This window comes from Stenomitos frigidus ULC18 (genome assembly GCF_003003795.1).
Classification (GTDB): domain Bacteria; phylum Cyanobacteriota; class Cyanobacteriia; order Leptolyngbyales; family Leptolyngbyaceae; genus Stenomitos; species Stenomitos frigidus_A.
The window spans coordinates 1-42,860 of sequence record NZ_PVWK01000111.1 but is presented as its reverse complement, the minus strand read 5'-3'; the positions used below and the strand labels follow the sequence as shown (position 1 = coordinate 42,860).

The 42,860-nt window shown below is 52.4% G+C and carries 49 protein-coding genes; 24 read left to right on the top strand and 25 right to left on the bottom strand.

Features of this window, described 5'->3' with window-relative positions:
• Positions 1 to 132: 132 nt before the first annotated feature.
• Positions 133 to 744, top strand: coding sequence for an LmeA family phospholipid-binding protein (locus tag C7B82_RS20665; RefSeq protein WP_281259023.1), 612 nt, complete (start codon positions 133 to 135; stop codon positions 742 to 744).
• A gap of 71 nt (positions 745 to 815) precedes the next feature.
• Here the strand turns inward: C7B82_RS20665 and recJ are convergent, their stop codons facing one another.
• Complete coding sequence (recJ, locus tag C7B82_RS20660; protein WP_106258213.1) at positions 816 to 2,861, bottom strand: single-stranded-DNA-specific exonuclease RecJ; 2,046 nt, start codon at positions 2,859 to 2,861, stop codon at positions 816 to 818.
• 667 nt (positions 2,862 to 3,528) lie between these two features.
• Between recJ and C7B82_RS20650 the strand changes: the two genes are divergently transcribed.
• The 5 genes from C7B82_RS20650 to C7B82_RS33900 all read left to right on the top strand — a co-directional run bounded on the left by C7B82_RS20650 (position 3,529) and on the right by C7B82_RS33900 (position 7,901).
• Positions 3,529 to 4,125 (top strand): DUF4168 domain-containing protein, encoded by a 597-nt coding sequence (locus tag C7B82_RS20650; protein ID WP_146141220.1) that lies wholly within the window; start codon positions 3,529 to 3,531, stop codon positions 4,123 to 4,125.
• A gap of 2 nt (positions 4,126 to 4,127) precedes the next feature.
• Positions 4,128 to 5,900: an alpha/beta hydrolase gene (locus tag C7B82_RS20645; RefSeq protein ID WP_106258207.1), complete on the top strand. Its 1,773-nt coding sequence runs from the start codon at positions 4,128 to 4,130 to the stop codon at positions 5,898 to 5,900.
• Positions 5,901 to 6,041: 141 nt separating this feature from the next.
• On the top strand, positions 6,042 to 6,197 hold the full coding sequence (locus tag C7B82_RS32555) for a hypothetical protein (RefSeq protein ID WP_181357587.1): 156 nt from the start codon (positions 6,042 to 6,044) through the stop codon (positions 6,195 to 6,197).
• A 187-nt stretch (positions 6,198 to 6,384) separates the two neighbouring features.
• The gene (locus tag C7B82_RS20640; protein WP_106258205.1) at positions 6,385 to 7,482 is read left to right on the top strand and encodes a DJ-1/PfpI/YhbO family deglycase/protease; all 1,098 of its coding nucleotides are present in this window, start codon (positions 6,385 to 6,387) and stop codon (positions 7,480 to 7,482) included.
• A gap of 98 nt (positions 7,483 to 7,580) precedes the next feature.
• A complete protein-coding gene (locus C7B82_RS33900) occupies positions 7,581 to 7,901 on the top strand; it encodes a hypothetical protein (RefSeq protein WP_146141219.1) in 321 nt (106 codons plus the stop codon).
• On the opposite strand, the gene C7B82_RS20635 is transcribed toward C7B82_RS33900, so the two are convergent.
• Together C7B82_RS20635 and C7B82_RS20630 are read right to left on the bottom strand one after the other, a co-directional pair.
• Positions 7,857 to 8,117, bottom strand: a complete 261-nt coding sequence (locus tag C7B82_RS20635; protein WP_106258203.1) for a hypothetical protein — start codon at positions 8,115 to 8,117, stop codon at positions 7,857 to 7,859. The genes C7B82_RS33900 and C7B82_RS20635 overlap by 45 nt on opposite strands.
• Positions 8,114 to 8,368, bottom strand: coding sequence for a hypothetical protein (locus C7B82_RS20630; protein WP_106258202.1), 255 nt, complete (start codon positions 8,366 to 8,368; stop codon positions 8,114 to 8,116). Before C7B82_RS20630 ends, C7B82_RS20635 begins: the two co-directional genes overlap by 4 nt.
• Before the next feature lie 196 nt (positions 8,369 to 8,564).
• Here C7B82_RS20630 and C7B82_RS20625 point away from each other — a divergent pair, with 196 nt between their 5' ends.
• Positions 8,565 to 8,861, top strand: coding sequence for a hypothetical protein (locus tag C7B82_RS20625; RefSeq protein WP_146141218.1), 297 nt, complete (start codon positions 8,565 to 8,567; stop codon positions 8,859 to 8,861).
• Between the two features lie 163 nt (positions 8,862 to 9,024).
• Here the strand turns inward: C7B82_RS20625 and C7B82_RS33290 are convergent, their stop codons facing one another.
• The 11 genes from C7B82_RS33290 to C7B82_RS20570 form a co-directional block, all read right to left on the bottom strand.
• Positions 9,025 to 9,276 (bottom strand): Arm DNA-binding domain-containing protein, encoded by a 252-nt coding sequence (locus C7B82_RS33290; RefSeq protein WP_106258199.1) that lies wholly within the window; start codon positions 9,274 to 9,276, stop codon positions 9,025 to 9,027.
• Positions 9,277 to 9,583: 307 nt separating this feature from the next.
• Positions 9,584 to 10,009, bottom strand: a complete 426-nt coding sequence (locus C7B82_RS20615) for a hypothetical protein (RefSeq protein ID WP_106258197.1) — start codon at positions 10,007 to 10,009, stop codon at positions 9,584 to 9,586.
• Positions 10,010 to 10,034: 25 nt separating this feature from the next.
• On the bottom strand, positions 10,035 to 10,910 hold the full coding sequence (locus C7B82_RS20610) for a hypothetical protein (protein ID WP_106258195.1): 876 nt from the start codon (positions 10,908 to 10,910) through the stop codon (positions 10,035 to 10,037).
• Entirely contained in the window at positions 10,910 to 11,665 is a 756-nt protein-coding gene (locus C7B82_RS20605; protein ID WP_106258193.1) for a hypothetical protein, read from the bottom strand. The genes C7B82_RS20610 and C7B82_RS20605 overlap by 1 nt, the downstream gene beginning before the upstream one ends.
• A gap of 11 nt (positions 11,666 to 11,676) precedes the next feature.
• Positions 11,677 to 12,093, bottom strand: coding sequence for a hypothetical protein (locus C7B82_RS20600; RefSeq protein WP_106258191.1), 417 nt, complete (start codon positions 12,091 to 12,093; stop codon positions 11,677 to 11,679).
• On the bottom strand, positions 12,086 to 12,436 hold the full coding sequence (locus C7B82_RS20595; RefSeq protein ID WP_106258189.1) for a hypothetical protein: 351 nt from the start codon (positions 12,434 to 12,436) through the stop codon (positions 12,086 to 12,088). The genes C7B82_RS20600 and C7B82_RS20595 overlap by 8 nt, the downstream gene beginning before the upstream one ends.
• Before the next feature lie 5 nt (positions 12,437 to 12,441).
• Positions 12,442 to 12,810 carry a hypothetical protein gene (locus tag C7B82_RS20590; RefSeq protein WP_106258188.1) on the bottom strand — a complete coding sequence of 123 codons (369 nt, stop codon included), beginning with the start codon at positions 12,808 to 12,810 and terminating at the stop codon, positions 12,442 to 12,444.
• Positions 12,811 to 12,831: 21 nt separating this feature from the next.
• Entirely contained in the window at positions 12,832 to 13,164 is a 333-nt protein-coding gene (locus C7B82_RS20585) for a ComEA family DNA-binding protein (RefSeq protein ID WP_219904616.1), read from the bottom strand.
• A 56-nt stretch (positions 13,165 to 13,220) separates the two neighbouring features.
• A complete protein-coding gene (locus tag C7B82_RS20580) occupies positions 13,221 to 14,549 on the bottom strand; it encodes a hypothetical protein (RefSeq protein ID WP_106258186.1) in 1,329 nt (442 codons plus the stop codon).
• 97 nt (positions 14,550 to 14,646) lie between these two features.
• Entirely contained in the window at positions 14,647 to 15,414 is a 768-nt protein-coding gene (locus C7B82_RS20575; RefSeq protein WP_106258185.1) for a hypothetical protein, read from the bottom strand.
• A gap of 87 nt (positions 15,415 to 15,501) precedes the next feature.
• Complete coding sequence (locus C7B82_RS20570; RefSeq protein WP_106258183.1) at positions 15,502 to 15,837, bottom strand: hypothetical protein; 336 nt, start codon at positions 15,835 to 15,837, stop codon at positions 15,502 to 15,504.
• Between the two features lie 283 nt (positions 15,838 to 16,120).
• Here C7B82_RS20570 and C7B82_RS20565 point away from each other — a divergent pair, with 283 nt between their 5' ends.
• The 3 genes from C7B82_RS20565 (at position 16,121) to C7B82_RS20555 (ending at position 17,951) form a co-directional block, all read left to right on the top strand.
• Positions 16,121 to 16,372 (top strand): type II toxin-antitoxin system HicB family antitoxin, encoded by a 252-nt coding sequence (locus C7B82_RS20565; protein WP_106258182.1) that lies wholly within the window; start codon positions 16,121 to 16,123, stop codon positions 16,370 to 16,372.
• A complete protein-coding gene (locus C7B82_RS20560; RefSeq protein WP_106258180.1) occupies positions 16,372 to 16,590 on the top strand; it encodes a type II toxin-antitoxin system HicA family toxin in 219 nt (72 codons plus the stop codon). Before C7B82_RS20565 ends, C7B82_RS20560 begins: the two co-directional genes overlap by 1 nt.
• Positions 16,591 to 17,174: 584 nt before the next feature.
• The gene (locus tag C7B82_RS20555) at positions 17,175 to 17,951 is read left to right on the top strand and encodes a DUF5131 family protein (RefSeq protein ID WP_106258179.1); all 777 of its coding nucleotides are present in this window, start codon (positions 17,175 to 17,177) and stop codon (positions 17,949 to 17,951) included.
• On the opposite strand, the gene C7B82_RS20550 is transcribed toward C7B82_RS20555, so the two are convergent.
• Positions 17,941 to 19,074 (bottom strand): three-Cys-motif partner protein TcmP, encoded by a 1,134-nt coding sequence (locus tag C7B82_RS20550; protein WP_106258177.1) that lies wholly within the window; start codon positions 19,072 to 19,074, stop codon positions 17,941 to 17,943. The genes C7B82_RS20555 and C7B82_RS20550 overlap by 11 nt on opposite strands.
• A gap of 614 nt (positions 19,075 to 19,688) precedes the next feature.
• Here C7B82_RS20550 and C7B82_RS20545 point away from each other — a divergent pair.
• The 5 genes from C7B82_RS20545 (at position 19,689) to C7B82_RS20530 (ending at position 22,864) form a co-directional block, all read left to right on the top strand.
• On the top strand, positions 19,689 to 21,017 hold the full coding sequence (locus tag C7B82_RS20545) for a toll/interleukin-1 receptor domain-containing protein (RefSeq protein WP_106258176.1): 1,329 nt from the start codon (positions 19,689 to 19,691) through the stop codon (positions 21,015 to 21,017).
• Positions 21,001 to 21,168: a hypothetical protein gene (locus C7B82_RS33285; RefSeq protein WP_219904614.1), complete on the top strand. Its 168-nt coding sequence runs from the start codon at positions 21,001 to 21,003 to the stop codon at positions 21,166 to 21,168. Before C7B82_RS20545 ends, C7B82_RS33285 begins: the two co-directional genes overlap by 17 nt.
• The gene (locus tag C7B82_RS20540) at positions 21,165 to 21,650 is read left to right on the top strand and encodes a hypothetical protein (protein ID WP_146141217.1); all 486 of its coding nucleotides are present in this window, start codon (positions 21,165 to 21,167) and stop codon (positions 21,648 to 21,650) included. The genes C7B82_RS33285 and C7B82_RS20540 overlap by 4 nt, the downstream gene beginning before the upstream one ends.
• Positions 21,651 to 21,655: 5 nt before the next feature.
• Positions 21,656 to 22,165, top strand: a complete 510-nt coding sequence (locus C7B82_RS20535) for a hypothetical protein (RefSeq protein ID WP_106258172.1) — start codon at positions 21,656 to 21,658, stop codon at positions 22,163 to 22,165.
• Positions 22,166 to 22,579: 414 nt separating this feature from the next.
• The gene (locus C7B82_RS20530) at positions 22,580 to 22,864 is read left to right on the top strand and encodes a VOC family protein (RefSeq protein WP_106258170.1); all 285 of its coding nucleotides are present in this window, start codon (positions 22,580 to 22,582) and stop codon (positions 22,862 to 22,864) included.
• Positions 22,865 to 22,960: 96 nt separating this feature from the next.
• Here the strand turns inward: C7B82_RS20530 and C7B82_RS20525 are convergent, their stop codons facing one another.
• Positions 22,961 to 24,538, bottom strand: coding sequence for a S53 family peptidase (locus tag C7B82_RS20525; RefSeq protein ID WP_106258218.1), 1,578 nt, complete (start codon positions 24,536 to 24,538; stop codon positions 22,961 to 22,963).
• A 347-nt stretch (positions 24,539 to 24,885) separates the two neighbouring features.
• Between C7B82_RS20525 and C7B82_RS20520 the strand changes: the two genes are divergently transcribed.
• Complete coding sequence (locus C7B82_RS20520; RefSeq protein WP_106258217.1) at positions 24,886 to 25,467, top strand: Uma2 family endonuclease; 582 nt, start codon at positions 24,886 to 24,888, stop codon at positions 25,465 to 25,467.
• Between the two features lie 24 nt (positions 25,468 to 25,491).
• On the opposite strand, the gene C7B82_RS20515 is transcribed toward C7B82_RS20520, so the two are convergent.
• Together C7B82_RS20515 and C7B82_RS20510 are read right to left on the bottom strand one after the other, a co-directional pair.
• Positions 25,492 to 26,988: a terminase large subunit domain-containing protein gene (locus C7B82_RS20515; RefSeq protein WP_106258168.1), complete on the bottom strand. Its 1,497-nt coding sequence runs from the start codon at positions 26,986 to 26,988 to the stop codon at positions 25,492 to 25,494.
• Between the two features lie 76 nt (positions 26,989 to 27,064).
• Positions 27,065 to 27,262 carry a hypothetical protein gene (locus C7B82_RS20510; protein WP_106258166.1) on the bottom strand — a complete coding sequence of 66 codons (198 nt, stop codon included), beginning with the start codon at positions 27,260 to 27,262 and terminating at the stop codon, positions 27,065 to 27,067.
• A gap of 310 nt (positions 27,263 to 27,572) precedes the next feature.
• Here C7B82_RS20510 and C7B82_RS20505 point away from each other — a divergent pair, with 310 nt between their 5' ends.
• Both C7B82_RS20505 and C7B82_RS20500 read left to right on the top strand, forming a co-directional pair.
• A complete protein-coding gene (locus C7B82_RS20505) occupies positions 27,573 to 30,608 on the top strand; it encodes a pentapeptide repeat-containing protein (protein WP_106258164.1) in 3,036 nt (1,011 codons plus the stop codon).
• 171 nt (positions 30,609 to 30,779) lie between these two features.
• Positions 30,780 to 31,595 carry a DUF2887 domain-containing protein gene (locus C7B82_RS20500; protein WP_106258163.1) on the top strand — a complete coding sequence of 272 codons (816 nt, stop codon included), beginning with the start codon at positions 30,780 to 30,782 and terminating at the stop codon, positions 31,593 to 31,595.
• Between the two features lie 88 nt (positions 31,596 to 31,683).
• Here the strand turns inward: C7B82_RS20500 and C7B82_RS20495 are convergent, their stop codons facing one another.
• The 4 genes from C7B82_RS20495 to C7B82_RS20480 all read right to left on the bottom strand — a co-directional run bounded on the left by C7B82_RS20495 (position 31,684) and on the right by C7B82_RS20480 (position 34,962).
• Positions 31,684 to 32,475 carry a hypothetical protein gene (locus tag C7B82_RS20495; RefSeq protein ID WP_106258161.1) on the bottom strand — a complete coding sequence of 264 codons (792 nt, stop codon included), beginning with the start codon at positions 32,473 to 32,475 and terminating at the stop codon, positions 31,684 to 31,686.
• 167 nt (positions 32,476 to 32,642) lie between these two features.
• Positions 32,643 to 33,821: a hypothetical protein gene (locus C7B82_RS20490; protein ID WP_146141216.1), complete on the bottom strand. Its 1,179-nt coding sequence runs from the start codon at positions 33,819 to 33,821 to the stop codon at positions 32,643 to 32,645.
• Between the two features lie 62 nt (positions 33,822 to 33,883).
• Positions 33,884 to 34,129: a hypothetical protein gene (locus tag C7B82_RS20485; RefSeq protein WP_106258158.1), complete on the bottom strand. Its 246-nt coding sequence runs from the start codon at positions 34,127 to 34,129 to the stop codon at positions 33,884 to 33,886.
• 14 nt (positions 34,130 to 34,143) lie between these two features.
• A complete protein-coding gene (locus C7B82_RS20480) occupies positions 34,144 to 34,962 on the bottom strand; it encodes a hypothetical protein (protein WP_106258156.1) in 819 nt (272 codons plus the stop codon).
• Between the two features lie 183 nt (positions 34,963 to 35,145).
• On the opposite strand from C7B82_RS20480, the gene C7B82_RS20475 reads away from it, so the two are divergent.
• The gene (locus tag C7B82_RS20475; RefSeq protein ID WP_106258155.1) at positions 35,146 to 35,445 is read left to right on the top strand and encodes a hypothetical protein; all 300 of its coding nucleotides are present in this window, start codon (positions 35,146 to 35,148) and stop codon (positions 35,443 to 35,445) included.
• Between the two features lie 176 nt (positions 35,446 to 35,621).
• Positions 35,622 to 37,226: a glycosyltransferase family 39 protein gene (locus tag C7B82_RS20470; RefSeq protein WP_106258153.1), complete on the top strand. Its 1,605-nt coding sequence runs from the start codon at positions 35,622 to 35,624 to the stop codon at positions 37,224 to 37,226.
• Between the two features lie 41 nt (positions 37,227 to 37,267).
• Here C7B82_RS20470 and C7B82_RS20465 read toward each other — a convergent pair whose 3' ends face one another.
• The gene (locus C7B82_RS20465) at positions 37,268 to 37,957 is read right to left on the bottom strand and encodes a hypothetical protein (protein WP_106258152.1); all 690 of its coding nucleotides are present in this window, start codon (positions 37,955 to 37,957) and stop codon (positions 37,268 to 37,270) included.
• Between the two features lie 114 nt (positions 37,958 to 38,071).
• Between C7B82_RS20465 and C7B82_RS20460 the strand changes: the two genes are divergently transcribed.
• The 3 genes from C7B82_RS20460 (at position 38,072) to C7B82_RS20450 (ending at position 39,430) form a co-directional block, all read left to right on the top strand.
• Positions 38,072 to 38,503 carry a hypothetical protein gene (locus C7B82_RS20460; protein WP_106258150.1) on the top strand — a complete coding sequence of 144 codons (432 nt, stop codon included), beginning with the start codon at positions 38,072 to 38,074 and terminating at the stop codon, positions 38,501 to 38,503.
• Between the two features lie 76 nt (positions 38,504 to 38,579).
• The gene (locus C7B82_RS20455; protein WP_106258149.1) at positions 38,580 to 38,969 is read left to right on the top strand and encodes a hypothetical protein; all 390 of its coding nucleotides are present in this window, start codon (positions 38,580 to 38,582) and stop codon (positions 38,967 to 38,969) included.
• A complete protein-coding gene (locus tag C7B82_RS20450) occupies positions 38,966 to 39,430 on the top strand; it encodes a hypothetical protein (RefSeq protein WP_106258147.1) in 465 nt (154 codons plus the stop codon). Before C7B82_RS20455 ends, C7B82_RS20450 begins: the two co-directional genes overlap by 4 nt.
• 1,007 nt (positions 39,431 to 40,437) lie before the next feature.
• Here the strand turns inward: C7B82_RS20450 and C7B82_RS33895 are convergent.
• Together C7B82_RS33895 and C7B82_RS33890 are read right to left on the bottom strand one after the other, a co-directional pair.
• A complete protein-coding gene (locus tag C7B82_RS33895) occupies positions 40,438 to 41,007 on the bottom strand; it encodes a tyrosine-type recombinase/integrase (RefSeq protein ID WP_281259024.1) in 570 nt (189 codons plus the stop codon).
• A gap of 51 nt (positions 41,008 to 41,058) precedes the next feature.
• Positions 41,059 to 41,406 carry a site-specific integrase gene (locus C7B82_RS33890; RefSeq protein ID WP_245940016.1) on the bottom strand — a complete coding sequence of 116 codons (348 nt, stop codon included), beginning with the start codon at positions 41,404 to 41,406 and terminating at the stop codon, positions 41,059 to 41,061.
• 262 nt (positions 41,407 to 41,668) lie between these two features.
• On the opposite strand from C7B82_RS33890, the gene C7B82_RS20440 reads away from it, so the two are divergent.
• Positions 41,669 to 42,697, top strand: a complete 1,029-nt coding sequence (locus tag C7B82_RS20440) for a hypothetical protein (protein ID WP_146141215.1) — start codon at positions 41,669 to 41,671, stop codon at positions 42,695 to 42,697.
• Positions 42,698 to 42,860 lie beyond the last annotated feature (163 nt).

Below are 42,860 nucleotides of genomic sequence, written 5' to 3'. Positions count from 1 at the left end.
TCCATCACGCAGGGCTTACGGCGCATGGCACATGATATCCCCGGTCTACTTTCCTTTTTCCAGTAGATCAGCCCTGCCAAATTTGGGGGCTAGGGGGCGCTTCGGTAGCGGTTTAGCTAGATTCGATCACTTGTGTGTACACCGCAGGTCGCCGTACAGGGCAAAGGAATGGTCATGAAGCAAGACCTCCGCGTCGAAACAATGCAGCTTCAGACTAGCAGCATTGCAATCAACCCCCTCAGTGCAGCGTTTGGCAAGATTGAACTGACTCAGCCTGCGGATGCAGAAACGCAGGTTGTACTCACTGAAACCGACATTAATCGCGCGTTCAATTCTAAGTTCATCCGCGACAAGATGCAGAATTTAAAGGTACACGTCAATGGCGAAGCGGTAACAGTGGACACTCAGCAAATGGCGTTCAGGCTACCAGGCGACCATAAAGTGTTGCTGAGCACAGACGTGATCTTGGAGCAAGTCGGCGAAACAAAGCGGGTTGCCTTTACAGCCGTGCCACAGGTGAGTCCTGATGGTCAATCGATCACGCTGGAAGACCTGGAGTACGTTGAAGGAAAAGAACTTTCACCTGCATTGACAGACGCATTACTGAACCAGGCAAAGGAATTGCTCGATTTACGCAATTTTAAGCTTGGGGAGATGTCAATACAGTTGAAGTCATTGGAAGCGCAAGAAAGCAAATTGGTGCTGCGGGCGATCGCTCGGATTGAGCAGTTTCCGGCTGCGTGAATAATCGCTTGTGTCTGTTCGCACGTCGGGACGCAAGGCTTGCGCCCCGACACGGGTAAAACCAACAGAGTTTAAGCCTCTTCCAGTGCGCGCAAGGCCGCTTTGATTAAATTGTAATAATGCGGTTGGCAAACATTCACCGGCGTTGGTTCGCTCAGTTGTTTGCTCAGCGCACCCATTTTTTGCCCTTGCTGGATGGTAAGCTCGTTGCCCTGAGCGTTGCGGATTCGGAGTTGCTTGCCTGCTTTGTGCTGAAAAACATCAACGTTATACGCGCGATCGTCATGCCAAAACGCAATGTCAGCAGCGATCGCAGCAGGCTTGCGGACACCGATCAATTCTAGTTCTAGAGAAATCTCACCATTCCAATCATTGGTGCGTAAGCGATAGGCAAGATCTAGATGGCTGGGTAACGGATAGTAGTCACCCCAACGCCACGCGATCGCAGTAAACTTATGAATCGTTCCAGGCAGTTCTCCGTCCTGGCTGACCACTAGCTTGATATGGCCTTTGCCAATGCGTTTTTGTTCACTGATGCGAACGTTGGCTGACCAGAACACAGGATCGGGATTTTCGATCCCGCAGGGATGCAGCGCGTCAATTTGGGCGTAGAGGCTGAGGTTGAGCTGATCGAGTCCCGCTTGCGCGTCGATCACGACTAAAGGCTTCAGATGTTCTGGTTGGAGACACTGGTGCGCAAAAGTTTGCAGGCGCGATCGCAAAGGTTCTAGATTTGCCGCGTCTAACGAAAAACCGCCTGCAGCACGATGCCCGCCAAATTTACCCAGCAGGTCTTTGCAAAATTGCAGGGCGTCAAACACATTGAATTCGGGAATACTCCGTGCTGAGCCCCGAATGTGCGTCCGCTCCTTGTCTTCGTAGGTGCCAATGAAGACCGGGACACCATACCGTTCGACCAGACGTGATGCCACAATGCCGATGACGCCATGATGCCAGTCTGGCTGTACGACGACCAGCACACGACCGTCCGTCGGCGCCGCAAAGGGAGCCTCCAGGTGCCCCGACTGCTGGATGGCAGCTTCAACAATCGCGATCGCTTCCTGCTCAATCTGTTCACAGAGCTGCTGGCGCTGTTTATTGATTTGTTCACACTGCATCGCCCGTTCTAAGGCGACGCCATCATCGTCTGTGGTGAGCAGCTCAATCACGATTTGTGGATCAGCTAGCCGACCAACAGCGTTAATGCGAGGACCCAACCGAAAGCCGATCGCCTCTGGTTTCATCTGCTTGGCACCACTAAGCCCAGTGACCTGAATCAGCGCCTGCACGCCAGCTAGCTTCGATTGAGGCAAAAGCTGGAGCCCTTGCCTGACCCAGCGACGATTCACACCTGTCAGCGGTGCCAGATCGGCGATCGTACCCAGGGTAAACAGTTCCAGCAGCGAATTGCCGAGTTCGTGCGTTTTGCCCAGGCTTTGCGCCAGGGCGATCGCCAGAATATACGCCACACCCACGCCTGCTACGCCCCGATACGGCGATGTCTCCGGAATCAGTTTCGGGTTGAGAATCGCATTGGCATCCGGCAAGGTGGGTGGAATGTCGTGGTGATCAGTAATGATGACCGCCAGACCTAACTCACGAGCACGGGCGATCGGCTGATGGGCCGCAATGCCATTATCGACGGTCAAAATGAGCCCGACCCCTTCGTCGTAAAACTCTTCAATAATCCGCTGGTTGATACCATAGCCTTCGCTCATCCGGCTGGGAATGGCGTAATCGACCTGTGCGCCCAACGTCCGCAAGGCTCGTAACAATAACGCTGTACTGGTCATGCCATCGGCGTCGTAATCCCCACAGATGGCAATTTTTTGGCGCTGATTAATCGCATTGATCAAGAGTTCTAAGCTGAGCGGTAAATCGTCAAAGTCCTCTAACGGTGAGGTTAACGCCTCAGACTCTGGGTGCAGAAAAATTTGTGCCTGCTCAGGCGTCGAGACACCCCGATTGAGCAACACTTGCGCCAGGAGTGGCGACAGGTTCGCTGCCTGGGCGATCGCTACGGCCTGTTCCTCCTGAGCGGGCGCAATTTGCCAGCGCTGGTCGAGGCACTTACCCGATGGAGTTGTAACGGAAGGACGGGAGCGTTGGTTTACCACAGAGCACTTAAAGCAAAAAAGAACTTAAAGCAAAAAAACAGTAGAAACAATCAGCGTGTTGGTGGCCGTTCAGAGGCTGTCCGATCGACGAACAAAAACGAACCTCTGGGCTCAGTCTTAACCTGACAAAAAACAGTCTTGACCTGACAAAAAATAAGCAGGACTTACGCAAAAGCTGTCGAAGTTCGCCCCCTAACCCCCAAGATTGGGGGAACTGAGCTGATTAAAGCCCCCAGAATTGGGGGTTTGGGGGCAAATGCGTAAGTCCTAATAAGTTGACACAAATAAAAAAGCAGATTATTTAATCACGAGAGTACGGAAGCATGACCCAACTTCGATGCAGCAATGTCGCTTCAAAGTTTGGTACAAGAGCATTGTTTAATTTACTGCAAGTTGGCCTCAATGGCTGAAACCATCCTCAAAAAGGTAGAAAAATTTGTTGACAGGAGCCAACCGTTGGTCGAGGATTGTTGCGCTCAAATACTGTATTACAGTGCAGACGGATTAGTCAGCGCGATCGCTAAAATTGCAGAAATTTCGAGTTTGATTAGACTTAGACTAGGTGTCCCCACCGAATCGAGGTCGGATGCCGTTTAATCTGATTGCGCATGAACCTACTTGTGAAGTAGGACGTCATCAACCCAGTCACTTCTTTCAGGAATTCACCATGATGAAATTATTTTTGGCAAGCTGCTCACTTCTGGTTGTTTTGGCAGTCAGTAGTTTGCCCGTTCGAGCTCAGAACTCTAATACAGCACCCACAGAAAAACCCGCTCCAGCAACCAAACCCGCTCCAGCAACCAAACCTGCACCAGCGACCAAACCTACACCAGCGACCAAACCTACACCAGCAGACAGCACTGCGCCAGCTAGCCCAGCCGCGCCTCAAAGCAACGTGAGCCCGGATGAGCTGAAAAAGTTTGCGGTTGCCACCAAGCAACTCTTGTCGATCGTCAATGATACAGAAAGCCAAATGGTGCAAGCGGTGCAAAAGCAAGGCCTGACCGAAACCCGTTTCAACGAAATCTACCAATCGAAGAAAAATCCTCAAGCAAAGCCTGCCACTCAAATCACGCCGAAAGAGGAAGAAAGTTATAAGCAGGCAGTGAGTCAACTCACTCAAATTCAGAAGGACGCTCAAGATAAGATGGATAAGGCCGTTCAAGCTCAAGGGCTACCCATGGAACGGTTCAACCAGATTTTCGCCGCTGTCCAAAAAGATCCTCAGCTGCGTCAAGAAGTGCGAAAAATGATCCAAAACTAACGATGAACCCCACAAAACCCGCGCTGCATCATCACTTTGCTTGGGCAGGACTGTTTCTCGGTACATTCGGCTGGTGGGTCACAATCCCCACTCCTGTTCGAGCGGCAGAGAAGGTTTATGTTTCTTATGGCATCTTAGAGCGATCGATCTCGGTTTCCTCTCTAGAAGCCTATGCCAGGGACGGCACGATTGATGACGACCTTGCCGTTTACGCACAATATGGTGATGCCAAACAACTCAAGCAGCTTAAGAGTGTGCTTGTAGCGCGGGCAGATGTCGACCTCATTGCGGTTTCGCAGTTTCTCTACACTCCCCAGGGCGAAGTCTTGCTTAAACGACTGGGGCAAGTCATCCAGCCAGAGTCACGAGATTCTGGCTTCAAAGCCATTCGCGCAGCGCTGATCCTGGCAGCGGCTGACCCTGATGGTTTGACGCTGCTTAACATTCTGCGCCGTTTCCCCACCAGGGGTTTGCGGATTGATGTGGCGCGAAGCTTGCAGATTGCTGCCTCCCTAGAGCAACTGGTCAATCAAACCAAACGGGCAACCAATGTTGTCATTCAGGCAGCGCAGCAAGAGCGGGCAGCGGAAACCGTGGCAGTGAATCAGCTTGGCGATTTACGCCAGCGAGGACCGTATACCTGGAAAAAGCAGACGCTCCCGCTAGTTGATCCGAGTCGTAGCGCCGAAAATAATCGAGTCCTTCCCAGTACGGCAACGTCTCCCCTTGGGAGTACCGTGCCACCACCGCTCTTAGGTGCAGCAGTGACTGGCCGATTAATCCCCGTTGATCTGTACTTACCGAATCTGCAGGCATCGTCAGCGCCTGCGCCTGTCATTGTGATTTCTCATGGACTCGGCTCCGATCGCTCCACCTTTGCTTATCTAGCGATTCATCTCGCGTCTTATGGCTTTGCTGTCTTGGTGCCAGAGCATCCGGGTAGCAATGCCGCACGCTTGCAGGCGCTGATCAACGGTACTGCCAGCGAGGTCTCTGAACCAGCTGAGTTTGTGAATCGACCACTGGATGTCACTTTTGTTCTCAACCAGGTCGAGAATCTGGTGAAAGCCACACCCGATCTACGCGGACGGCTAGATTTACAGCAGGTTGGAGTGTTAGGGCAATCGTTTGGTGGCTATACAGCCCTTGCCGTGGCAGGTGCACCCATTAATCTGCAGCAGTTACAGGCAAGCTGCCAAAATCTCGAAAATACGCTGAACCTCTCGCTGCTGTTGCAGTGCCGGGCGATCGATCTAACACAGCCCCAACCCACCTTGCAAGATCCTCGCGTGAAAGCAATTATTGCCATTAATCCCATCACGAGTGCCGTACTGGGGCAACCCGGCCTCAGCGAGATCAAGGTGCCAACGATGATTGTCACTGGTAATGGTGACACAATCGCACCTGCCGTGACCGAGCAAATTCAGCCCTTCACCTGGCTCACTACCGAGAATCGCTACCTGGTCATGATACAGGGCGGCACTCACTTTTCGACCTTGGATTCTAGCAATGCTGCAGATGCCATCCCGCTGCCTCAAGAGGTGGTGGGTCCTAATCCTGCGATCGCTCGACGCTATATCAATGCCCTGGCAGTGGCGTTTTTCCAAACTTATATTGCCAACAAGCCCACCTATCGCAGCTATTTGAGTGCCTCCTATGGCAACGCTATTAGTGAATCACCCTTACCGTTGAGTTTGATCCAAACCTTAACGGTGGACCAGTTTACACAGGGAATTGCTGGCACAACGTCCACTGCCACAACCGTCTCACCGTAGACACTGGCTCTCACTGGAGCCTGCTCAGAAACCGCCTTTAAGATCGTAGATTAAATCACTGGGTCGGTTGGGTTGAGGCCGCGAGACTCAACAGACAAAAGTCGGTGTTATTTAATGCCCTTTGCTTAAGGGTGAACGATCGTGCGCTTTCGTAATGGCAGGTATCGTCTTGTACCCTTTTTAGCAAACACCAGTGGTCTGCTGGCTAAAAAACGGCTGTTATTGTCAGTTGCGATACAGTTGTGCGCGATCGCTCTGAGTGTGGCTGGAACGCTGTATCGCCTCTCTGAGGGGTGATGCCCCTATTTCCTCTAAGCATTAAGTTTGATTTGATAAACCATCAGTCGTGCTTACATACCTGAAAGCGAAAAAACAACCGTGTTATTGCGTACGTAATGGTTAATTTTTCGTAATGCTTCCTTCTGGCTTTTCGTGTGTTCTGTTGATACTGCCTCTTGCCCAACACCATAACTTCCAGAACATCATGCTGAATGGTCAAGCGATCGCAAAACGAGTGGCTCTTTTAATTGAACAAAATGTCGAAGACAGTGAATTTCAAATCCCTTACAATGCTTTGCAAAAAGCGGGTGCAAACGTAGTCGTGTTGGGCTCTCGCATGAATGAAGAGTATAGGGGTAAGCAGGGCAACATTGCTATAAAAGCGGATGCTACGACGACAGAAGTGCTTGCCAAGGAGTTTGATGCGGTTATTATTCCCGGTGGTATGGCACCCGATGTCATGCGTACGAATCGCAATACGGTTCGGTTTGTCAAGGATGCGATCGCGCAGGGGAAATGGGTCGCCGCCATCTGTCATGGGCCGCAGCTGCTGATTGAAGGCGATTTGGTGCGGGGCAAACGGGTGACGGGCTTCAAAGCCATTCGGAGAGACCTTGAGAATGCGGGCGCTACGGTTTTTGACGAGCCGTTGATTGTCGATGGCAACCTGATCACCGCGCGTCGTCCAGGTGATTTGCCAATTTTCACCACAGCGATTTTGAAACGGTTGGGGCTATCGGTACCCGACACAACTCTGCCTAACGAAACGGATGGGGATGCTAGCTGGTGGAAACTGGGCGAAGAGTGGGGCGGTTCTACCAGAAGCGAGATTGTGCAAGGTTTGAATACGGCGATCGCGGTTGAGCGGTATGGGCTTGAAGCCTTTGAGCACTACGCCGAGAATGCTGCCGATGAAGAAATGAGTCGCGTTTTTTTCGCGATCCGCACAACTCGGCAACGTCACCTCACTCTGCTCGAAAACCGCTTAGCCGTTCTCGGTGAGAAGCAATCGTTTCAGGCTGCTGCCAGTGGTGCTTACGCCCATCTGAAAACATGGTTACAGTTCAGCTGGGGCGATGCGAACATTTTGCGTCGTGCGTTGGGCGATCTTCAAACGGGAGTGATTGACATCTACAAATTGCGCAACAGGCTGACTGACCCAGTCACCGTCGCGATCTTTGACGAGATGGAGATTGCCCTTGCTAGCGAAGAGCCGCAAGTTGCGAACCTTTACCACACGCGCTTAGTTGCAGAAACGATCGAACCACCCCAGCCAACCAGCCGCCCAGCCGTACTTGCGTGACATGGAAACCATTAGCGGTCAGCTTTCAGCGATCAGCTAACTTAGAACACTGCCCACTGCATTCCCATCACCCTTGTTCACAACACGGCAGTCACTGTATGGTCAAAACAGAAAGCACCAGTTTGCCAAACAGAGGGAACGATCGCACCCTAATGCAGTGGAGACTGCCTGACCGACCAACCGCCCCCTTCTGTCCATCAGAAGTGCAGGGTATTGTCACCGTACCACCAACGGGAAGTCCCTGGCGGAAGCTCCTTGCCGTTGTAGAGCCAGGGCTATTAGTTTCAGTGGGCTATATGGACCCAGGCAACTGGGCAACCGATATTGAAGGCGGCTCTAAGCTTGGCCATAGCTTACTGAAGGTCATTTTTCTGTCAAACCTGATGGCGATCGAACGCGTTCCCCGGCAGTGTTTTTAACCCCAAGAGTGGGGCTGAATCACTCGTGCTCAGGCGATAGCCAGCTTCACAGATTTCATGCAAATGTCTGTACTTCTCGATTGGCTCAATGACTGGAGTAAGGGCGGGAAGCTGGGGCGGGGCGGATTGACGCAGACGTTCAGCCACCTGATCTGCGATCGCTTCCACCATGCCACTGAAGTCAGGAGCCGTTGCGATTGAAGCTCTATGGGTCATTGTCCTGTTGTCCTGTTGACCGTAGGACGAACTCTCCGGCGTCTGAGCAAAGTCTGCGATCGTACCGCCAGCTTTAAGATGCTGATCCAGGGCATCCATAAAGGCAATGTGTCAGCATTGATCACCGACTTACTACCCTGCTTCTCTGGTTGGATGCTAAGCCCTTGCAAGCGATTATAGATATTTGATCGCGCCACATTGTAGCGATCGGTCAGTTGAGCGACTGGGAACGAATCGAGTTGAGTTTCCATTGTCCTGGCCTGCGTCCTGTGCTGTGCCGTATGTCCTGTAGTGCTGTCCTATGACAGCGTGGGACAGCTCTGAAATGCAGTCACAGCAAGTTTTTTGTTTATCCTCTAGATCCTATAGCTGGATACAAAAGCCTGCATAGGAAAAATGCCCCATCTACAGCCAGCAGCGGGGCATCTACTTGTACTTATCGGCATCATGACAAATTCCGCTCCGCACTCTGAAGGATATAAAACTGAAGCATCAGGGATACAAAAGCCTCTCCAGTTTGTGCAGATTCTCAAGGATCTGATTCGGTATGCCCGAACCCTAAAGCTTACAGGGACTCAATATGACCGCTGGCTTTACCTCTGGAAACGTGGCCCCTATGGCGATCGCTGGGTAGACATTCCCCTACCTGTCGAAATTGCTGCTCTGCTGTCCGTAGACCCTCGCACCGTGCAAAGAGCCGCCCGCCGACTAGAAGACTGCGACCTGTTTGACTTTTCGAGCTGACAACATTGATTGCAGTCGAGGTGTTAACGACACAAACCTCGCTCGATTGCAGCGCTCTGTACTTCTCCAACGTTCGCTTGTAGATCCGTTTCGCCTTGTGCTACATAAACTTCTCAAACAAGTCAACGGCTTTTAAGGCACTACTGACCCGCTGCTGCGGCTTTTACTTCGCTAGTGTGCGATCGAAGTTTCCCGTCGCCATATCGCCTTCAATCTGCTTCGCCCTGCCCTCTGCCACAATCCAGTTCGTCTTACCCTCCGGCAGTTCCAGGTAGAGAAAGTACCGCTGACGCTGAAAACTCCAGCACAATCTAAGCCTCCCCTTAAATACCTGCACCGAAACTGTCCCTTTCGGCGACTTCTGCCGCTTCTTCAATGGAGATACAATTGGCGGCAAAGCTAGCGATACACCCATATCCAATCCAACCCTCTGAAGGCGGCTCTAGGTAGATTTCAGTATCGCAATCCTATCTCAATCAGCGTGTTAAACCGTGTCAGGTTGTGTCAGGTTGAGATACCTTGTTGAGAATAGCAGTTCTAGCTGAGAGTTCTTTAAAATGGCGAAATCCGCTATTTAAGCGAGTTTCAGCCGATGGACACATCCCGACTCGAACGGGAGACCCCCACGATGTCAAGGTTGAAGTCTACGCTTGAATAGCGCTTTCAGTAGGGGTTTGAAAATATTTTTTTGGGCATGGTCATAGCCGTACCCAAAATGTGGGTTAGCTGAGCTTGCAGCTATCTGGAAAGTTTGTGTTGATGACCAGAGAATTCCATTCCTGTTTGGCTTCGGCAGGGATCGTCTGCCCTGCTTGAGCAAGTAAATAGACCAAATAGGATAGGCCAGCAGCTAGTGCTGGTATAGTTTGCAAACTCGGAGTCGCCAGCATGAGCTTAAAGTTGCCCCAATGATCAAGCACATCGCTGGTATTGGCAGCCTTCACACTGTTGTAAACTGATGTGTAAAGCCCATTACCAGGGAAACTAAAAGTTTCTGTCAGTCCTTGCCAATTCGCCGCTTTTGCAGGCAGCGACCAGGCAGAGCCATTCCATTCGTAATTCGGGGAGGGTCGATTGGGCAACTTAGGGTCAAAGGTGCCGTCGGTACGAAGTTGGCGATCGCCGCTCGCCGCCGTACACGGTGCCATTCCCAGCGAGATAAAGCGGCATTATCTACCATCCTCTAGTCATGCGAACTTGATAATAGCCAGTCGTTTGCCAGTTGTTTGAGGTATCGAGAAGGACAAAGTCTTTCGTCGCAAACTGCAAAAGTTTCCAGGCAGCAGACACAGCGTTATTCGTTTGATAACCATAGTATTTGGCGTTGAAGTAAACCGAGGGCGTCGCAAGGACCGCATCACCCTCGCTCCCTGTAGCTGAGGTCCAGAACTGAAGGTTTCCCGACGCAGAAGCGAGCTGCACGCCTAAGTTATGGTTGACCGTGTAGACGGTGTTTGCGGCCACTGCGATCCAGTTGCTGGCAAAATGCCCGCGATAGGCATAGGTGATCACGTTCGTGACACTGGTAGCGTTGGTTGCAACTTCCCCAATGATGACGCGTTGCACCGGCACGAACGCTGAGCCTGTATAGGTCTTCATGGTGAACGTCGTCAGGTCAAACCAGTGAAACGTAGCTGCTGGCGAGGCGATCGTTTGCTTAAACTGATAGATGTAACCTTGAGTGGTGAAGCCGAACGTGAGCGCACCGGTTGATGGGTTGCGATCGACATAGATAAAGAGTTGTGTAGCGTTCGCTGTCAGCCCTGAGATCGTCTGGCTGCTCGTGAACTGACCCACATAATCCAGACACCCATATGCGTCATACCCTGCAGCGAACGCCAACGTGAAAGGGGTGCTGCTGCTGGCGGCTAGCACTACCGACAAGCCCGATCCAGCGCCGAGCGCATTTGGTTGTCCATTGCTGTCATAGCTGCCATTCAGGACACACTGGCGCACAACCACATGCGAAACCGAAGGCGATCGCACCAGACCCGCTGTTAACTGGCTACCGTTCAAGTCCAGATCAACGTAGGCATTGCGTTTTGCCATCAGCCCTCGCAGATGACGCGAACGTTGGAGAGCGCCACATTTGACTCCACAATGACCGCATTGGCGGAGCTAGACGAAACAGCCAGTTCAACCTTGAGCCCACCCTGCCAGCACTCAACCACGACATCATTTTGATTAGCCAGGTTCAAGTTATGCGTCACGGTTTGAGGCGTGCCGACCACAAGACTGGTGATATTGGTCGCAAACCGGCGTGTCAGACGCGCTGTAAGTGCGTTATCAGGCACATACCCCGCTAAGGTGCTTGGCGTAACAGCTTTTTGGGCGTTGGTGCCCGTGCTCACCTCGGTTTGGGTAGCAAGCTGGATTGTGCCCTCAACGGAAGTCGAGGCACTGACGACATTGCCCTGAATGTAACGCCAGACCGAAGCGGCGCTATCCCAGATGGCCTGATCCCCGATCGCCACGGTATCTACGGGCGACCAAGTCCCGTTAAGCGTGCCAGCGCTCGTAAACACGTAGGTATCGCCATTGGCAGGCGTTGAAGGGGGATTGGCGCTTGCTGCAATACCACCTCGAAAGGTCATCGCGCCCGTAATCGTGGTGACCGCTCGCACCCAGGCTGTACCATTCCAGGCATACAGCTCATTGAGATCCGTATCCCAGGCTAGCAAGCCCGCATCGCTTGATCCCAGGCTTAAAGCAGTACGGTTAGCGGTCGAAAGCGGATAGACCTTCGCCGCGATTAAGGCTTGCTTGTTCAGATTGAGATCGACGTAAGCATGACGCTGGGCCATTGCCAGAACTCCTAAAAATAAGTCACCAGACCGGACTGAGGTACGTTAAACAAGACGGTGAAGCGATTGAGCGACGGATGCTCGATCGCGCCCTCAATTTCGCTTCCTGTAAGATTTGAGAGCGTGACGAGCGGGTGATAGCCTCGGTTGTGGTCCACGGTGACGAGCGTTTGTCCCGTAAAAGCTTGCTCGCCAGGACTGCTAGCGCCGCCTGGTCCCGGTGGTCCCGCTGGTCCCTGCTTCGCGGTTTCAATGACAGCAGCGGTTTGCAGTTGTGGCGTGACCTGTAGCGCCTGCGGTGGCACGATCGCCGCGCTGGACTGAGTCGTGATAGCGGTGGCAAACTGCTGTGGCTGCGTTGTGACTTGCGCCGTTTCCGGTTGCAAAAGCACCTCAACCTGGTGCGGCTGAACCGTGACCTCAAGCATGGGGCGGTCTCCCTGGTGCAATGGTGATGGTTTCGTTGAGCAGCAGTTGCACGCGGCCCAGGCTACCGGTGATTTTGATCTGGCAAAGATAATCGCCGTAGGGGATTGCGCCAGTTTGTTCGGGTTCTAGGCTTGCTGTTACCGTGCCAGTGGTGCGATCGCTGGCAAACTCGAAGGTCAGCAGGTAGCGTTCAGTCGCCGTAAAGCCCTTGAACAGGCAGCCCTCAGCGGTACTGCCTGTCAAATCGACTGGCGTACCAGGGACACCCGATAGTTCGCTGGGCTGCCTGACGGTAATGGGTAGCTCAAACGTAGTCCATTGTGTAGAGCTCAGAGTTGCCATAGCCGTTAGCCGAGTGGGAGCCGATTGCCGTGAGTGTTGATGTCGCTGATCAGGCCGGTATACGTGAACAACAGCCGTCGATAGAGGCGAATATTTTTGCCAGGGCGTAACGAGTAACCGTTGCGCTCAATGGGAGAGGGGTCCAGACTCAGATCGCTGTAAGCGGCGAGAATCTCACGCACTCGCACAACTTTCGTCTCGTCCGCGTCAATGGAGCTGATTGCCGCTTTTAGACGGGTGGCGGGTGCTTGAATCGGGTCGAGAATTGCCTGTGTGATGGGCATCCCATACTCACCCGTTTCCACCGCGATCGGCTCATAAGGGATACCGAACAGCTCGTATAAGAGATGCTTTTCGTGATCGAGGAGGGGCATGAGGCGGCAGACTAGAGAGCGCTAGAACATGAGTTTGGACTCGATCGCTAGCCAATCAATCTCGTTTGTGGCCTCAAGCAGATCCTCTACGACCTTATAGGGGCGACTGGACTTGATGAGATTGGCCAACATCATCGAGCTACCGGGCAGGGCGGCCAGGTCTTTCAGTGAGGCGGTATTGACATTCACTCGCTTGCTATCCTCATCATTGGGGCTGGCGATTGAAGGCAGTGCAGCACTGGCGGTGGGTTTATTGGGGTCTTGCCGACGATAGCCTCGCTGCAGGAAGCCTTTGACCTCCATATCGGGGACTAAACGCGGTTCGTAGGTGACAGGGGCGTAAAGCGTGATCATTGGATTCCTTCGCGGACAGCCGCTGCGAGAGTGGTCAGAAGTCAGGAGTAATCCGCTCAGGCCGAGAGCATGAAGCAGCCGCAGCGGTAGTCTGTGAACTTTGAGCCAAACATCAGCGTGGCTAGGGTGTAGGACTTGAAGCGATTCACATCGTAGCTGCCTTCCCAGTACTGCAGGAGCAGACCAGAATTTTCATCTTGAGCGCCTGCCATGCGTCCACCACTTTGATCGGGCGGCGCTTCCATTTGGCGGGTGTCGAAGACCAGGGCGTTAGACTTATAGCCAACGTTGACCGAGTTGATTTTGGGAATGGAGAATTTGTCGCTCGTGGTGCTGATATCAGCTGTGCTGAGCTGGATCCCGTCTGGCGCGTAGGGCACGAGCGTCACCACCAGTCCAGACACACGCAGCACGATGCCGTAGGCCTTTGTGGTGCCATTGTCAGCGCCCAGGCGCGCAATTTGACCCACAGCAATGTCCTGGAGCGCCGTTGCTGTGAGAGTGAGGTCGATCGCGCCCAGTAGCGTCGCGCTGCCACCGTCGATGACGTAGGCATCCGCCTTCGTAAATTGGGTGTTGACGGCCACCGAGGCGATCGCGAGCGATGCCTGGTTGCTCGAAGCGGTATCCAGGTCTGTCACGGCGGCCTGAGAACCATTGCGCCCGATGACATTGGTGCCACCCACCATAAAGCCCTGACGGGGCACGAGCTGCCCGTTGGGTAGGTTGCGTTGGACCAGTTCAGAGACGCCGAGTTGCCCATACACGTAACCGGCATCCACTGGCGTTTGTTCGCCAATGTAGGCAGATTTGGCACGAGTCGCCAGTGCTGCATACAGTTCACCCGGCGGTACGTCTTCTTCTTCCAGGGAGGCAGCTGCATTAATCAGCAAGTCCTGGGTGAAGTGAGTGAGCGTGCCGTTGGTGTCGTTCGCCACGATCCGCAAGGGCATGCCAACGCCGTATTGCACCGCGCCGGTGCTGGCATGAGTGGGGGTGCGGAATTGGCTGTAGAGCGCGTTGTCAAATTTTTTGGTCAGTGCAAACGCCAGCTGAGGTGAAACATCTTCGATGTATTTGTCCCCTCGATAGTCTGAGCTGTAGCGCTGGACGCCTGTAGTGAGCAGGTGATTGAGCACAATATCACCCAGCACATAACCAGGGTCATCAGTGCGTGCCGCGTCACCACTGCGAGGATCGTAGTCCTCCGCTTCCATAATCTGTACGCGGCGGAACTGGACCGTTGCGCCGTACTCAAACGCGCCTTCGCCAAAGCCACCATTCGAAGCTTTGGCGAAAAAGCTCATTTGATTCATTTGCATAAGGGCGTCAGCCGTCAAACTTTTCGGGATAATGAGCCCGTCGTGACCGAACGTAACTGGCATGGGGATGCTCCGCAGGAGTCAAGTTTGAAGCATCCCAGCTTTGGCGTGGGCAATCCGATTCTGATTCTTTCAGCATGCCCAACAAGGCAGTCAGACTTTAGCGTGGTTGTACGGCGGCCAATTCTTGCAGGTAGCCCGCGCGATCGGTCTGCATGGCTTGCCCTGGATCAACGGTGGGCTTGCCGTCATGGTCGAAATACTTGAAGGATGTCACTGGGGTGCGGGGTGGACTGCCAGGGTAGGCACCGCTGCCTGTGCCCTCACGGCGAGCGGCAAAGTGGCTGTAATCAGTGGTTAATAAACCATCCAGCTCATCTTTGAGCGGTACGAAGAGATCACCGTGTTTGTCAGTTTTTTTGACGACGTACTGATCGCCCTGCTCAATGACTCTGCCTTCCTGGAGCAAGAGCGAGAGCATTTGCGCGGGATTCACCACGCGATTACCCAGGCTGAGATCCTGGATCGCGGTGGCTCTCATACCGTTTACGCGCGTGTCTTCTTCTGCCTGCTCGCGGCGCGCCTGCTCTTGCTGCCACTGAGTTCTAAATTGGGTGTTCTCGCGCTCCAGCGTTGAAAGCTTTTGCTTGAGCTGAGCGATCGCGGGATTGTTGGCGATGTCCCCTAGATCGGATTCATCGTAAGCAGCGTCAGGAGTCTCTGTGTCCTCTTCTATACCTTCCAGCCCTTCGGCTTCCTGAATCAGGCTATCGAGCCAATCAAGGCTAGAACTTGACTCAGCGCGGCGACTCAGCTGTTCGGCTTGCGTCTGCAGCTGGCGAGAGAGGTTGGTTTCCAGTTGCCCCAGTCCTTCAGTAAGCAGGCTAGAAAATAATTCTTTGGCTTCGTCTTTCGTCAGATAGTCCACGGGGATGCCTCCACAAGTGTGGCGTAGTGAGTTTTAGGCATCCCAGCTCAGGCGTGGGCAGTCCATCAGGAACGATCGGGCGGGGTGCTAAACAACCTTTTTACGGACTGCTAGCACATCTTCAAAGGCGGTTTGTAGTTGTCCTGCCAGCGCTTCAGAGTCAATAAGGAAGTCTGGGTTAGAACTCTGCAAGGTGCGGGCGATGAGTTGCGGTAGCTGGTGAAAGAGGCGTGCTGCAAAGCCGGAGATGGCGCGATGGGTTTCGCGCTTGGATGCGGCGACTGCATCGACTATCGCGGTATTGCATTGGCGTTCTAAGAGTGGCTTAAAACGGCACTCGATCGCATGGGTGAGGGAATCAGCGATGTACTGCTCGACCCATTGGCGCGTGCAGTAATCGGTCTGAGCGGAAGCTGGCGGCATAAGGTGTATCGGTAGCTCTAGGCTTCAGTGTGCCCAGCACCAGGCGCTATTAGCACAAGCGCTACGATTGGGAAGTCGTCTAGTGTAAGGGCGATTAATGCCCCTAGAACGCTCGGCAGAGGAAGCCCCAGCAGGATTGAGTAATATACTCATTGGTAGTAGCGGGATTGCTGCTGCTTAACTGCTAGTCTAGCCGCTCCACCCTCGCCCTATGATCGGACCACCAAAACGAACGTTTTAGACACTCGAAGCTAATTCTTCTGTACGCGTACATCCGAGACTGATGCTGATTAACTACATCCAAGCTGCTATGCACAAAGCAACGTACGAGTTCTTACAGGACTCAGATGCTGCTTTCTATGGCGAGATTCCTGATTGCCCTGGTGTGTGGAGCACAGGTGACACTCTGGAAGACTGCCGCGAAAACGTACAGGATGCCCTTGAAGGTTGGTTGGTGCTGGGGTTACGTCTCGGGCATACGCTACCTGTCATCGATGGCATTGACTTGAACGCACCGCAACAAGAGGTTGCTTGATGCCAGCCTTTGGACCGATCAAGTGGCGGGACATGGTCTTCGCTCTGCGCCAAGCTGGGTTTGATGGCCCCTACCCCGGTGGAAAGCATCAGTATATGACCAGGGGCGGACTGAAGCTTACTATCCCTAACCCGCATGATCGCGATATTGACCGCACTTTGCTGAGCAAAATTCTGCGTCAGGCTGGGATTAGCAGAGATGAGTGGGAGCGGTTGTAGCTCCAACAAGTTACAGCAATATCCATGAGCGATGAGGCTTTCAATAGCTTCATTTTTTCAGTTCGCACCGTATACAAAAATAGGCGCGTGCAGTAATCGGTATGGGCGGGAGCTAGCGGCATAAGGTGTATGGATAGCGCCAAGCTTCAGTAGCCCAGAAGCCTAAATCTAGTGGTCCCTAAAGATGTTTAACTGCGGCAACCCGCAGAAGTGCAACGTAACAATAAGGGTTTCAGCTTGCACGTAGGAGCTAGACCAAACGAGAGAATCGAGGTTTCAGACGATAGCCCATGAGCGATATAAGCCAAATTATGTCCAAGGCTAAAGTTTGTATTTAAGTAAGTACAGAGATTTGCGAAGCAATCGTTGCTTAAATTTCATAAGCGTAGTTTATGGTCTCGCAAACAACCTCTGCTTTCTTGAAAGACTGTAATGTTTTGCACACATTGCACCTTATTTGCTTTCGCCCAGCGTAGAAATGGGGTGCAGTAAGAGATGTGCTTACCAAAATGGTATAGTACAAATAGACTATAAAATTCCAGGCAGGTAATATCTGCCAAGGATGTAGCTTGCGGAGTTGAAATATGTCTAGCATACACACTGGTATTGAGTGGACCGACAAAACCTGGAATCCTACAACGGGCTGCGACAAAATTAGCCCAGGGTGTTTACACTGCTATGCTGAAACTCTTACACAGCGTTTTCCTAAAAACTTTTCTAATGGGTTTGTCTTGACTTTGCATCCAAACAGATTGGGAGAGCCGCTGCGTTGGCGCACTCCAAGCCGGGTTTTCGTTAACTCAATGAGTGACCTTTTCCATGAAGAAGTGCCCCTCGAATTTATCAAGGAAGTCTTCTCTATCATTCGCTCAACACCTTGGCACGTGTATCAAATTTTGACAAAGCGGCATGAGCGTCTACGTGATTTATCTTATAAGTTAGATTTTCCAGAAAACGTTTGGTTAGGTGTGTCTGTTGAGAATCAAAACTACGTCGATCGTATTGAATGTCTGCGTCTGGTTCCTGTTTCAGTACGCTTCATTTCATGCGAGCCACTTTTAGGAGCGCTAAGACTTGATTTGTCTGGAATTGACTGGGTTATTGTAGGGGGGGAATCTGGACAAAAACATCGCTCAATGAACCTCAACTGGGCAGAGGATATCCGTGATCAGTGTAAAAATGCAGAAGTAGCGTTTTTCTTCAAGCAAGTTGGAGGAAGAACGCCGAAAGCGGGAGGTAAATTACTCAATGGTGAGATCTGGGATGAGATGCCTGATGCCTGGAATCAGCACGTTCAGAAATGGGGAAGTATTCCACTGAAAGCAGCAAGACGTTCAGGTAAACTGGAACTTACTGCTTAGCTGGAAACACTACTTTTACTGAATCTGCAAACGTAATTTCTCCCTTCATTTTTCGACGTTTGTTAGCAGGTGGATCTGCTGAAATCTTACTTTGAGCTTCAAGACTACCGAGAGCAGCCTTGTAATTTTTTTTAATGTAAGGCTTCCTAACATGATGCTGGTTATAAACTTCCTCCATAGTCATGCTTCTTCCTGAGAAGGTGTCCAGCAGCATAGTTTCCAGCTCATCAAGAGGACGAGTTAACTCAAAAAGGAGCGGTTGTTGAAGAGTTGCAGGATTGTACTCAAAAGATGCTACACCTTGCATCTGCTCAGAACTCTCTTTAGCCATTATCTCCTTCATGATTTCGTAGCCTTTGACGTGTTTGCTCACAAAGATTAGATGATGGCTAGTGCGATTCCCACTTTCATGTTTGAAGCGAAATGGGAGAACATACTCACCGCCCATTTCTTCCAAAGCCTCACAAATTGCTTCTACAACTGTCAATTCACGCTCTTGCGGATTAAGTCCTTTTAATTGTTCACCAACTTGATCCGCCCGTAACTGTCCAAACAGAGCATTCATATGTTCTTTAACAGCATCATTGCTTAAACCCATGTTGATGCGATTGTAATTGAAGAAGAAGATGCAATCACATCCCCAATCTTTGACAACTGAATTGATAAGTTGCAGAGATAATCCTTTATAGCCCCAAGGGTCAACAAAAAACAGAGTAGGGATTAATTTGGCCGCTTGAAATGTTTCAACTATACTGTTTCCGACTTCATTATTAAGTATTTGAGGACAATATTTCAGATTCTCTATTCCTGGAATTGACTCTATAGCGTTCCGAAGTGAGTTAACATTCTCTGGGTCAGCATCGTTAAATATAGATACCAGCATATTTTGCATATCTGGTTCTGAACTAGCAGTTTCCAAGACTTTTACTGGAGTTGATTTTGAGCCATCTTTATACCGCCCCGGTCCAGCAAAAAGGTCGATATAAGCAATTCTTGGCTCTGGAGCCGATTTCTTAACAGTTGGAATAATGACTTTTGCCCAAACCCAGAAATACTTTTCAACAATTCTAGCTTTTATTGCAGATTGCTCTTTTTGCTCATCGAAGAAAGAGGTTCCGTTCATATTTTATTAATAGTCACAGTAACTGGAAAGGCTTATACCTAAAGCTTTGCCCTCCATATTATTCGATCCGTTTTGCTCATGGCATCGAATAAAGAAAAGCTGCCTCCAGCTTTACGCGATGTTCAAATCAGCAATATTACTGCTTTACACTTGGAGTGGCAGATAGAAGCAAGAGCTAACAACTTTACTGGACAAGCTACTGAGAGGTTCTAGTCGTGTCGCAGACCTTATTTCCTACCGATCAACAAGAACTTTTTCTTCATCCACGGAGATAAAACTGCTTTGAATGGGCAGATTTTGAATTGCCCTAGGGTAAGTACAGCCCTAGAGGGTATGCCTTAAGAAGGGAGCTAACCTGAATACTCGCCATCTAATTCGAGAATGCTAGCAACGACAGACAAGGCTGGAACTTCTTCTCAGAAAGGTTTTCATGTCTTTTGAGACTGCATTCATAAGCCCAAGGCGCAGTCTTCAGATTCTCTTAGGGAGTGCGAATCTTACCTTCAAAAAGGAAAAATCTAAAAATCCTCGTGCCTGGGGTTCAAGTCCCCGTCCTGGCATTCACAATGAATTCCTTGTGAAGCCGTCAAGGCAGAGCATGAGCCTGATATTCTGTGGGTACGAATTACTTTTGTGCCACCGTAATGACGGACGCTGCCAAGGCTGGCTCAGCACCAAAGATAGCCTTACCGAAGGGCACTACTGATGTCTTCATCTCTTATTCCCGCAAGGACATTGACTTTGTACGGCGGCTGAGTGAGGCGATCCAAGTGCGGCAACGAGACACTTGGGTGGATTGGGCCAGTATTGCCAAGGGCGAAAAATGGTGGCAGGAGATTCAGCGGGGGATTGAGGGGACCAACACGTTTGCCTTTGTGCTCAGTCCTGATTCTGTAGCCTCTAAAGTCTGTCGAGACGAAATTGACCATGCCGTGCAGTGTAAAAAGCGCTTAGTACCGATCGTCTTCCGTGAGGGGTTTGCGATCGCCGACGTGCATCCAGCCCTGCAAGAAATCAACTGGCTCTTTTGCCGCGAGACGGATGACTTTGAGTCGGCGTTACAAAGTTTGCTGGAGACGATCGACACCGACCTCGACTATGTGAAACTGCATACCCGGCTTTTGCAACGGGCGATCGACTGGGACAACAAGCAGCGGGATACTGGAGCCGTGTTGCGGGGGCAAGACCTGACCGAAGCGCAACAGTGGTTTCAGCAAGGCAAGACACCACGCCCTACAGAGCTACAGGTGGAATATTTGCAGACTAGCCTCGCGGTGCAAAAGGCGGATCAGGTAGCGCGGCGGATTGTACGCGCTGGGTTTGTGGGCTTGGGTGCGATCGTGGCGGCGGCGATCGGGGCCGTTATCGTGACGCAGCAACGGATTCAAGAAAACGAGCGCCAGTCAGAGCAAAAGTTAGCCCTGGCCGATGTGCGCTTAGTTAGTACGGCTGCTGAGGGGGCTTTTCTTTCCGGTCAAGTCTTTGAATCTCTGTTAGTCAGTTTGCAGGCAGGGCAGCAGCTCAAACAATTGGATCGAACCGGCTTGACCAAGACGAATCTGCAAACCCAAGTGATTGCAGCACTGTGGCAAGCTATGAATGTTGTCAGTGAACACAACACGCTCACCGGGCATCAGGAGGCTGTCTGGAGCGTGAGTTTCAGTCCCGATGGCAAGACTCTCGCTTCCAGCAGTGGGGACAACACCATCAAGCTGTGGGACGTGGCGACGGGCAAGGCCCTCCAGACCCTCACCGGGCATCAGGATGTTGTCACTAGCGTGCGTTTCAGTCCCGATGGCAAGACCCTCGCTTCCGGCAGTGGGGACAAGATCATCAAGCTGTGGGACGTGGCGACGGGCAAGGCTCTCCAGACCTTCACCGGGCATCAGTCTTTGGTCATTAGCGTGAGTTTCAGTCCCGCATTCCGTGATCGGGTTCCCTGACTCTTACACGCGAGAAGCAGACTATTACTGGACAGCAGCAGGAGGGATGGTCAAGATCCCCTACGACTCGGCTGGCAAATGGACAGGGGAGATCGAGACTGTTGAGGCTCCTAAATGGGTCGCGTCACCCTATCCAGGGGCACGGCAATGACCAAACCAATGCTCACAAAAAGCAGGATTGTTGCGATCGCTCTCACTGCCTTCTTCGCTCCCAGCACGATGCCACAGCCCGCGCAAGCTAATCCAATGGCTGCAAGGGCAGCAATGGCTGCCTGCTACGCTCAACCCGAAGCGTGCGCTGTCGTCCTGGCAACGGCAGGCGCTTGGGTGCTTTGGCGAAATGGTCCGAAGCTCTGGTGTACGCCAGGGCAATGCGTCCCAACCCGCAAAGCGCCGAGAGAACTTCGCACCGATCGCCAACCAGATGACTCAGGCAAGCAAGCCACAACGGGACGACTGGTGAAAAACTACGACGGCTGTAGAGATATGGAAAAACGCTTTCGGCAAGGAGGTTTTAAGCTTAGGTTAGTCAGAATTGAGCGGAATCGGTCGCGCGGAACGCTCTACGATTGGTGGTGCGTGTTTGGGGGCGACTCCAGGGAAGTTGCACGCTTTGATCGTTATTGGAGGTAAAAGTCATGTCACTGGTCTTTTTTGAGCCTGTTTCGAGCGGCATGAATCAGGACGGAGAAACCGATCTGATCCGGTTCTCAGAGCCTCCTCAGATCGGGGCTACTGTTGTGATCGGCGGCGAACGACGCTGGATCGTACTAGATATTGAGACCTACCACCACGATGACAAAGCGGCCTATCTGGCTTTCATCGCCCCCGAAGGCACAGTCATACCAGAGCGGGCACTATGGTCAGCCAGGCAAATGCGCGACTCGTATCCAGCAATCAGCTTGGATGTGCAAGTCTGTCAAAACTACGTCATTAGTGACGGCTTAGACATTGACGGCAAGCCTCCCACAGGACGGCTTTACTCAATGGAGGCAGACGCTGACGACCCCACACGCGGGCGACGTGTACCCAGTCAGTGGCGGGTGGAAGCCGTTGAAACCTATCAGCCAAGCTTTAACGGGACCTATACGGCGATCCATGTGTGTCAGTGCGTCTCAACTAACTTGCCAGCCTTGGCCTTAGTTTAGAGAGACCGCACTTTTTAGATGTACTCGGCGATCGCGCGACTCCGCGATCGCCTTGAAACTTCGCCACGGTCTACTATCCGTCCTGACACAATCTCGTAGGGCCATAGCTACCTACGGAAAAGTTCTGCTGCGCTTGGCATAGAGCCGGAGCGGGGCAGTAGTGCTCATACCGCAACAGCCGGTTTAACCGGTAGGGCAGACATGCTGAAGGCTGGCTTTGTCGAGACCAACGTAAACACGTCATCCGTTTGAGCAGGTCAGTTCGTTTGCAGCGTTCTTAGTGTGCAAAGAACAGCTGCCAGCTTCTGATAAAACATTGACCAAGAGGAATGGGTCAGTCAAATAATTGCAGCGATCACCCAACTTCCCGGTCTGGCGATCGCCGTTTGTTCAACCACACTACAAGGTAGAACCATGTCTAATCTAGCAGTCTCAGAGCAGAACAGCGCTTTAGCTGTTGCTGTAAGAGCACCGCAGCTCCTCTATGCCCAAGCCGTTGCTCATCTCAACGGCACCTGGCTCATTGTCCCGACGCTCCAACCCAACGGACGCTATAGCTTCATCGCCCTTGACCCCGAAGGTGAAGACTGGGGCAACACCCAGCAGCCACGCACATTCAAAACCGCTGAAAACGCGATCGCAGTAGGGAAGGCATACGTCTCGCTGATCTTGGTAGAAATGCAAGGGGAAGCCGCCTGAACTTGCAGTGAGATTCATCACAGGGATTACGGCTGCTTTTGCTTTCCTACCAAGCCTTGTTTTTTAGGTTCGAGGCCAGGTTCTACCTGAAAGTGGTTACAGCTGAGTACCCGTCAGCGCCTGCAAGAGCTTTGCGCCATCGGGACTACCCAGTCCCGTACACGCATCCCAACCAGGGTTAGCCTGATAAGCACCGTTATTGCCGCTAGTCACGTCTCGCAGCACGGATGTTTGAGCCAGTTGCTGATACAGCACTGGATTGAGGTAGCCCACTGCTTTACCCAATTTCTGGTTGATCAGCGCCAGCAGTCCCGCCCACAGGGGTGAGACCGCACTGGTGCCGCCAAACACGAAGAGCTGTCCATCCACCTGGATCTGGTAGCCCGTCTCCGGATCAGCATCACCAGCGACATCAGGTACGCCACGACCCACGCGACCATCAGGATTGCTGGAAGGCGGTATGCCTGCTCCCACTTGCCACGCTGGCAAGGCGAACACATCACTGATGCCGCCGCCTGTAGCGCCCTTACCAGTGTTATTCCACACCACTTCACTCGTGACCTGACCGTTCGCTGACTCTAACCGCGTGCCACCGCAGGCCAGTGCGTAGGGACTGGACGCCGGAAAATCGACATGTGCGCGACCGTCCGTGACACCATCCGACGAGCCACCATCGCCAGCAGCACAACAAACGGTCACACCGAGAGCTGCAGCTGACTGAAAGGCTTGATCCATCGCCTGCAGTGCCTGAGCCGTCCAGGTTGACTCCGGTCCACCCCAACTAATCGAGATGACTGAAGGGCGATAGCGGGTGTCATGAATGGCGGTGGTGACCGCATCGAGAAAGCCCCGATCGCTGTTCGGTGCAAAGTACACGACCAGTCGAGCAGCAGGGGCGATCGCGCCTGCCACTTGAATGTCCAGTTCGACTTCACCATCAGCGCTATCGGCTGTAGAGGGGCTATTGCGCCCGCGATCCACTGAAACACTGACAACCTTGGGCAAGGGGAGTCCGAGCCTGGAGAAGTATGCTCTCAGATCGCTGCTGCGATAGCCGCCACCGAGTTCAATGATGGCAATACTCTGCCCTTGCCCGTTCAACTGGGTGGGAAAGTCATAGAGCGCTGCCAGCTGAGGTGGCGTGTAAGCGGTGGTCGCCTGTGCTGCCGCTCGCGTCTCTAAACGGCGGTAGTGTGCCCGCGCCTGGGGACGATCATCGAGCCCAAAAACCCCTTCAACGATGGGGATTAAGTCAGCTGGCAGCTGCACTGTACCGGTACGTCCCCGAAAGTGGCCCTGTGGGTGTTCGTAATAATGCAACTCTACCTGAAAAGCACTACTCATCATGGTTGCTGTACCCGCGAGCACAATGACTCGGCGAGCGGGATTGACGTCCACAATGGTTAAATTATGCTCGTGCGCAAAGGCTTCTACCTTGGCGATCGCGTCCGGATCTGCGCCCTGCTGAGCAGCAAACTCAGCTTGACTCAAGTGTTGACGCTGACCGGGCAGTTGGTTGGCCAGCGCCTCTAAAGCCTTGGCGCTTCCACGCGCTTTCAGATAGACACTAACTTCCATGGGTTCCTCTGGCTTCACAGGACCCATCTGACGTGCACCGGGCAGCATAGTCCGTTCACTACCTGGCAGGGGCTGATGTGAGTGATGGGATGACATCATGTCTCCTTGCAGTTTGAAAAGGGCTGGATCAGTAAAAGGCTTAGTGAATGAACCAATGCTTATGATGATTGATTCGTTAGTGAAGACTCTTGAGCCTTTTGCGCCGCATGCAAAGGGGGATAGTAGTTCTCTTTCACCAAGAATTAAAAATCACCGCGCTTTATAGTAGGCACGCGCAAGCTGATCAAACTAGGCACTGAAGATAGATGTTATCGGTCGCTCTACATGCTCAAACGTTGCCGTGAAAGCCGCGATCGCGAGGGTGTACGATGCTCACTGCCCGATCAGCCCTTGCTCTAAAACCTCTGTTAGACTCGGAAGAGAAATCATTTCAGTCGTTGCCCATGCCGAACACGACTCAAAAGATGACCTTTGAAGAGTACCTCGCCTATGACGATGGTACTGATCGTCGCTATGAGCTAGTGGATGGGGAACTGGTTGAAATGCCGCCAGAAGACCGGATTAATTCAAAAATTGCCCTGTTCCTGCTGGCAAAGCTCTTAAAGGTTTTCTCGGAAGAGCGCTTGTGCTACAAGGACACTGAGCTTGAAGTCAGTGGCTCCCTGGTCAAAACCCGTTTGCCCGACCTGATGCTGCTCTCAGAAGAACTGGCAGCCATTTTGGGGGACGGTCGCGGCACAATTACCCGTGAGATGCCACCACCAGAGCTCATTATTGAAGTGGCTTCTCCAGGCAAAAGTAACGAAGAGCGCGATTATCGCTACAAGCGTTCTGAATACGCAGCAAGAGGGGTGGTTGAATATTGGGTGATTAACCCTAAAGACGCTCATATCACGGTCTTTAGCTTAGAGGCGGGCTTCTACGAAGCAGCGGTCTACACCGAGCAAATGGTGATTCAATCCCGATTTGAAGCGTTGCGGCTGACGGCTGAGCAGGTACTGAAGCGGGGACGGTCCGAACCCTAAGCGGTTGTGCAGCTATGCCATTGCTTAAACCACCAACCCTGGCAATGCTTTTTTGGTGCCGGTCGATCGCCCTTTCTTCGCCACTTGCTGCTTATAGGGGAACAGCGTGTGCAGGATGTACCGCAGAATGTCGCCCTCGTGCGATCGCATGGGGTCAGTCTTTTTATCAATCGCGTCATCCTTCCAGACCAACTGCTCTAAGTCCTTTACCAACTCAGGGCAGCGGCTCAAGAGCACAAACACGCGCCCGTGCATGAGTAGCGTGTTCACTGAGATGACGCTATCCAGAATGCCTGGATTGCTGTCGCTGTAGCGCTTGCGGCATTGACTCTTAAAGCCGTATTGCTTCAGCGCTTCCCAAACAATCTGCCAGTTACTTTTCTCGCTATTGGCCGTCTTCGAGTTGCCGGAGGCATCACCATAGATGTAGATGTTTTGGCGATGCCCCTGCTCTCGCAGCCACTCACAGACTGCCCGCGCCAGTTGAAACGTGTCGCTGTTCGGTAAGTAGAATTCGCGGATAAAGAAGATATCATTGCCACGCCGTTGAGCAATCAGGCAGGTGGCTGGATTGCGGTTGAAGTCGAACCCAATCTGCAGGTCTAACGCTGCCTCATAATCGAAGTCCACTGCGTCTGTTCCTGTGAGTCCGTGACGCGAGCGATCGAAGTACCCAAACACTTTGCCGATGCTGATCTTGACGTAGCCGCCCTGCAGCTCAATCTCTGCCAGTTCAGGCGTGTAGGACGCGAGCAGACCGTCGATATAGTCGGCATCGGCGTGCTTGTTCTCAGCGGTAGGGCAATTGATGGAAACGTAAATTTTCCGTTTCGCTTCATCGCGATCGGGATTGTCGAACAGGTCGTAAACCCAGTTGAACGGGTTGTTTTTGTTGGGACTGCTAGTAATGAGCCCTAAGCCTTTCAGTTCGCCGTCACCACGGCCTAAGCGTCCGATGAGAGTATTGAACGCGCCGCCTTTGGCATATGCCCACTCATCCGCCCAAAACCAGCGAATCTGGAGACCACGCCCACGCTCCTGAGAATCTTCCGTTTTGCCGGTGAAGGCTTCAGCTGAGAGGACCAGAACAGATGCCTCGCCAATTTTGCACAGCCGCCGATCGGCGATCATCTTGGCGGTTTCCTCGACCGTTTCAGCGCGTGGCGACAGCGGTACATGGTATTTGCGACAAAACTCAGCCAGCGAGATCAGCGTTGAGGTGGTGAGCTGTCCATAACTGTTAGCGGTAATCAGCCCTCTAGAGGCTGGGTCAAGCTGGGCACGGCTGCAGGCGAAGGCAGCGCCCGCTGTCGATTTGCCTGAGTTTACGCCACCCCGTAGCAGAATCGTCTTGTAAGGAAGAGCGATCGGGCGGTCCAGTGGCACCAGGTTAAAAAAAGCGCACTGCCCGCCATCGTTGGGCACAAACCCTTCTAGCGGTTGATGCGTGAGCACAGGTGTTTTGAGCGTTTCCTCAAAGGACAGCTTGCAGCTCAACAACCCTGTCAACAATTGCGCCATTGTCAGTATGCTGCTATAAAAGCATCCCAGCTCTGGCGTGGGCAGTCCTACGGTCTAGAATGCCCTGACCTCGATATTAGAGATCGAGATCATCGCCGTCAAAAATACCCAGTGCCCAAGTAATCATACCGACACTACCGGCCACAACTGCCAAAGGAACCGCGATCGGTGCACAGAGCCCTAAGGCCAGCAGGCTTTGAGAGACTTGGATACCGCTCAACGCTAGCAAGGCAACGCCGATCCATAAAACATCTTCCTGGGAAAGTTCGAGCATGGTCTTGAAGAGCGGATAGTTCACTATCAAGCAAACACCCTTGAACGCCGCGTTACCACGATGCTTTTACCGAGTTAGCTAAGCGGTTCTACCGAATCGGCTAAGCGGTTCTACCGAATTGCCCTCCCCTGGCATCTGTCGCTTCCAAGCGGGCCAAATTGAAGCAAATTGCAAAGCTTTGAGGGATTTCTGCTTCCATCCCCTTTTTAGTGTGGATTTAGAGAGTCAGGCGTATCGACATCACACTATGCCAACATCTGAACAGGTTTAATGAAAGCAATCAATCTTCCCTAGAGAGCTACCAGCCGCTATGAATACTGGGTCTGGATTTTCGGTTAGCAAGCCCATTTCTGCTTGGAATCGTCCTCTCAAAGCAAATTTCAAAGACCTCTTCAAAGCACTGGGGAAAGGTGTCATTAATGGCGCGATCGGCAAATGGGAAGGTGTTGCGGGCGATCTCGTTGAGGCATCCGTTGCGGTTGGTTTAGCGGCTGATCCTGGGCAGATTGCTTGGCTGCTGATTTATCGCTCTCTCGATCGAGCCATTACAAGACTCTTGAAGGACAACAAAGAGCTTTTGGTCAGACAGCCAGAGGATTTGAGCAGCCTTTGCGAGCATATTGACTGGTCGTTAGAGAGAACTGAGCTAACCATCAATCAGGACTTTTTCCGCACTCCCAAGCAACTGCCTATACTGAATGCCTTTAAAGTGCCGCTCACAGCCTGGCTGGAGAGCTTTGTGGAAAAGCCAGTGGAGGCAAAGGGAATCAGTGATCGCCTGCCCACGTATTTTGTTTTCGCCCTGCATGAAGAATGGCGTGCCCGTGCCAAAGATTATGAGTGTCTCAAAACGCAGCTCGATACACCCTTTACCAAAGCAAGCGAACGTGAGCAGGCGTGGTTGCGCTATCGTGCCTTGTTGCAACAGCAAGTTGAAGAACCCATGTTCCTGGAAGCCTTCGGGCTGAAACAGGTGTATGTTCCACTGTGCGCCTACTACACCCGTAAAAAGCAGCCGGGACAAGAGACTGGCTATCGCATAGGACTTGATCGACCAGAAGAAGAGCGGGTAGTGGTTGACTTGAGTGCGGCGTTGCAGGCCTGGGTGGATGAAGCTGATCGCGAAGATGCGATCCGTGTTATTTGTGGCGGTCCGGGCTGCGGCAAGTCATCGTTTACTAAAATTCTGGCAGCTACTCTAGCTGAAACAGCTCAGGTGCCTGTGTTATATATCCCGCTACACCTCTTTGACTTGAGTGCAGAGCTAGACAAGGCAGTTGGCGCGTTTGTACAGTCCGATCCCGATGGGCTATTACCACCCAACCCACTGGAACGGGAGCAAGCAGAACCGAGAGTGCTGCTTATCTTTGATGGCTTAGATGAGTTGGCGAAGCAAGGTAAGGTAGGAATCGAGGCAGCGCAGCAGTTTGTGCGGGAAGCACAGAAGCAGCTTTATCGACTGAATCAGCGCACTACCCGTTTACAAATATTGATCAGTGGACGCGATGTAGCAGTTCAGGCGAACAGTGTTGAGTTTCAGCGGGAGGGACAAATTCTGCATATCTTGCCTTATTTTGTTCCAGTGCATGAACGGACTCAGTACGTTGATGACCATAAGCTATTAGCTGACGATCATCGCGATCGTTGGTGGCAGAACTACGGCATCGTAAGCGGACGGGCCTATACAGGCCTGCCAAAGGAGCTGGATCAAGGTAATCTCATCGAGATTACAGGACAGCCGCTCCTGAACTATTTAGTAGCGCTCAGCTATGGCCAAGGAAGACTAAGCATTTCTGAGACTACCAACTTAAACGAAATTTATACAGATCTGCTCAGAGCCATACATGAACGTGGTTGGGCGTCACGTCGTCAACATCCTTCTTTACAAGGCGTTACCTTAGATAACTTTGTTCGCATTCTGGAAGAGGTTGCGCTTTCCTCGTGGCACGGTGATGGACGCACCACCACTGTTCGTGAAATTGAGTCTCACTGTGCTAGCAGTGATGGTTTAAGACGGCTCTTGGACATCTTCCAGGAGGGGGCACAAGCGGGCGTGACGCGACTGCTCACAGCATTCTACTTTCGCCAGAGTGGGTTGCAGTCCGATGGCGAAAAAACGTTTGAGTTCACCCATAAAAGCTTTGGAGAATATCTTACGGCAAAACGTATTGTTCGCGGTATTGGACGCATTCACAATGAGATGCAGAGCCACCAACAAGACTTAGACCAGGGCTGGAATGCGCGACAAGCCTTGAAGCACTGGGCGATGCTGTGTGGTCCGTCGTTGATGGACGAATATCTCTTTCGGTTCCTTTGCGATGAGATTCAGCTTCAGCCGCGCGAACGAATTAGCCAGTGGCAGAAAACGCTCAGCGCTTTAATGGGCACCATGCTGAAAGCTGGAATGCCTATGGAGGAGCTAAAACTCCAAACTTATTACGAAGAACACCGTCAAGCCCGCAATGCGGAGGAATCCTTACTAGCTGCCCTCAACGCCTGCGCCCGACATACGCAAGAAATTTCTCACATTGCTTGGTCGTCTCCTGAAACCTTCGGTAGTTGGCTGATTAGAATTCAGGGACAGCGCACAAACTGGGAGAAGAACACATTGGCTGTTTCCTGTTTAGGATGGCTTGATTTAGCTAACTGTAACTTGATTGGCCAGGATTTAACTAACGGGTCTTTAACAGGAGCTTATCTAGAGCGGGCAGCTCTGGAGCGGACGAGATTGAATGGAGCGAATTTGGAAGGGGCAAATCTGAATGGGGCAAATCTGAATGGGGCAAGTATGGTTGGGACGAATCTAGAAGAGGCGAATCTGAATGAGGCGCAGCTCAATGGGGCAAATCTAAGTGAGGCAAATCTGGAGCGGGCAAGGCTGAGTGGGGCAAGCTTAGAGCGGACGGGTCTAATTGAGGCAAATCTGATTGAATCGTGGCTAGAAGAGGCATGGCTGAATGGGGCAGATCTGAGTGAGGCAAGTCTACAAGGGGCAAGGCTAAATAAGGCGAGTCTGGTCGAGGTGAATCTAAATGACGCATGGCTGGAGGGGGCAAATCTGAATGGCGCGAAGCTAAATGGGTCGAATCTGGAGCGGGCCTGGCTGGAGGGGTCGAATCTAAGCAGCGCCAGTTTGGAGGGGGCGAATCTGAATGGCGCAAAGTTGAATGGGGCAAGGTTAAATGAGGCAAATCTGAATGGGGCAAGTTTGAGTGGAGCAATTCTGAATGGCGCGAACCTACAGAGTGTTGTCTGGAATAAAGAGACTCGGTGGGATAACAGTAACGGGCTAAATGCAGCTATTAATGTACCAGAGGCCCTCAAAGAGAAATTAGGATTAAGCTGATTTTGTGAGATAAAAGGATGTGGTAGAGCTGAGAAGGAAACCGCGACATTCAGTGTGAGAGTGCAATAGCCGCGATCGACCCCCCAAAATTGCTGATGATGCAAGGCTACTGCTGCAAATGTACTACTGACCGCTTACAATCAAACTGCTTCACCAGTACAGTAGTTGCCTGTGAAAACGGATTCGCTCTTCTATCGTCTGTTTCAAGATCATCCTGACCTGGTGTTTCAGTTAATCGGCGATACTTCCCCTCGAACCGGCACTTACGCCTTCGGCTCTCAGGAAGTGAAGGCGCTCAATTTTCGCATCGATGGCATTCTAAATCCACCGATCGAGGCTGCAGACCTGCCGATCGCCTTCGTCGAAGTGCAGGGCTATCGCGACCAGCAGCAAATCTTGTATCACAGCTTCTTTGCTGAAATCTTTTTGTATCTGCGGGACTACCAGCCGTCCAATGACTGGCTCGGCATCCTGATTTTCACCAAGCCTAGTCTCGCTCCTCGTTTGCCCAGACACTTTCAAGACTATACCGATAGTCCTCGACTCAAGCGCGTCTACCTGGATGAGCTACCAGCCGACCTAGCTGACCGATCGCTAGAACTCGGTGTTTTGCAACTGATTGGAGTCAAGGATGAGGTGGCACCTGAACGGGCTAGACAATTGGTGGCACGGGCACGAGCTGAGGTTACGGATGTCGCCGAACGTAACCGCGTCGTAGAATTAGTGTTAGCTACGTTGGTTTATAAGTTTCCAACCCTCGAACGAGAGGCGATTAGACAAATGCTGGGACTAGACGAACTGAAGCAAACCCGTTTCTATCAGGAAATGGCAGAAGAGGAGCGAGCAGAAGGGCGTGAAGAGGTTTTGGCGCTTGCCGTTCCTGGCTTCTTGGCATTAGGAATGACCGTAGAGCAGATCGCTGAGACACTGCAGACGGATGTTCCGACGATTGAGCGCATTATTCAGCAGCAACGAGAGCAGAATTAGCTTTCATTGATCCATACCATCAAGATCAGGTAGCCCTCTGCGGAGGGCTTTTGTTTTTGTCGATCGTACACAATCACCGCCGTACTGGTTAGGCTTGTGCCTTCTCTTTAAGGCGTCTGGCTGCTTGAACTAGCTGCTGCGTGGGTATGCCACTGGTGCGAGCGATCGCGGTTAATTGTCCGCTCCGGCTTCGTCCTCGGCTGCCAGCCGTTTGAACGGCTGGCCCACTGCTGGCGATGGGTTCGGATCGAAGCTCGTCAGCCCCTGCTGGTGGCAGTGCTGGTGATACAGATGCTGTTTCACTGCGTTCGCTACTCGATCCTTGGCGGCTAAGCCCAAGGACTGCGGGGATAGTGGTAAGAATTTCTTGGTGGAGGTCATTGGTCACTTTCCTGCGGTCTTCGCCGCTTGCAATGCGCTCAGTCGCGCGGTTGATGGCATCTGAAACGGGTCCAGTCTGGTTCTTGAGCTGATCAAACACTTTGAGTGCGAGTTCAGCATCCTTAGAGATCTGGTGCGAGGTATCCACGTCAATCTTGTTACCCGCCTGCTCTAGTTCGGAGGCTGCCCGCGAGCTGCTGACGGTGCCAAACAGGTTCTTCGCGCGACTCAATTTCTTCTTGACTTCCGCCTGCAAGCTGGCACGCTCGATCGCATTATTCTGCTCTACTTCGCTCGTGCCAAACAGGTCGATCTGAGTCTCTACACTCTTTTGGGCGGCCTTCACGCCGTCCGCCAGCTCGCGGATCGTGTCGTTGGTGACGTGCTTACGGCGTTTCTCCTGCTGGTCAATCAAGTCTATGAGCGATCGCTGCTGGGTGTGGTCCAAGCCACTGCCGCCGATGGTCACGGCGCGCTCTTGTGGCAGTGCGCCGCTCACAACCTTGTTAAACAGCGAGGGCTCTAGCTGCGAGAGTGCAACGCCGTCCGTTGCGACAGAACTTTTTAATGGAATGCCGCGCGCTTCCAGATCCTGCTGAGTCAGTCCTGAATCTTTGAAGAATTTTGCCGCGTCCAGGGCGGTGCCGTGCCCTTCGGCAATGTTGGTCAGAGTGCGCCAATCGATCGCGCCTCTGTAGCGTCCTTCGCGTGGATGTAGCGGACATCAAGTGTTGGCACCTGCAGCCGGTTGGCGAGCGCTGCGCGGTTATGTCCATTCACGGCGTAGTCCTGCCCATCCTGCGGATCATGCCAGACCTGGACAATGCCAGCGATATCCGGGTCCCATTTTTTGACGCCCGTGAGCGAGCCGGTCTCACCCGCTTTGCCGTGGACGACTTTGTACTGAAAGCGTTCCGGGTCCAGTTTAATGCTGCTCGTGGAGACCTGTGCGAGTTGCCCGATCGCTGGCTTTTGTTCTGGCACGGGTTCTGCTTCGCTCTGATTGAAGAGCGGCAGATCACTGGCGTGCTCAGTGACGCCAAAGAGCGAGGTCTGTGTCGTGTCGAGTGCTTTTAGATCGCGTTGGATGGCTGCCTTACGCGCCTTGCTGGCTTCTTCTGACCAAGCAGCCGCGCCGATGTGGTTGCCCTTCATCTGCTGCTCTTTGGCTTCCTGCTCGGCAAACTTCGCCCGCTCCTCAATCGTGCTGATCTGGTCGATCGTCATGGGCGGCAGTTCGGTCGAAGTGGCCTTACCTGGCTCTGCTTTGCTATCCAGCTGTAAGTGTTGCGTCTCTGCTGGCTGCAAATGAGGTGGCTCAGAAGTGCGATCGACTGGTTTGGGTGGCAGTTCTAACGAGACTGGCTTCTGTTCAACTGATTTGCTCTGCGCCTTCGGCTTGCCGCGCTGGGGCTTCTGCTCTGGCGTTCCTGCCTTGATTGCCTGTACTTCAGTGTTTAAGGCTTTCACGGCTACCCCGCGCTTTTCCTCAGGCGTGAGTTTGCGCCCTAATTCCTTTGCCTTCACTCGCATGGCGCGATCGACCGCTCGCACGATGCGCTGACGGACCTGGATCTGATGGCCCTGATCCGCGCTGGTCAGTTTGGTGGCGATGGTATCAGCTGCGAAGGACTTCGCCACGCCGTAACGCTTGGCTACAGAATGCGCCGCGTTCTTGCTGGGCTTATGCGGTGCCCCTTCGAGCCCAATTGCCTGAGCGATCGCCTCCGTGCTGGCATGGTGCCAGGGCTTGCCTAATTTCTGGCTGAGGGTTGCCCGTTGCTTACTTGAGGGCAGTTTGCTTCTAACTGCCTCGTAGACAGCCTTGCGCGTAATGGTAGCCACAGGATGACCCAACATATGGGTAAAACGTCCCAGCTAAGGAGTGGGCAGTCCGTGCAGCATCACTACGCTTTAATTTCACCGTAGCTAACGCCATCTGACTCAATCTGACAGGCATATTTTTTGCCACCCATCAGGAAAATCCCATTGCCGTTCAAGTCAAATTCGAGTACCTTCTCTGCTTTAATGCCATGCGCTTTAAGCACGTTCATAAGCGATGTTTTACCAGTCGCTGTGGCATCATCGATCTGTTTCTGACCACTGACGAGATCATGACGAAGTTGTTTGAGTTTGTCGATCGCGTTGCCCATAAGTTCCTCTAGGACTACCCGTGCATTGAATGACTAACTGCACTAGCAACCGCTTTACTAGCCTTCTGAAGCGGTTTGTGATGCGCCAGTGCGTGATCGATCGCTTTGACCGTCTTACTTACAATCATTCCCCCAGAAACGGCGGCTGCCCCACCGCCTAACGAAGCGCTGATGAGTTGCTCAGCGTGATGTTCAAGGAAATGATGGGCGGTTTCTTCAATTACAGGGGCAGCAAAGTCACCACCGAGTTCATGCTTCAATTCTGTCAAGAATTCGCCTGATTTCAGCGTACTCATTACCCGCTTCACTTTCGCGATGCCCTCACCTGCCACCTTGCCGATCGCGCGGCGGGTTGCTTCATTATTAGAAATTGACTCTTGAGCTGTCTTGGATTCCGCTTTAATTTTTGTCATTTCGACCTGAACCTTCCTGCCCCCAATAATGACCGCGCGGGTGGCAGCGCCCCCAACAGCCACCCCAACGGGACCGGCAACGGCACCAGCTGCAACGCCAGCTGCATAGACAGCACCCTCAGTGGCAACGAGTGCTCCCAGCTTTTTACCGTGCTTCGCAGCGAGCTTTTTTTGGACCGCTTGCTTGGTCACTGGCTTACCCTCAGACTTCAGCTCTGAGACTGCCTGCCTGACGGCTTTGAAGGCAGCGGCGTGGGCCTTGGATTGTTTAGAATTTGCTGCTGCGTCTGCTGTGCTGAGCTGCACACCAACAAATGCGGCGATCGCAGCGTCAGATTTGCCGAAGGGGTTTAATTTTCTGCCAGCAGGTAGGGTCGCGTTTTTCTTCGCGAGTAAGTCTAAAAGCTGTTTCCGATTCACGAGGGGATGCTTGGTGAGGCGTGAAGCATCCCAGCTCAGGCGTGGGCAGTCCTGTGGTTAGAGTGCCCCGATCGACCGGTCGGCGAGAATTTGACAATGGCTTGATTTTAGGCTGCAATATTGACAGATTCGATTTTGAAAATACAGGCACACTGAAGAAACCCTTAGCAGAGGCTTTAGCTTATGGATCCTTTGGCGCAAATCTACGCGATCGTGCAGGCTTTAGTCGGCTTGATCACGACGAACACGGCAAAACTGACCGCCTTAACTCAGCAACTGGCGACTATACAGGCTGATGACGATGCGACACATAAGGCGCTTGCAGACGCCCAGCAACACCAGGCAGAAACTGATAAAACAGCTCAAGCTTTGCTTGCCCAACTCCAGGCGCTACAAGCCTCGATCACTCCCGATAGCACGACACCACTTGCGACATCGACGGCAGACGCGACACCGTCGCCAGTCATACCCATAGCAAGCTAGACCGCTCAGTTCGATTCATTGCTCCTTTCTGCTGTGCCCCTCTGAGGAGGGGCTTTTTCATGTGAGCGATCGCAGAAACCTTTCTCTCCGTCAAAGACTATTTCTTGATATGGTGAGGCACAGGTCAGAGGTTTGTTCGGTGACTCTGCACATTTTTCTAGGTTTGAAGAGATCTTATGGTTGCAGCTCCCTCAACGCCCAAAGCCGTCCAGCGCCAATGGTTTAGCAGCGACATTGCTATCTTGTGTTACTTGGGTCTGTGCAAGCTCCTACTTCATTTCGCTACCAATCATCAATACGGCTACTTCGGAGACGAACTCTATTACATGGCGGCTGGCGAACACCTCGACTGGGGCTTCGCGGAAGGCTCACCCCTTACTCCCGCGATCGCTAACCTCAGTCGTTGGCTGCTGGGAGACTCTCTCTTTGCCATTCGCTTCTTTCCCGCGATCGCTGGAGCCTGCACCGTTATCCTGACCGGACTAATTACCCGTGAGCTCGGTGGCGGTCGCCTTGCTCAAGCCATCGCAGCGATCGCCGTGATCCTGGCACCCGCCTACCTGTTTCTCCAGACCGTCCTGACCATGAATGCCTTTGAGCCACTGCTCTGGGCTTTGTGCGCTTATCTCACCCTCCGCATACTCAAAACCGAACGCCTTTCTCTGTGGGCAATCGCTGGCGTAGTGGCTGGCATTGGCTTGATGAACAAGTTCTCTATTTTTTTCTTCATCCTCAGCCTCTTGCTTGGCATCCTAATCACGCCTGCCCACAGACTCCTATTCAATCGCTGGCTGCTCCTCGGTAGTATCCTGGCGCTTGGCCTTTGTGCCCCTACCCTTCTGTGGCAAAACAATCACCACTGGCCGTTTCTCGAACATCAGCGTGAATCGAATCTTTACGAGAAAAAAGGACTGCTGCCATCCGCGCTCGACTTAATCCTGCAACAAATCATTCTGACCAACCCTGCTGCTGTTCCCGTTTGGGCCTCTGGTCTCTATTACTATCTGTTCACCCGTGATGGCAAGCCCTATCGCGCGCTGGGCTGGTCCTACATCATTATTTTGGGTTGGTTCCTTTTCTTTGAAGGGCGCTTCTACTATTTACTGCCCATCTATCCCATGCTGCTTGCGGCAGGAGCCGTCTTCCTCGAACCAAAGTTGCAGCAGTTCCCTACCTGGAAATACATCACGCTGCTTGCCTTACTCATGAGTGGTCTTGTGCTGTTGCCGATCGGACTGCCCATCCTCCCGCTCAATGCCTTGATCCAATACTCTAATGCCGTCTACCGACCACCCACCCTCTCTAAATTTGATCAGGAAAACGCGGCCCAAGCCCCTTGGCATTTCCGCTTAATGCTGGGCTGGGAAGACACTGTAGCTCAGGTTGCCCAGGTTTATCAGCAGCTTTCACCTAGCGATCGGGCTGATTGCGCCCTTTTGGCATGGAGTTATGACAATGCTGGCGCGATCGACTTTTTCGGACCTGCTTATCACTTGCCGAAGGCAATTAGTGGCCACACAGGCTACTACTTTTGGGGTCCACGGGACTATTCCGGCAAGGTAGTCCTCAGCCTGGGTGGTAATCTTACCTTTCTCCGTCAAACCTTTGAACGGGTTGAGCCCATCGCGATCGTGACTCACGAAAAAGTTGTTGGACTCAAAAGTACGTTACCGCTTTACCTTTGCAAGGGCATTAAGCGACCCTTGGCGGAAAGTTGGCCAGCCTTTAAGTTCTACTTTAAGCTACCTACTAGGAACCCCATCACAACCGCTCAGCCTTAACCCCTTTGCGGCTGTCTGCCAGCGATGCTCGGTTAGACACACTACGTCAAAGCCATCACGGCGCGCATCTCTGCCGCTCCGACTTCTAGCAAGAGGCCCTCTAAAGTCGCTTGAATCAATGCCTTAATTTGCCGTAAGTCGTCTGAGTCACCCTCAAGCCGCATAATCTGCTGCGTCAGTCCGTAGAGTGCCGTGAGATGCTTCTCGTGGTCATGTTTGCCAAGCACCCGCTCGATCGCCCATTGCGGTGTGTGCTTGGTGATCGTTACGGTGGATTCTTCTATGAGCTTGTGAATCTCGCCTTCAGTACCTAGCGCGTCTTTCTGCTTTTCCATCTGGCGAACTTCAGTGACACGCCCAAACAGGTAATCTTCAAAAGCAATTTGGGCCTGCTCGCGCAGTCGTTGCTGTCGAGTGAGCCATTCGTTCTCGCTCGCGACCTGGCGCTGCACCAACTCTACCCGCGCCGATCGCAGCAGCGACTCATCTTGCTTCGATTCTGCGAGATCCCATGCCGTTGCCCGTTCCAGCCAACGCCACTGTTTAGAAATCACGTACCATTGCGAGCTGGGGCGCTGCGATCGCTGCGATCGGTTGCGGTCTGCTGCGATTTCGCTGCGGTAGACAGCCTCTAGCGATCGCCCTTCGCCCTGAAGTCGATAGCGTTCAAACCGAGCGAACCACTTTTCAGGTTCACCTGGCTGTAGTGACCAAACGGGCTGTGTATCCACGAACGGAGAGCGGGCGGTTGCGATCGCTTCCCAGCTCAGGCGTGGGCAGTCCTGTCTTAGAGTGCCCTGTTTGCGGGAAGGGGCAGAATAGGTGAAACTCCTGATTTCCCAACCATGCCAGCCTCATCGGTGATCCGCAAACTACAGGCCGCTATTCAGCAAGGGGCGGCTGACGGCATTAACCGCACATTGAAGGTAGTCCTCGCTGATTTGGAGCGGCATACGCCTTGTAAGACTGGCTTACTCAGTCGCTCTTACCGCATTACCTTGCAGGCCCAGGCCAGCCGCTTGCAGGGGCAGATTAGCAATGCGGTCGTGTATGCACCCTATCAATACCCGTTCCGCGAACCGCCAGCGTTGTACAAGGTGGCTCCCAGCCGGGCGATCGCAGCAGCTCAGGGTCCGACGCTCTTCAGTGCTAAATCAGGCATTCAAGCAGGCAAGGGTGGCATCTTAACTGATCAACAGGTGGATAGCACGAAAGTCGAGGCGCTGCTGAAGTCGGAGACTGAGCAAGCGCTATATCAGGCAATCCGCGAAGCGTGAGGTGATTTCCTAAAAGGGGAATGATAGAGGCACTTAATACATCTTGCCGAGCCTCATCGCTCGGCTTTTTTCGGTGATGCCAGACTTAAACGCCCGGATTGTGGTGGCCGATGCGCGAGTTGCTGCCGTCGATCGTCGCCTGGGCTTGCTCAAAATCCGGCTCTACTATCAGGTCGGCGATGCTCCGCTGCAGGAGATTGAAGTGTTCAGCCACAACTACAAAGGATGGGGACCGGACCAGTGGCGTGATGGGTCGGGCAGTGGTCCTCAAGTGGAGCGCCACAGCCTGACAGTCAATCGGCTGCAGTGGCAGACCATCACCAGTCAGCCTGGGCAGTACTTCATCCGCCAAAACGATGGAACTGCTCTGCAAGCGTGTCTGACAGAACGGCAGATCGGGCAGACAGCAGACACAGTTGCCGTGATCGACCTCAAAACCGTCAGCGAGGTGAAAACCTACCTATGAGCACGGTTGGACCGGCTATCGCCGCTATTCTGGATGACTACTCGCGTCTCCTCGTTGAAGCGCTGCAGTTGGGCAGTCCCTTTCAGCAGACGCCACAGAAGCCCGGTTTGCAGTTCGGCATGTTTCATGTAAACCGCTGGACCACGCCTAATCCTGATTACGAAGACACGACGATCGCGGGTACCTGCTGGGTCGTGAATAGTGCTGGCAGCTATTACGACTGCTCGCAAGGACAGGTGCTGCTACTCGCGGCGCTTGATGATTTCTTGCCGCAAATTAAGAAGCGGGTCGATCGACGTCGGGTGTTGAAAGACTTTACCTACACCGCTCAGATTACCCCTACCATTCGCCCGCCCGTGAATCATCAGACGAATGGCGGCGAGCTGTATGTCGGGGATATTATCTGTCCGGTCGTCTTCCAGCTGGCGATCGCGCGGAATATGGTGGGTGGACATCTGTAGAGCGAGGAGGGGCGCGAAGGTCACGGATGGATTGTGGCTTTGCAGGCACCTGAGACACCCCCCCCCCTGTTGCACAGGGATTTAGCAAAGAGCGATTAGGCGGCTGAATTACATAACGCCTACACTTTGAAGACTTTGTATTCCAGCATATGAGGGAGTGCAAGCGAACTACGTAAACTCGTGAAACAGCTGAGCAGCGCCTGCCGTTTGGGATAGCTTAGCGATAGCTGAAACGATCGACTCAATAAATTAGAAAGTCATGCTAGGAGGCAATTTAATAGACCTAGTGGTATCTGGGGATGGAAGCTCTAGCAGACAAACGACCCCGCTCACCCGCTGCAGAAACTTTTTGGTTTCCTCACCACTTTTGCTCGGCCGGTGTGCAGCGGGATTGTTAGGTATCACACCGCCGAGCCTCTAAGGGTGCTTGTTGTCTGTGCTAACTTTCCGAGTCGCAGAGAGTTCGACATACCCACAATTCGGGCAACGATATGCGTCTACGTAGGTAAGTCGCTGCAGCACTTCCGCTCTTTCGGCTTCTCTGCGAGCAGCTTCTTCCCTTGAAAGTATTCCGAATTTAGTAGATGGTTCCTGAGCTTATCGCATCGACCATACGATTGGATACAACTGCTCCCTGTGCGACAACGATCCGAGCTCCATTTCACTTGAGCACCTTAGACACTTCAATTCGGAACTCATACCGTGAGCCTTAATGTAGAAACTGGACGTATAGCTTAGCCGACTCGTGAGGAAAGACCCACTGGGGTATTACCGAAAATCGCCGAGTACCGCCCTAAGCTGCGACACACCAGGTCACTGCATTGAAGAGCGCCCCTTTTCTAGCGGTTCACCGCGCAATAGAGATGGGCTGTCTCGCTACCATTTGTGCTGCCTAACAATCGGTTTGGCCGGATGGAAAGCTTGGTGATGACGCAGAAATTACTAACAGCACATGAGCATATAAGTTTGGCCATATGACGTCGCCGATCGCTCCGCCCCTCCATCGGTCAATCCATCAATCCCGATAGCAGATCTGTGACTTTCTGCTGGGCATTCAGACGGTTATCGTCGTAAAGCAGCAAAGTGTCGGTGCGAGCGTGTCTTGACAGCTTTTTGACCTCGCGGACATTGCCGTTGGTGGCATCCAGCGCCGCCGTAATTGAGCTGTGGCGGCAACGGTGAGGGCTCAAGCGCTTGGACACGCCAGCCTTTGCGGCAGCATCTTTCACCACATTGTAGAAAGCGCTGCCGGTCAGCCGATGCCCAAATTGAGCGTGATCTACGGCTGTGAAGAGGGGCGCGTTTGGTGTCACATTATGGTGCATTGCCAGCCATGCGAGCAGGGCGCTAACGGTTGACTCGCTCAAGCTCACAGCCTCTTTCTGAGTGCCTCGTCCTTTGCCCAGAATCGTGAGTGTTTGCGCCTCAACGTTGAGATCGGAGCAGTTGCAGCTTGCCAGCTCACCACGTCGCAGTGCGTTATCCCAGAACAGACGCAAAATGGCGTAGTCGCGTGCTCCCTTAAGGGTCGATCGGTTGCAGGTTGCCAATACCAATCGATAGGCATCTTTATCAATACCGGTGGTATCGCGATAGGACTTTACTCGCTCGCCCGTGATTGCTTCCAGCTACCAGAGGCACTTACCGACCTTCTGGGCATAGCTCACGAGGCTTTTGATGGCGGCCAGCCGACGATTCACGGTGGCCTCGCTCAAGCGCTTTTCAATCTGCTGAGCTTTGAAGTTGAGGACCAGGGCGATCGCGGTGGCTCGCTCCAGTTGTAAAAACTCACCTACCAGTTGGGGGGATGGCTCTAAACCGTTGCTGATCGTGGCGAAGAACTCTTTGAGGTCACGCTGATAGGCGCGTCGGGTATTGGGACTACGCTTGTCTTTGAGCAGTTCGGTGAGTAAGTCGCGCTCAGGGAGGACAAAAAGGTTAGGGTGTGGCGGCGCATTGGTGAGTGCGGCGTTCATGGGTCTGAGGCTGGCGATCGTGGTATCGCCTCAGGTTTCTGGCGCTGCCCTCAGAATGCCCATTTCTCAGATCTGACGTTCCTGTAGCCTTTTCCCGTCGATCGGTCAAGGCCAATCCTTCACATATCCCGCTTTGAGTTACTGAATGTCATCTCGCTTGCCCTGCCTTTAACCCACCAAGAATGGGTGAGGGTTTTCATTGCTTATAGGGGCGGAGGAAGCCATCTCATTTGATGTTAATGATGCCCAAAGAGGTACCCTCTTGGGTACTTTTGACTTGGCATTCCGGAGTGCTCTGCTGAAAGCACGGATCTTCTTTCAGCGAAATGAATTAAACGTCATCAATATCCAGGAAATGAACATGTTTAACAAGAGCATAACTGAGAGAAAGACAGATATACCTGCAGTTTGGATGAAGCGCCTCTTCGTTATCTTAGGGTTTCTGTATCTAATTGCTATTCCATCAGGAGCCTTAGGAGAAAAAAGAAAGCTTGAACCAGTTGATATAGGCGTTTTGCTAATTGTATTGGTCGTTAATTCAGACATCAGCCTGAAAGAGACTATGGAGAGACTTTCTTCGGTAAAGGTCACAGCTACTTCATTTGAGGCAGAACTTAAGGAAAAAATTGAAAAAGAGGTCTCTGTAAAGGTAGATGAGAAAGATAAAGCTGATGCTGAAGCAAAAAAACTGGTTGACCTTCAACTGAGTGAAACTCCACCTTCAGGCATTAAGCAAGAATTAAGAGACAAGATAGCGTTAGCTTCTTCTTCAACGATTGAAACCATTTATAAGATGGCTAAAGACGCTCGTCGAAATGGTCAGCACAAAAAGGGCATCATTGAGAGAACAATTCCTGTGTTTCGGGCATTAACTGAAAGTGAATATGGGAAAAATAGGTGCCAATTCTATGCTCAGCTTGGTTATGCCCTTAAAGACCAGGAAACGCCTGATTGGAAAGGAGCAAGAGATAATCTTGATACCGCAATCAAATTATGGCGAGGGAAACATCCCATATCTCCTCTTCCTTCACTTTATTGCTTTAACTGGGTCATTTGCATGGCGGAATTAGATGAACAATCGATACTTCAACAGCAGGAAATTGACGAAAGGATTAGAGCTGCAACCATATGCGAAACATTGTATAGAGCAATTTTCGACAATAATCAGTTTAGGTGTTGGGTTGCTAAACATCAGGGCGGTAAATTTACGGCTTGGCCTGAATTTGAGAATTTGAGTGGCCATTGTCGGAAAAACTACGATGAGCGAGAGAAGCAGCTTTCTAAGGTTTAGCGCTGGAGCGGTAACAAAAATCTCATGGCACTGGTTCGGTTTTGGCTCGAAAGCTCCTCCATTTCACGAATGATTTAGGACCGCTAAGGAGATTTCTGGCAAAGAATTTACCCAAGCTTCTAGAATATTCTTATGTTCTTGCAAAAAGTAAGGCACAAGCGTT

Excerpts from the sequence above, each read along its gene's own strand:
- C7B82_RS20625 (WP_146141218.1), top strand. The coding sequence starts at position 8,565 with ATGACAAATTCCGCTCCGCACTCTGAAGGATATAAAACTGAAGCATCA.
- C7B82_RS20630 (WP_106258202.1), bottom strand. The coding sequence starts at position 8,368 with ATGGAAACTCAACTCGATTCGTTCCCAGTCGCTCAACTGACCGATCGC.
- C7B82_RS33290 (WP_106258199.1), bottom strand. The coding sequence starts at position 9,276 with ATGGGTGTATCGCTAGCTTTGCCGCCAATTGTATCTCCATTGAAGAAG.
- C7B82_RS20600 (WP_106258191.1), bottom strand. The coding sequence starts at position 12,093 with ATGCTTGAGGTCACGGTTCAGCCGCACCAGGTTGAGGTGCTTTTGCAA.
- C7B82_RS20455 (WP_106258149.1), top strand. The coding sequence starts at position 38,580 with ATGCCAGACTTAAACGCCCGGATTGTGGTGGCCGATGCGCGAGTTGCT.
- C7B82_RS20595 (WP_106258189.1), bottom strand. The coding sequence starts at position 12,436 with ATGGCAACTCTGAGCTCTACACAATGGACTACGTTTGAGCTACCCATT.
- C7B82_RS20485 (WP_106258158.1), bottom strand. The coding sequence starts at position 34,129 with ATGGGCAACGCGATCGACAAACTCAAACAACTTCGTCATGATCTCGTC.
- C7B82_RS20640 (WP_106258205.1), top strand. The coding sequence starts at position 6,385 with ATGCTGAATGGTCAAGCGATCGCAAAACGAGTGGCTCTTTTAATTGAA.
- C7B82_RS33900 (WP_146141219.1), top strand. The coding sequence starts at position 7,581 with ATGGTCAAAACAGAAAGCACCAGTTTGCCAAACAGAGGGAACGATCGC.
- C7B82_RS20535 (WP_106258172.1), top strand. The coding sequence starts at position 21,656 with ATGTCACTGGTCTTTTTTGAGCCTGTTTCGAGCGGCATGAATCAGGAC.
- C7B82_RS20635 (WP_106258203.1), bottom strand. The coding sequence starts at position 8,117 with ATGACCCATAGAGCTTCAATCGCAACGGCTCCTGACTTCAGTGGCATG.
- C7B82_RS20550 (WP_106258177.1), bottom strand. The coding sequence starts at position 19,074 with ATGAACGGAACCTCTTTCTTCGATGAGCAAAAAGAGCAATCTGCAATA.
- C7B82_RS33890 (WP_245940016.1), bottom strand. The coding sequence starts at position 41,406 with ATGAACGCCGCACTCACCAATGCGCCGCCACACCCTAACCTTTTTGTC.
- C7B82_RS20520 (WP_106258217.1), top strand. The coding sequence starts at position 24,886 with ATGCCGAACACGACTCAAAAGATGACCTTTGAAGAGTACCTCGCCTAT.
- C7B82_RS20470 (WP_106258153.1), top strand. The coding sequence starts at position 35,622 with ATGGTTGCAGCTCCCTCAACGCCCAAAGCCGTCCAGCGCCAATGGTTT.
- C7B82_RS20650 (WP_146141220.1), top strand. The coding sequence starts at position 3,529 with ATGATGAAATTATTTTTGGCAAGCTGCTCACTTCTGGTTGTTTTGGCA.
- C7B82_RS20540 (WP_146141217.1), top strand. The coding sequence starts at position 21,165 with ATGACCAAACCAATGCTCACAAAAAGCAGGATTGTTGCGATCGCTCTC.
- C7B82_RS20610 (WP_106258195.1), bottom strand. The coding sequence starts at position 10,910 with ATGGCAAAACGCAATGCCTACGTTGATCTGGACTTGAACGGTAGCCAG.
- C7B82_RS20475 (WP_106258155.1), top strand. The coding sequence starts at position 35,146 with ATGGATCCTTTGGCGCAAATCTACGCGATCGTGCAGGCTTTAGTCGGC.
- C7B82_RS20605 (WP_106258193.1), bottom strand. The coding sequence starts at position 11,665 with ATGGCCCAGCGTCATGCTTACGTCGATCTCAATCTGAACAAGCAAGCC.
- C7B82_RS20530 (WP_106258170.1), top strand. The coding sequence starts at position 22,580 with ATGTCTAATCTAGCAGTCTCAGAGCAGAACAGCGCTTTAGCTGTTGCT.
- C7B82_RS20505 (WP_106258164.1), top strand. The coding sequence starts at position 27,573 with ATGAATACTGGGTCTGGATTTTCGGTTAGCAAGCCCATTTCTGCTTGG.
- C7B82_RS20510 (WP_106258166.1), bottom strand. The coding sequence starts at position 27,262 with ATGCTCGAACTTTCCCAGGAAGATGTTTTATGGATCGGCGTTGCCTTG.
- C7B82_RS20615 (WP_106258197.1), bottom strand. The coding sequence starts at position 10,009 with ATGGCACCGTGTACGGCGGCGAGCGGCGATCGCCAACTTCGTACCGAC.
- C7B82_RS20560 (WP_106258180.1), top strand. The coding sequence starts at position 16,372 with ATGCCAGCCTTTGGACCGATCAAGTGGCGGGACATGGTCTTCGCTCTG.
- C7B82_RS20565 (WP_106258182.1), top strand. The coding sequence starts at position 16,121 with ATGCTGATTAACTACATCCAAGCTGCTATGCACAAAGCAACGTACGAG.
- C7B82_RS20590 (WP_106258188.1), bottom strand. The coding sequence starts at position 12,810 with ATGCCCCTCCTCGATCACGAAAAGCATCTCTTATACGAGCTGTTCGGT.
- C7B82_RS20570 (WP_106258183.1), bottom strand. The coding sequence starts at position 15,837 with ATGCCGCCAGCTTCCGCTCAGACCGATTACTGCACGCGCCAATGGGTC.
- C7B82_RS20515 (WP_106258168.1), bottom strand. The coding sequence starts at position 26,988 with ATGGCGCAATTGTTGACAGGGTTGTTGAGCTGCAAGCTGTCCTTTGAG.
- C7B82_RS20580 (WP_106258186.1), bottom strand. The coding sequence starts at position 14,549 with ATGCCAGTTACGTTCGGTCACGACGGGCTCATTATCCCGAAAAGTTTG.
- C7B82_RS20460 (WP_106258150.1), top strand. The coding sequence starts at position 38,072 with ATGCCAGCCTCATCGGTGATCCGCAAACTACAGGCCGCTATTCAGCAA.
- C7B82_RS20525 (WP_106258218.1), bottom strand. The coding sequence starts at position 24,538 with ATGTCATCCCATCACTCACATCAGCCCCTGCCAGGTAGTGAACGGACT.
- C7B82_RS20450 (WP_106258147.1), top strand. The coding sequence starts at position 38,966 with ATGAGCACGGTTGGACCGGCTATCGCCGCTATTCTGGATGACTACTCG.
- C7B82_RS20555 (WP_106258179.1), top strand. The coding sequence starts at position 17,175 with ATGTCTAGCATACACACTGGTATTGAGTGGACCGACAAAACCTGGAAT.
- C7B82_RS20645 (WP_106258207.1), top strand. The coding sequence starts at position 4,128 with ATGAACCCCACAAAACCCGCGCTGCATCATCACTTTGCTTGGGCAGGA.
- C7B82_RS20585 (WP_219904616.1), bottom strand. The coding sequence starts at position 13,164 with ATGATCACGCTTTACGCCCCTGTCACCTACGAACCGCGTTTAGTCCCC.